Raw genomic sequence first — 43,800 nt, 5'->3', positions numbered from 1 at the left:
GCACTCAAAGGGTTCAGCGCTCAAAGGGTTCAGCGCTCAAAGGGTTCAGCGCTCAAAGGGTTCAGCGCTCAAAGGGTTCAGCGCTCAAAGGGTTCAGCGCTCAAAGGGTTCAGCGTTCAAAGGGTTCAGCGTTCAAAGGGTTCAGCGTTCAAAGGGCGCAGCGCTCAAAGAGCGTTCTGGGGAGCGGCGACGGGACGGTCCTGGGCCGCCAGGAGGGCGAAGAGGTCGGACGGGGAGATCGGCATCTTGGCGATGGGGATCCGGGTGGCGTCCTCGATGGCGGAGGCGATGACGGCGGAGACAGGGATGACCCCGGCCTCTCCGGCACCCTTGATGCCGAGGGGATTGAGGGGCGACGGCGTCTCCAGATGCCCGGTCTCGATGCGCGGGATCTCGGTGGCGTAGGGCATCAGAAAGTCCATGAACGAGGCGTTCAGAAGCTGCCCGGACTCGTCGTACTCCATGCGCTCGTAGAGGGCGCCGCCGATGCCCTGCGCCACTCCCCCGTGGATCTGGCCCTCCACGACCATCGGGTTGATGAGGCGGCCGCAGTCATGGACGACCACGTACCGGAGGACGGCGATCTCGGCGGTGTCGGGATCGATCTCGATGATGGCCGCGTGCATGCCAGCGGCGAACGTGGAACGTACGGGCGAGTAGTAGTCGCGGCCCTCCAGTCCCGGCTCGTCGCCGGGCGCCACGGGCGGCTCGTCGGGTGATCCGCCGGTCGCGAACTGGGTGGCGCGGGCGGCCTCCTCGTCGAAGGCGTAGCGCAGGGGGTTGGACAGGACGGCGACGGTACGCAGGGGCACGGCGGACGCGGGGTCGCCCTTCACGTGGACGACGCCGTCGGTGATGTCGAGGTCGCGAGGGTCGGCCTCCAGGGCCTCGGCGGCGATGCGCAGGGCCTTGTCGCGGACCTTGCGGCAGGCCAGAGCGATCGCGTTGCCGCTCATGACGGCGGCGCGGGAGGCGAACGTGCCGACGGCGTAGCCGAAGCGGCGGGTGTCGCCGGTGGTGACGTGCACGCTCTCGATGGGGACGCCGAGCTCGGTGGCGGCGATCTGCGCGAAGACGGTCTGGTGGCCCTGCCCCTGGGAGGTCAGGCCGGTGGAGACGTTCACCCTGCCGGTCGAGTCGATCTCGACGTGGCCGCCCTCGTACGGGCCGACGCCGGTGCCCTCGACGTAGCAGCCGATCCCGATGCCCAGACGCCGGCCCGCGGCGGCGGCGGTCGCGCGGATGTCGGCGAAGGAGTCCCAGTCGACGAGGTCCTTGAGGACGCGGAGCATCTCGGGGTAGTCGCCCGAGTCGTAGATCAGGGGACGCCCGTCCTGGAACGTCAGGCCCTGGTCGTAGGGGAACTCGTCGGGCCCGATGAGGTTGGCGGCGCGGACCTCGGCGCGGTCGCGGCCCAGGTGGGCGGCGATGCGGTCCATGGTCCGCTCCATGCAGAACACGCCCTGAGGGCGGCCCGCGCCGCGGTACGGGGTGACGATGACGGTGTTGGTGTAGAGGCTGGTGACCTCCGCCCGGTAGGCGCCGACCTTGTAGGGCCCGAGAAGCTGGGTGGAGGTGACGATCGGGATGATGATGCCGTACGGCATGTACGCGCCGTGGTCGTGCTGGATCCGCACGTCGAGGCCGAGCACGCGGCCGGCGTCGTCGAAGCCGACGGTGACGTGCTGGACCTGGCCGCGTTCGTGCGCGGCGGCGACGAAGTGCTCGCGGCGGTCCTCGGTCCACTTGAGCTCGCGGCCGAGCAGGCGCGCCGCCCACGGGACGAGGATCTCCTCCGGCCACGGATGCACGATCTTGACGCCGAAGCCGCCGCCGACGTCGGGGGCGACGACCTCGACCTTGCCGGGCGGCAGGCCGAGCTTGGCGGCGATCGCGGCGCGCACGCTGGTGGACGCCTGCGTGGAGGAGTGCACGCGCAGCGACTCGTCGTCGGCGTCCCAGCGGGCGTGGACGCCGCGCCCTTCGAGCGGGGTGGCGGCGCTGCGCTCGATGTCGAGCCGGAACGTCAGGACGTGCGGCGCGTCCTCGATCGCGGCGGCCGCGTCGCCGGTCTCCTGGAGCAGGACGGCGCCGACGTTGCCGGGCACGTCGTCGTGGACGAGGTGTCCGGCGCGGGCCGCGTTCTCGATCCCGACGACGGCGGGCAGCGGCTCGTAGTCGATCCGGATCCGCTCGGCGGCGTCCTCGGCGAGGTAGCGGTCGCGGGCGACGACCATCACGACGGGCTCGCCGACGTGCCGGACGACGTCGCGGGCGAGCGGGTAGCCGGTGCGGCCGTGCGTCATCGCGGGGTGCGGGATCAGCAGCGGCAGCGGCTCGCCGATCCGCCCGGGCAGGTCGTCCCAGGTGTAGACGGCGACCAGCCCGTCGACGTCGAGCGCCTCGGTGACGTCGATGTCGACGACGCGGGCGTGCGCGTGCGGCGAGCGCACGAACGCGGCGGCGAGCGCGTCGCGCCCGAGGTCGTCCAGGTAACGCCCCTGCCCGGTGAGCAGCCGGGGGTCCTCCCGCCGCGCGACCGGCTCCCCGAACATCCGCGTGCTCATGACCTCACCCCGCTCACGGCGCTCATGCCCCCGCTCAGCTCAGCGTTCACAACCTCGCCCCGCTCCGCGCTCACGGCCCCACCCCGCTCAACTCGGCGTTCAGCTCAGCGTTCATGACCCCGCTCCGCTCGGCTCTCATGACCTCACACCGCTCACCGCGTTCATGACCTCACACCGCTCACCGCGTTCATGACCTCACACCGCTCACCGCGTTCATGACCTCACACCGCTCACCGCGTTCATGACCTCGCACCGCTCGGCGCTCAGGGCCCCGCTCCGCTCGGTGTTCATCGGGTCCCGCCCTCCTCACCGATGATGTCGGCGGCCCGGTGGATCGACTTCAGGATGTTCTGGTAGCCGGTGCAGCGGCACAGGTTGCCGGAGATGCCCTCCAGTGCCTCGTCGTCGGATGGGCGCGGGTTGTCGCGCAGCAGGGCGGTCACCGTGCACAGGAAGCCGGGGGTGCAGAAGCCGCACTGCAGGCCGTGGCATTCCTGGAAGGCGCGCTGCACCGGCGACATCGTGCCGTCGGGGGCGGCCAGGCCCTCGACGGTGGTGATGTCGTGGCCGGACGCGGTCACGGCGAAGGTCAGGCACGAACGGACCGGCTCCCCGTCCATCAGCACGGTGCAGCAGCCGCACACGCCGTGCTCGCAGCCGACGTGGGTGCCCGTGAGGCCCAGGTCGTGCCGCAGGAAGTCCGACAGCAACCGGCGCGCGGGCACCTCGGCGGCCCGGCGCAGCCCGTTGACGGTCAGCGCGACCTCGTGCGTCTCCTCGATCATCGCGCCCCCTGGTTCCCCGGCCTCCGCGGCTCGGGTCTTCCTCGACCGCAGGTCCGCTTTTCGGTCATCGCGTTCCCCGATTCCTCAGCCGTCGCGGCTCGCGCCTTCTTGGCGGCACGTTCGGCTTTTCGGTCATTGCACTTCCTGGAGGGCCGCGGTGGTGGCGGCGTGGAGGGCGCGTTCGGCGAGGACGCCGGACAGGTGGCGCCGGTAGGCGGCGGTCGCGTGGATGTCGGTCTCGGGGTCGACGTGCTCGCGGACGTACGCGGCGGCCCCGGACCAGTCGAGCGTGCCCGGCGGGCGGCCGGCCTGCGCGGCGGCGGCCGGCTCGGCGAGGTCGACGAGCAGGGGCACCGGACCAACGCCCAGGAAGCCCGCGCGGGCGCCGCTGACGCGCAGGTCCTCGTCGAGGGTGACCAGCGCGGCGACCCCGGCGAGCGCGTAGTCGCCGTGCCGCCGGGCAGCTTCCAGGAACGCGGAGCCGGTCCGGGGCGGGGACGCCGGGAAGAAGGCCGCCACCGCCATCTCGTCGGGGTCGAGCGCCGACTCCAGCGGCCCGGCGAAGAAGTCCGCGGCGGCGATCGTGCGCCGGCCGCGGGCGGAGGCGGCCTCGACCTCGCCGCCGAGCACCGCCAGCACGGCCGGCAGCTCGGCGGCCGGGTCGGCGTGGGCCAGGCTGCCGACGGCCGTGCCACGGTTGCGGATCACCGGGTGGGCGACGTGCCGGAGGGCCTGCCCGATCAGCGGCTGGACGGCGGCCGCGCGGGCGTCGCGTTCGACCGCCGAGTGCCGGGCGAGCGCGCCGACCCGCACGCCGCGCTCGCCGGACTCGATCGCCGACAGGCCCGCGACCCGGTTGACGTCGACCAGATGGGCCGGGGCGGCCAGGCGCATGTTGAGCAGCGGGATCAGGCTCTGCCCGCCCGCGAGCACCTTGGCGTTCGCCGCCTCGGCCAGCGTGGCCAGCGCGTCGTCCAGGGTGGACGGCGCGTGATAGTGGAAGGGGGGCGGTTTCACTCGGCTCCTACTCCGTTGTAGGCGGGCGGACGGGTCCGCCGATCTCCTTTTCCTCCGGGGCTATCACCCCGGCGCCGGTGCCCTTCGGCCCGCGGCGCGGCCCCTGGACGGCGTTCAGCACGTGGTAGCCGACGAGCAGCGCGATCGTGCCCAGGGCGATGCCCTGCAGCGGGAAGTCGTCGGTGACCTCCAGCGTGACGTTGCCGATCGCCAGGATGATGGCGGCGGCGACCGGCACGAGGTTGACCGGATCGGCGAAGTCGACCCGGTTCTCGATCCAGATCTTGGCGCCGAGCAGCCCGATCATCCCGTACAGCACGACGGTGATGCCGCCGAGCACGCCGCCCGGGGTGGCCGCGACCAGCGCGCCGAACTTCGGGCAGAGCCCGAAGAGGATCGCCACCAGCGCCGCGACGTAGTAGGCGGCGGTCGAGTAGATGCGGGTGGCCGCCATGACCCCGATGTTCTCGGCGTAGGTCGTGGTGGGCGAGCCGCCGACGGAGCTGGCGAGCGCGGTGCCGACGCCGTCGGCGGCGATGGCGCGGCCGAGCACCGGGTCGAGGTCGTCGTCGGTCATGGCGGCGACGGCCTTGACGTGGCCGGTGTTCTCGGCGATGAGCGCGATGACCGCGGGCAGCGCCAGCAGGATCGCGGACGTCTTGAAGTCGGGCGCGTGCAGGTCGGGGAACCCGAACCAGTCGGCCGCCGTGACCGCGTCGAAGCTGACCCGGTCGTGCGGCATCGCCGTCGCGACGCAGTAGGGCCCCTCGGCGGTGCAGGCCTTGCCGGACGCGTCGAGGAGGTTCTGCCCGGGCAGCACCGAGGTGATCTGGCCGGCGGTCTTGTCGAGCACCCACGACAGCGCGAAGCCGAAGACCAGCGCGAGCAGCACCGCGATGCGCGCCCAGAAGCCGCGCAGCAGCACCGCGGCCAGGACGGCGAAGGCCAGCGTGGCGAGCGCGACCCACTGGTCCTGCGGCCAGTAGACGTTCGCCACGACGGGCGCGAGGTTGAACCCGATGAGCATGACCACGGCCCCGGTCACCACGGGCGGGAACACCGCGTGGATGACCGCGGGGCCGAGGAAGTGGATCAGCACGCCGACGGCCGCGAGCACCAGCCCGGCGACGAGGATCGCGCCGGTGACGGTGGCCGAGTCGCCGCCGGCGGCCCGGATGGCCGCGACCGCGCCGACGAACGAGGCGCTGGTGCCGAGGTAGCTGGGCACCCGGCCGCCGACGATCACCAGGAACAGGATCGTGGCGACCCCGGACATCATGATGGCCAGGTTGGGATCCAGTCCCATGACCAGCGGGAACACGAACGTCGCGCCGAACATCGCCACGACGTGCTGCGCGCCGATGCCGACCGTGCGCGGCCACGACAGCCGCTCGTCCGGCCGCACGACCTCGCCGGGAGGCGGTGCCTTGCCGTCCCCGTGGACCTTCCAGCCGATGGCCATGCCTCTACCGCCTTCCACAGACCCCCGCCCAGTCACCATTGATGGACAGCTCCGCTCGGCGGCAGGCTCACCGCGCCGGGGCGCTCCGGAGAAGAGAATGCCCCACCGTGATGTGTTTCAAATCACGGGTGTGTTAAATCGCGAAAATCCTTCCGATTCGGCGCGTCCACCGCCTCAGATCCCGCGCATGCGCAGGACGTGCAGCGCGAGCGTGAGGTTGAGGCGCAGGTGCGCGTCCTCGGTGAACGGGCCGAGCATGCGTTCGAGCTTGCCGATGCGGTAGCGCAGGGTGTTGTAGTGGAAGTGCAGGCGGCGCGCCGTCTCGGCCACGTTGAGGTTGGTCTCCAGCAGCACCTGCAGGGTCCGCCGCAGGTCCACCAGTTCCGGCTCGTCGTCGCCCGCGAGCTCGCCGAGTGTCTCCCGGACGAACGCGTGCAGCTCCTCGGGGTCGGAGACCAGGCTCAGCAGCCGGTAGACGCCGAGCTGGTCGAAGTGGGCACGGGCACCGGACCCGTGCAGCTGGCGGCCCACCCGGACGGCCTTGACCGCCTGCTCGTACGCCTCGGGGAGCGCGGCGGGCGAGGTGACCGTGCGGCTGATGCCGGTGGAGAACGTGCGCCGCACCGAGAGGTGCTCGGCGAAGAGCGCGTTCGCCTCCTTGAGCATGGTCTGGACCGGTCCCGTGGAGAGACCGGCCGCGTCGTCGGCGTCGGCGCCCACCACCGCGACGACCTCGTGCGCGAAGCTCGCGACGGCGGCGCAGCGGTCGTGCCGCCGGACGACGGCGCTCCAGGCCGCGGCCAGCCGCTCCTGGGCCAGCCGTTCGTCGGCCCCGCGCCCGCGCTGCGAGGCCGGCTCCGCCTCGGCGCCCTGCCGGGCCCCGGACCGTCCCGGCGCGTGAGCGGCCGCCTGGCCGGCGGACTGGCCCCCCTGCTGGCCCGCCTGCTGGCCCGCGGGCTGACCGGCCGGCGGGCCCGGCGGCTCGGCCTGGGCCGTCCGGCCGTCGAGCTCGGCGACCACGACCATGACGGGACGGTCGAGGTCCCAGCCGAAGCCGGAGCAGTGCGCCACCACCCGGTCGTCGTCGCCGGCGCGCCCGGCGAGGATGTCGCGCAGGAAGTCGGCGCGGTACTTGCTCTCGACGGCGGCGACGGCCTGCTGCTTGGTGACGACGAGCGCGGCCACCGTGGCGGCGCGTTCGAGGATGCCGAGGTCGGTCTCGCGCAGCGCCCCGTCCGGGCTGTAGGCGAGGATGCGGCCGTGGTCGAAGCCGCCCGCGACCACCGGCACCGCCAGATGGTCGGCGGCGGCGAGCCCGGCCGGGCCGTGCGGCCCGTTGGAGGCCACCGCGTTGAAGGCCCGCATGGCCTGGATGTGCTCCTCGGGCCCCGCCCCGGCGAGGACGCGCTGCTCGCCGTCCAGCACCACGACCGCGACCTCCAGCAAGGTGGCGACCTCGTCGACGACCTCCTGGAGCCCGCCGCCGCACAGCACGATCTGCACCAGGGCGCGGTGGACCTCCTCGGTGCGCGCCAGCACGGCCGCCTGCCGGTTGAGGATGTCGGTCAGGACCTGGTTGAGGATGTCGTCGAAGCCGACGTCGTTGGGGAGCAGGATGAGGGGGAAGCCGCGGCGGTCGGCCTGCTCGATCATCTCGGGCGGCAGCGAGTCCAGGTAGCGGCCGAGCTTGATGGCCAGTGCCGCGAGCCCGCGCTCGTCGAGGTCGGCGACCAGGTTGCCGAGCGACTGCGGGGTGTTGCGCAGCGGATAGCCGGTGGTCAGGAGCAGCTCGTTGGGCTTGACCCACGACAGGATGTCGGGGACCTCCATCACGTTGAGCCGCTGGACGATGCGTTCGAGTCCGGACCGGCCCGCGATGAGCCTGGCCCCGTTCAGGGTCGACACCCCCAGTACTTCGCCGACCGACAACCCGTACGTCAGTGTTCCGGTGCTCGCGAGCCGCAAGGCCGGTGGGCCCGGGTCCGCAGTGGTGTAACTCATGCCAGGGGTCACCTCGCTTTTGGTGCGTACATCGCCCGATTCGGCGTGATCGCTACCGCTTTCTGATCAACCCTGACAACAAACACGAAGGATGACAACCAGTCTTGGCAGCTTTCTCCATACGTCACCTGACAGCGCCGGTCTACCGTCTCGGCAGAGGCCGGGCGGCCCCACCGGCAGGACATCGAGGCGGCCGTCATGTTCCCCGCCGCCTCGGGAGGTCCCCGTGACAACCGTCGTCCGCGACCCGATCCCGCTGTCCGCGCGACCGGGTCGCCGCCCACCGGCGGCCGGCGCCGCCAGCCTCGCGCTGCGGCCGCTGGTCGACGCGGTGCGCAGGCCGGCGCGGGTCATCGCGGTGTTCCCCTCGGCGGTCTACCTGGAGTTGCGCGGCCCCGCCGAGCCCCGCGTCGTCGCCGTGGTCACCTCCGACGCGGTCCGGCTGCCGAACGCGGTCGTGATGGTGGCGGCCAGCCGCGAACGCCCGTTCCACGGGGTCCGTGAGGGCTCGGACGCGTTCGTCGGCGACGCCCGGGTGGAGACCGACGGGCTCCAGGTGCGGGTGCGCCGCTGGTGGGACCCCTCCCCCGCGCTCGGCCCGCTCTCCCCGACCGCCCTGGCGCGCGGCGTGCGCGCGCTGGACGCCGCGGTCGACGCGGCGGGCGGCGCCGCGGCGTGCGGGCTCGCCGGGCATCCCGATCCGCTGCTGCTCGCCGGCCACTGCGCCGCGGGCGACCTGGCCGACGCCGTCGAGGCGGCCGAACGCATCGTGGGCCTCGGCCCCGGGCTCACCCCGAGCGGCGACGACATCCTGGCCGGGCTGCTGGTCGCGCTGCGGCTGGTGGGTGGCGCGGTCCGGCACGGCGGCAACGCCGTGTGGCTGGCCGACTGGCTCGGCGCCGCGGTCACCGCGGACGCGGGCACCCGGACGACGGCGCTCGCCGCGACCCTGCTGCACTGCGCGGCCGCGGGCCAGGCGGGCGCCGAGGTCGCCGCGGTACTGCGCTGCGTGGCCGGCCAGGAGCCGCCGGGCCCGGCCGTACGGCGGCTGCTCTCCGCCGGGCACACCTCCGGCGCCGACCTGGCGTGGGGCCTGCTGGCGGGCTGCCGCGCCACCCTCGAACTCGCGTCCGCCTCGGCGCGCGAGAGGAGAGCGACGGCTTGAAGTCCTGGGTGGAGCTGCGGCCGGGGGCCTACCACGACTCGGTGACGCTGATGCGGGTGAGCCGGCGGCTCGCCGAGCGGGCGGGCGTGACCGACGCGATGACCGCGATGGCCACCGGGCTCAACCTGGAGGTGCTGGCGCGGATGGGTTTCGACGTGCCCGCGGGCGCCGCTCCCGGCGACCTGGTCGTGGCGATCCGCGCGGAGCCCGGCACCCTCGACGACGCCCGCCGCGCCCTCGACGACCTGCTGCGCGAGGCCGCGCGCCCGAGCGACGGCGGCACGTCCGGGGAGCTCGAGCCGCCGCGGACCACGGGGTCGGCGGCCCGGCGGGTGGAGGCGAGCATTGCCCTGCTGTCGGTGCCGGGACCGCAGGTGTTCCCCGAGGCGATGGACGCGCTGGACGCCGGCCTCAATGTGATGATCTTCAGCGACAACGTGCCGGTCGACCAGGAGATCGAGCTGAAGGAGGCCGCCGCCCGGCGCGGCCTGCTGGTGCTCGGCCCCGACTGCGGCACCGCGGTCGTCGGCGGCGCGGGGCTCGGGTTCGCCAACGCGGTGCGCCCCGGCCCGGTCGGCATGGTCGCCGCCTCCGGCACCGGCGCCCAGCAGCTGATGTGCCTGCTGGACACGGCGGACGTCGGCGTCAGCCATGTGCTGGGCGTCGGCGGCCGCGACCTGTCGCGGCAGGTGAGCGGTCGGTCCGCGCTGACGGCGCTGGCCGCGCTGGACGCCGATCCCGGCACCGAGGTGATCGTCGTGGTGTCCAAGCCGCCCGCGCCCATGGTGGCCGACCTCATCCGGGAGGCCGCGCGGCGGCTGGACACGCCGGTGGTCTTCGCCCTGCCGGGTTCGGGCGAGGGCGACCAGGGCGACCTGACCCGGGCCGCGGAGCGGACGCTCGAACGCCTCGGCCGTCCCGTCCCCGAATGGCCCTCCTGGCCCGCTGTGCCGTCCGCCTCGGATCCCGCCGCCTCATCCGCCGCAGGTCCCGCTGGGCGGTCTGCCGCAGGTCGCGCTGTGCCTGATGCCGGAGGCCCGGCCGCTCGTTCCGGCGCCCGTCCCGCGGCCGGACTGCGCGGGCTGTTCGCCGGCGGGACGCTGCGCGACGAGGCCGAGGCCGTGGCCCGCGAGATCCTCGGCTGGGACCTCGCCGCCGCCGGGCACACGTTCACCGACTTCGGCGACGACGCCTACACGCGCGGGCGCGCCCACCCGATGATCGACCCGACGCTGCGGCTGGCGGCGCTGGCCGAGTGCGCGGCCGACCCCGGCTGCGGGGTGCTGCTGCTGGACGTGGTCCTCGGCCACGGCGCCGACGCCGACCCGGCCGCATCCCTCGCCCCGGCGATCGAGAAGGCCCGCCGCGACCGCGCCGACCTGGCCGTGGTGGTGTCGCTCTGCGGCACCCGCGCCGACCCGCAGGACCGCGACCGGCAGGCCGCCGCCCTCCAGCGTGCGGGCGCGGCGGTGTTCGCCTCCAACGCGGCGGCCGCCCGCCACGCGGCACGGCTCGTCCCGGCCCCCGACGTCCCGGCCCCCGACGCACCCCAGGGAGCGAAGTGAACGACGACCGGCCGCGCCTGGGCGGGCTCCTGACCCGCGAGCCGCACGTGATCGCGACCGGTGTCGAGGTCCTCGCCGACGCGCTGCGGGAGCAGGCGGTGCCGGTCGAGCAGGTCGACTGGCGGCCCCCGCCGCCGGGCACCGACGCCTCGCTGGCCGCCGTCCTGCGCGACCCCCGGCACGCCGAGGCCAACGCCCGCGCCGTCGGGCGGCTGCTGGCCGCCCGCCCCCACCTGGTCGACGTCCGGCCCGCGCGGGAGGTGCTCGGGCTGGAGCCGGGCACGTTCCTGCACGCCGGGCCGCCGATCGAGTGGGAACGCACGTCCGGCCCGATGCGCGGCGCCCTCATCGGCGCGATGCTCCTGGAAGGCCTCGCCGAGACCCCCGACGACGCCGAGCGGGCGCTGGCCCGGGGCGCGGTGACGCTGGAGCCCTGCCACCACCACCGCACGGTCGGGCCGATGGCGGGGCTGGTGAGCCCGTCCATGTGGATGTTCGTCGTCAAGGACGCCGAACACGGCGGCACCGCCTACTGCTCGCTCAACGAGGGGCTCGGCAAGGTCCTGCGGTACGGCGCGTACGGGCCCGAGGTCGTCGAGCGGCTGCGCTGGATGGGCGAGGTGCTCGGGCCGGTGCTGCGCGAGGCGGTGCGCCTGCACGGCCCGCTCGACCTCACCGCGCTGATGGCGCAGGCCCTGCAGATGGGCGACGAGCTGCACAACCGCAACCGGGCGGCGACGGCGCTGCTGATGCGCGAGCTGGCGCCCGCGTTCGCCTCGACCGACGCCTCCCGCGCCGACATCGCCGGGGTGCTGACCTTCGTCGGCGGCAACGAGCACTTCTTCCTCAACGTGGGCATGGCGGCGGCCAAGTGCGCCGCCGACGCCGCGCGGGACGTGCCCGGCTCCAGCCTGGTGGTCGCGATGGCCCGCAACGGCACCGACTTCGGCATCCAGGTCTCGGGCACCGGCGACCGCTGGTTCACCGGGCCCGCCGGGGTGCCCGACGGGCTCTACCTCGGCTCGTACGGCCCGGCCGACGCCAACCCCGACATCGGCGACTCGGCGATCACCGAGACGGTCGGCGTCGGCGGGTTCGCGCTGGCGGCGGCGCCCGCGATCGTGCGGTTCGTGGGCGGCGAGGTGCCCGAGGCGCTGGCCGCGACCCGCCGCATGTACGAGATCACGATGGCCGAGCACCCGGCCCTGCAGATCCCGATGCTCTCGTTCCGCGGCACCCCGGCCGGGATCGACGTCACCAAGGTGGTGCGCACCGGCGTGCTGCCGGTCATCGACACCGGCATCGCCGGCCGCGAGGCCGGGACGGGCCAGGTGGGCGCCGGGCTGGTCGAGCCGCCTGGCGAGATCTTTACCGAGGCGCTGCACGCGCTGGCCGCGACGGCGTGAACCGCTCCCCGCACCGGGTAGGTTCCTGATCATGAGTGAGCCGACCACCGGGGCCCAGTACGAGATCACCGCCGGGCCCTACCGCGCCGTCGTCACCGAGGGCGGCGCCGGACTGCGCGAGCTGGCCTGCGGGCCGGACGCGCTGATCCTGACCCATGACGCCGACGAGCCCGCGCCCGCCGCGTTCGGCCAGCTGCTGATCCCGTGGCCCAACCGGGTCGACCGGGGCCGCTACGCCTACGGCGGCACCGAGCACCGGCTCGACATCTCCGAGCCCGGCCTCGACTGCGCGATCCACGGGCTGGTGCGCTGGTCGCCCTGGGTCCTCGCCGAGCACTCCGCCGACCGCGTCCGGCTCACGCACCGCCTCCTGGCCTCCGGCGGCTACCCGTTCGCCCTCGCGCTCGAGGCCGACTACTCCCTGCACCCCGACGACGGCCTGACCGTCCGGGTGACCGCGCGCAACGTCGGCTCCCGGACGGCCCCGTACGGGCACGGCGCGCACCCCTACATCCGGGTGGACGAGCCGATCGACGAGTGCACCGTCACCGTCCCCGGCGGCCGCTACCTCGCGGTGGACGAGCGCATGCTCCCCGACGGCCCGCCGCGCGACGTGGACGGCACCCCGTACGACCTGCGGGGCGGGCGCCGTCTCGGCGACCAGCGCATCGACAACGCCTACACCGATCTGACCCGTGACGAGGGCGGGCTGGCCTGGGTGCACCTCACCGGCGCGTCCCGCACGACCTCGTTCTGGCTGGACGGCGCGCACCCCTGGCTGGAGATCTTCACCGCCGACACGATCCCCGCCGAGACCCGCCGCCAGGGCCTCGGCGTGGAGCCGATGACGTGCCCGCCCAACGCCTTCGCCAGCGGCGTCGACGTGGTCGACCTCAAGCCGGGCGAGACCCACACCGGCAGCTGGGGCATCCGGCGTTCATGAGGTGCCTCGGCCGTTCATGAGGTGATCGGGCCGCCGGGGAGCGACGGGGCGGCCGGGAGAGCCACCTGATCGAGGGCGACGAGGCCGCCCACTACACCCCGGCGGCGACGGCCGCCTGATCCCGGGGTACGGGGGTCCGCCCCCGGAGTGACACTGACCGGTTGAGGCCAGGGGGTCCGTTGCCGGGCGCGCACGGACCCCCTGCTTCCCACGACGTCCGATCTTGGGGGATCATGGCGGAGTGAACCTCAGCGTTACCTCGATCGACGACCTCGCCGAGCGGGTCACCGCCGTCTCCGAAGAGCACGCCCGCCACTTCCCCGGCCAGCCCACCGGGCGCCAGCCCGTGCACACCGTGTACGTGCCGGCCGACCGGTTCTCCCGCTCGACCCCGTCCGACTTCGGCGCCGAGGCGCTGCGGCTGCTCAACACCCACACCCCCGGCGCCGGCTCGTTCGGCAGCGCCTTCGGCATCGAGCCGGAGATCGCCGGGCTGGTCCGCGAGCGGGTGGCCGCCAAGCTGGCCAACGAGCCGATCGAGGACGTGCGGATCGACTTCGAGGACGGCTACGGCGTGCGCTCCGACGAGGAGGAGGACGACCACATCGCCCAGGTGGTCGAGGCCGTGGCGACCGCCTACAACGCCAAGGGGCTCCCCCACTACTGGGGCCTGCGGGTCAAGTCGTTCGCCGACGGCGGCCACGAGCGCGCCATGCGCACCCTGGACGGCTTCCTCACCTCGCTCCGCGACCGGCTGGGGCGCCTCCCCGGCGGCTTCACGATCACCTTCCCCAAGGTGATCATGGCCGAGCACGTCACGATCTTCGTCGACTACCTGGAGCGGCTGGAGACCTCGCTCGGGCTGCCCGACGGCATCCTGCGGTTCGAGGTCCAGATCGAGACGACCGAGGCGATCATCGACCACGAGGGCCGGTTCGGCCTGCGCGCGATCGCCGAGGCGGCCCGGGGCCGCATGGCGGCCGCCCACTTCGGGGTCTTCGACTACACGGCCGCCATCGGCCTGCCGCCCGCCGAGCAGCGCCTCGACCACCCGGCCTGCGACTTCGCCCGGCACGCCATGCAGGTCTCGCTGGCCGGCACCGGCATCCGCCTGTCGGACGGCTCGACCAACGTCATCCCGCGCAACGACGGCCCCGACGAGGTCAACAACGCCTGGTCGGTGCACGCCGCGCACGTCCGCCACTCGCTGGAGCACGGCTTCTACCAGGGCTGGGACCTGCACCCTGCGCACCTGCCGAGCCGCTACGCCGCCGTCTACGCGTTCCACCTGAGCGGTGTCGACGAGGTCATCGGCCGGGTGCGGGCCTGGCACGAGCAGGCCGCGGGAGACGACGGCGTGCTCGACGAGCCCGCCACCGTCCGGGCCCTGACCGCCCGGCTGCGCCGCGCCGTCGACTGCGGCGCGCTGGACGAGAGCGTACTCCCGGAATAGCAGGCGATCTCCCGGGCACGTCCCGCAAGAATCACTGACCGGAACTGTCCATTGCCGGTCCGTCATCGCCTGCATACGTTCGGGTTTCCACGGGCCCGACCCGATCGCGCCCGCCGTCCGACGAGAGGAGGCGGGCCATGGAAGCCTCGCCGCCGTCGTTCATCGACCCGCTCGAAGAGGTGCTGCGGAAGACCCAGGACATGGACCCCGGCGTCCACGCGGTCAGCACCGGCAACCTGATCCGCGTCGTCGACACCCCGCACGCCTGGGGCCGGCCGATGACCTCCGCCGGGGTCGCCGCACTCGCCGAGCAGGCCGTGCGGGACCTGGCCGCCACCGTCGAGACGATCATCGCCTCGGCCACCTCCCACGTGGACGTGGTCTCCCTCGGCACGCCGACCGGCGTCTTCTGGACGGCCGTGCGCAACGGCCTGCGCAAGCTCGCCGAACGCGCCGCCGGGGCCCCCGTGACGGTGCGGTTCCTGTTCGGGTACGTCCCGGTCTACGACCAGGTCGAGGCGTTCAAGGCCGAGCTCTGCGCGTTCTGCTCCGAGGCCAGGCTGCCGATGAAGACGATGACCGTCCTCGTCGGGCGGCTGGCGCCCCGGTACGGCTTCACCTGGAACCACGCCAAGATCGTCGCCGCGGACGGCCGGATGGCGCTCGTCGGCGGGCACAACCTGTGGGACAGCGCGTACGGCACCTATCCGCCGGTGCACGACATCTCCGTCCAGGTGTTCGGGGACGCGGCGGCGCATGCCCGGCTCTTCGCCGACTTCCTGTGGAAGAACGGCGGCACCATCCTCAGCGTCTGGAAGGTGAGCGAGACCTGCACGATGACCCCGCTGCCGTTCGACTCCGGACGCGAGAAGGTCACGCTGGACCGGCCGCCCCCCGCGACGGGCGACAAGGCCATCAAGGCGCCCACGGGCGGCGGGTTCGTCGAGGGCCGCGTCCTGACGCTGGGCCGCGGCGGCGCACTGGGCTCGTCGGCGAGCGACATCGCCAAGGAGCGGATCATCAAGAGCGCGCAGCGGACGCTCAAGTTCTGCCAGCAGGACCTGCTGTTCGAGGGGCGGGCCGGTGACGACCGCCATCAGGTGTGCGTCTGGATCGCCGAGGCGCTGCTGGCGAACCCGGGCCTCCAGGTCTCCATCGTCGTGTCGCCGGTCGACGGGTCGGGCGGCGGTGAACCGTACTCCTGGGGCAGCGGCGCGGCCGGGACGTTCGACATGCTCAAGCGGCTCATCACCAAGAAGGCCAAGGACGCCGACGAGATCCGGGCGGTCCTGACCCGTCTCCAGGTGGCGCCGTTCTGCTTCACCGCCCTGCCGCCGTTCACCGAGGGGAGGGACTACGTCTGGCCCGAGGTGCCCAAGGAGCGGCTCAGCCTCCGGATGAGCGTGCGCGCCCCGATCCCGAGCCCGATCGGCTGGCGGACGCCCGCCCCCGGGAACCACGCGAAGGTCTTCATCGCCGACGACGTGGCCTGCTACGTGGGGTCGGACAACCTGTACCCGCACAACCTCATGGAGTTCGGCTACCTGATCGAGGGGCCTGCCGCGCGAGCCATCGTCGAGAACTACTGGAACCAGGTGTGGCGGTACTCCGGGCCGCACGCCCTCGGCGGACCGCCCAAGGCGAAGCTCTGAGGAGGCGCCCCGGTCAGGCGGGGTCGAAGACGACGACGGGGATCCTGCGGTCGGTCCACGACTGGTAGTCGTCGTACTCGGGATACATCTCCACCAGCCGCGGCCAGAGCGCGGCACGTTCGTCGTCACCGGCCGTCCGGGCGCGCATCGGGCGGCGGTGGCGGCCGATCTGCACGAGGACGTTCGGGTTGGCCTGGAGGTTGAGGTACCAGAGCGGGTGGCGCGGCATCCCGCCCTGGGAGGCGACCATCACGACGCGCTCGCCGTCGGCGAGGTAGAGCAGCGGCACCGTCCGGTGCCGGCCCGACTTGCGGCCGATCGTGGTGAGCAGGCAGACGGGCGGGGCCCCGCGCAGCTTGCCCGTCATGCGGAACCGCCGGCCGACCACGCCGCCGCTGAGCCTGAAGACCGCGACGTGCGCGGCGCTGCCGTACTTCATGATCTTCGTCATGCGGGACGCCTGGTCGAGATAGGCGGGGCGCGGCTGCGGCACGGGGACCCTCCAGAAGCTCAGCGAGCGCCCCATTCTGCCACCACCATGCCCGGGCGCCTCAGGCGGGCGCGCAGACGACCCGTTCACCGTCGGGAAGATAGAGGAGCGCCATGGTCCGCGCCTTGCCGCTCGTCCGGCCGCGGGTGGTCAGGAGGCAGACGGGAACCCCCGCGGGAAAGGCGCTGCCGACCCTGAACGTTCCGCCCGCCCTGCCTCCGGTGGCGCGGAAGAGCGCCACATGGGCACGGGTGAACAGGCGCATCGTGGGAGCGAAGAGCGCCGAGTCGAAGAAGGCGGGACGGCCGTTCGCCACGGTGGGCTCCAATCTGGGGACGCAGGCGCACTCTAACGTGATCACGATCTTGTATACGGGCCTTCTCTCGCGGCGGGGGGCGTGGTTATCGTCCCGGCGTGACCGAACCCGCGCTCGTGCCGTTCACGCCAGGTCCGCAAGGACGCCTGCCCGCCGAGTTCACGCGGCGCCACCGGGAGGAGCCGCTCGGCGCGGTGCGGTTGCCCAGCGGCGACGGCGCCGTGATGGCGGTGCGGTACCAGGACGTCGTCACGATCCTGTCCGACCCACGGTTCAGCAGGGAGCTCAACTACCCGGGCGCGCCCCGGATGGTGTCCGGCATGGACGTCAGCAGCGACCCCGAGCAGATGCTCAACATGGACCCGCCACGGCACACCCGGCTGCGGCGGTTGCTCTCGGGCACGTTCACACCGCGCCAGATCACCGCGTGGCGGCCGCGGGCACGTGCCCTGGCGGACGAGCTGATCGACCAGATGCTCGCGGCGGACGGGCCGGTCGACTTCGTCACCGCCTTCGCCTTCCCGCTGCCCATCCAGGTGATCTGCGACATCATGGGCGTCGAGGGCATCGACACCAAGAAGGTCCAGGGCTGGTCCGACGACCTGCTGTCCACCGCGGCGCTGGGGCCGGACGAGCGCATCGAGTCGGCGTTCGCGTTCGCCGTCTACATGGCCGAGCTCATCACCGCGCACCGCGAGGCGCCGGGCGACGGGCTGATCGCCGCGCTCATCGAGGCACGCGACGAGGACGGCAACGACAGGCTCAACGACGACGAGCTGACCCGGATCGCGATGACGCTCGTGGCGGCCGGCCACGAGACGACCGCGTCGGTGCTGAGCCGCGGGCTGCTGCGGCTGCTGGAGCCGCGCGAGCGGTACGCGGCGCTGGTCGAACGCCCGGACATGGTCGAGCACGCGGTCGAGGAGCTGTTCCGGATGGAGGTGCCCGGCGACGCGGGGCTGCCCCGGGTGGCCAAGGAGGACGTCGAGCTGTCGTGCGGGACGGTCAGGAAGGGGCAGGCGGTGCTCTCGCCGCCGCTGGCCGCCAACCACGACCCGGCGATCTTCCCCGAGCCGCAGGAGTACCGGCCGGACCGTGAAGGGCCGGGGCACATCGCGTTCGGGCGCGGCGCCCACTACTGCCTGGGCGCGAACCTGGCGCGGATGGAGCTCCAGGAGGCGCTCTCGGCGCTCGCCGAACGGCTGCCCGATCTCGCGCTCGTCCACCCGGCGGCCGAGGTGCCGTGGACCACGGGCCATCTGGTCAGGCGCCCCGCACGGCTGCTGGTGACGACAACCTAGGCGTACGACGAGCCACGCGGAGGGCAGGCCAGGCGTACAGACGAGCCACGCGGACGACGAGCCACGCGGACGGCAAGCCAGAGCGCACGACAGGGCCGGGTGCACCCCGAGCCGGGCGCGCGGTGGGCCGGGCGCGCGGTTAGGCGGCCATCGCGAAGCGGTGGACGCGCCGGTAGTCGCGGCGCAGGGCCAGGCCCATCGTGCCGTGCCTCAGCTCGTAGACCGCCGACCACCGGGTGTGGCTCTGCGCGACGGCGGCGAGCAGGTCCATGGCGCCGGCCGGGTCGAGACGGCCGTTCGTGCGCCTGAGGCGCCGCGCGATGGTGCGGTAGCGGTCGTCGGCGTGCCGTTCCTCGTCCGTCGTCCCGGACAGGACGAAGTTGACCAGGTCGTGCCAGTCGCCCGCGCCGGGGATCACCTTCAGCTCGCCGTCCACGAACTCGACGGCGGCCGCCCGGCCGCGCGCGTCGGCGAGCAGGTAGTGCAGCGGCGGCCCGCCCTGGGAGAAGTCGACGGTGTAGCGGCGGAAGACAGCGACCGCCTCGTCCACCGTCCGCGCCTGGTCGAGCGCGAGCCGCTGGATGCGGGCGCTGCCCACCACCGGCCGGTCGGGGACGACCGGGCCCCGCGCCGTGTCGACCGCGGCCATGCCGACGGCCAGCCCGTGCGCGTTGACGCCGTCGAACGGGATGCCGACGGCTCTGAGCAGCAGGCGCTTCAGCTCGGCGTCGCCCAGGAGCCGCCTGGCCGCGCCCTGGTCGATGCCCAGGTAGGAGATGTCGACGAGGGAGATGGACGCGGGCGCCTTGGGCGGCCTGGTGGTGAGCAGCAGCGCCGGGTTGGGGTCCCAGTCGAAGTTGCGGCCGAACAGCGGCCCGCGCGGCCCGTTCCCCGCCAGGAAGAGGGAGCACGCGAACGGCCGCGCGGGAGGCGGCGCCATCGCGGTGGTCTGGCGCAGCGGGTCGTACGGCCCGTACAGGGTCATCGCGAAGAGCGGCAGCCCCGGATCGACCAGCCGCAGCGTCGCCAGGCTGCGCTCCTCGTCACGGGTCAGGCCCCCGGCGGCGCGGGTGTCGCCCTGGCACGCGGCGGCGAGCGCCGCCGCCGGCGTCCCGAGCAGCACCGCCCGCCGGGACGGGTGAACGGTCGTCATGACTCCTGCTAACACCTGATTCCCGGCCAGGCAAGACCCGGGATCAGGACGGGCGGGATCAGGACGGGCGGGATCAGGACTGACGCAGCAGCTCCGCGGGGGTGAGCGGGCCGAGCACCGGGACCAGTTCCCGTTCCTCGTAGGCGAAGTGCGCCTCCAGCTCGGCGGTCATCCGGCCGAACTCGGCGCGGAAGGCCTCGGGGTCGGTGGTCTCGATGTCGCGCACCAGCTCCCTGATGCCGTCCTTCATCCTGGCCACGGCCACGTGCTCGCGCATGATCCGGTCCAGCGGGCCGGCCAGCTCGGGAAATCTCTCGCGCAGGGCCGGGAACACCCCGTCCTCGCTGGTGTGGTGCCCGGTCAGCGCGTCGCAGACGGTCAGGCAGTGGGTGCGGAGCCGTTCGCCCGGCTCGGGCCTGCGGTCCCCGGCGAAGTACGCCTCGGCCTCCGCCCGGACCGAGGCCAGGTCGGCGCGCAGCTCGGCGTGCACCCGCTGGAGGAACGCCCCGATGGCCGCCGCCCGATCCGGCCCCTGGCCGCCCCTCCGGTAGAGCGCGACCACGGGGATCACCCGCGCGGTCTGGCGCTGGTATTCGGCGTACGCGGGCACGGCCTCGGCCTGGAGCGCGTAGAGCCGGTCGCGCTCCTCCCCCGTCACCGCGACGGCGGCCCCCTCGAACGACTCCGCGCCGACCTCCACCGTGACCCGCGGATCGGCCCGCACGTTGTGCAGCCACGCCGGGTCGGTGTCGGCGCCGGCGTTGGAGGCGAACACCAGCAGCCGCTCCCCGTCCGCCATGTACGTGAGCGGCGTGGTGTGGCGGCGCCCGCTCCGGCGGCCGGTGCTGGTCAGCAGCACCAGGGCGGCGCCCTCGAACATGCCGCCGACCTTCCCGGCGTTGGCGCGGAACTCCTCGATGATCTTCACGTTCCAGTCGGACATCGCACGGCTCCCTAATATCTTTGCTTCTAAAGCAAAACTATTCAGAAGACAAAGCCATGTCAACGCGCGACCGCGGGACCGGCGTTCAGCGGGGCGGGTTCAGTCGGCGAAGGCCGCCAGGTCGTCGGGGGTGTCGATGTCGTCGGGCGAGGCGACGTCGTCGCAGGGCACCGGGGTCACCAGGTCGGCGTGGGCGCGCAGGAAGGGCCGCGCCCCCACGTCCCCCTCCGCCGTCTCGGCGACCGCGCTGAAGTGCGCGCGGGTGATGAGGACCGGGTTGCGCGGCTCGCCGCCGTACGTCGCCGCCGCGATCTGGGCGCCGTCGTCGTACGCGCTGATCAGGCGCCGGACCGCGTCGGAGGTGATCCGCGGCTGGTCGACCAGGGCGACCACCACGGCCGGGCAGGCGGGCGGCAGGGAGTCGAGCCCGGTGCGCAGCGAGGAACCCATGCCGGTGGCCCAGTCGGGGTTGGGCACCACGACCCCGCCCATGACCTCGAGCTCGGCGGCGCCGGTCACCACGACCACCGGCGAGCAGCCCGCCTCGCGCAGCATGCGCACGCCCCGGTCGACGAGCCGTTCGCCGCCGACCTCCACGAGCGCCTTGGGCCGGCCGAGCCTGCTCCCCTCCCCCGCTGCCAGCAGCAAACCGGCCGGAGGCACCTCACCATGCAAGGTCATCCCGCGAGGGTAAGCCCTCTCACCCGGCTTCGCCGTGGATCCGGCCGGTGGTGTCGGTAAGGGGACGCCCGGAACCTCCCCATCTGAGCTGGATCAGCTCCGCTGCGATCGACACCGCCGTCTCCTCGGGCGTGCGGGCGCCCAGGTCGAGCCCGATCGGCGACCGCAGCCGGGCCAGCTCGGCGTCCGTCAGCCCGGCCTCGCGCAGCCGTGACAACCGGTCGTCGTGGGTGCGCCGCGAACCCATCGCGCCGATGTAACCCGCCGGGGTGCGCAGGGCGACCTCCAGGAGCGGCACGTCGAACTTCGGGTCGTGGGTGAGCACGCAGATCGCCGTGCGCTCGTCCACCACCGCCTCGTCGAGGAACTTGTGCGGCCACCTGACCACGACCTCGTCGGCGTCCGGGAACCGCTTGGGCGTCGCGAACACCCCGCGCGCGTCGCAGACCGTCACCTGGTAGCCGAGGAACTTGCCGACGCGGGCGACCGCCGCCGCGAAGTCGATGGCGCCGAAGACCAGCAGGCGCGGCGGCGGCGCGAAGCCGTGCACGAACACCGCCAGCTCGTCGAGCCGCCGCTCCCCCTCGCGGCCGTAGTGCCGCCGACCGGTGAGCCCCTGGGCGAGCATCCCGCGCGCGTCGTCGTCGACCGCGCCGTCGAGCCGCGCGGCGTACGGGGCGCCGGGCGCCAGCGAGCCGGCCGCGCGGTCCGGCCAGATCACCCGCCGCGCGCCGATCTCCCCCGGGCCCGTGACGACGGTCGCGACGGCCACCGGCTCGTGCGCGGCGATCGACCGGGCGACCTCGCCGAACTCGGGGAACGTGGCGGGCCCGACCGGCTCGACCAGGATGTCGAGGATGCCGCCGCAGGTGAGGCCGACCGCGAACGCGTCGTCGTCGCTCACCCCGTACCGCTGGATCACCGGCGTGCCGGACTCGATCACCGACCGGGCCAGCTCGTAGACCGCGCCCTCCACGCAGCCGCCCGAGACGCTGCCCGCCACCTCGCCCGAGGCCGACACCGCCATCGCCGCGCCGGGCGGCCGCGGCGCGCTGCGGAAGGTGTCGACCACGGTGGCGAGCCCGAACGTCTCCCCGCCCTCGTACCAGCCCGCGATCTCATCGAGCACGTCGCGCATGGTGTGCGCCCCCTCCGCCGCTGATCAGTCTGGCCAGGTCCTCCAGGGCGCCGAGGCTGTGCCCTGAGGTGAAGTCGTCGATGTGCGGCAGCGCCGCCGCCATGCCGGCCGTCAGCGGCTCGTAGCCGGGCCGGGCCTTGTGCGGGTTGGCCCAGACGACCCGGTGGGCGAGCCGGTGCAGCCTCGCCATCTGGACGCCGAGCAGCGCGGCGTCGCCGCGTTCCCAGCCGTCGGAGGCGATGACGACGACCGCGCCGCGCGCCAGGCCGCGCTGCCCGAACCGGTCGAGGAACTCCTTGAGCTCCTCCCCCAGCCGGGTGCCGCCGCTCCAGTCGGGGATCGCCGCCGACACCGCCGTCATCGCGGTGTCGGGGTCGCGGTGCCGCAGCTCGCGGGTGACCCGGGTCAGGCGCGTGCCGACGCTGAACACCTCCACGCCGCGCCCGCCCGCGCGCGCCGCGGCGTGCGCGAACCGCAGCAGCGCGTCGGCGTACGGCGCCATCGAGCCGCTGACGTCGACGAGCAGCACGACCCGGCGGGGCCTGGTGCGGTGGGCGCGGTGGCGCAGTCCGGAGATCTCGCCGCCGCGCCGCAGCACCTCGCGCACGGTGCGGGCCGGGTCGAGCCGGCCGCTCGGCGCCGGGCTGAAGCGGCGCGACCGGCGGGGTTCGGCGGACGCGGTCAGCAGCGCGATGAGCCGGGAGACCTCGGCGCGTTCGGCGGCGCCGAGCCGCGCGACGTCGCGGTGGCGCAGCACCTCCACGTCGCTGGCGGTGGTCAGCTCGGTGTCGGTCGGCCGTTCCTCTCCCCCGGACGTCCGCGGGGTCGGCACGACCATGTGCCGCTGGACGACGGGGGGCGGGACGCGCCGCCCCGCACGCGCCGTCCGGCCCGCGAAGTAGGCGGCGAAGCAGCGGTCGTAGCGGGCGATGTCGTCGGGCTCGGCGCACAGGGTGAACCGGCCCGCCCAGTAGACGTCGGCGGGGTCGAGCACGTCGAGGTGGTCGAGCGCGCGCACCATCGTCTGGACGCGCTCGGGGTCGGCGGGGCCGCCCGCCGCGCGCACGGTCCGGGCGAACCCGATGATGGTCTCGGTGACGTCGCGCACGGGCCGCTCACCCGCCGTCGAGGAGGGCGGCCAGGCCGTTCTTGACGACGCGCTCCTGGTCTTCGCGGTATTTGAGCACCGCGCCGAGCGTGACCGCCGCCGTCTCGGGGTCGAGCTCGCGGGCGCCGAGCGCGACCAGCGCCTCGGTCCAGTCGATGCTCTCGGCCACGCCGGGCGGCTTGAGCAGGTCGGCGCCGCGCAGCCGCTGCGCGGCGTGCGCGACCTGACCGGCCAGGCGGCCCGCCGCGGCCGGGAGGCGGCGGCGGATGATGGCGACCTCGCGGGCGTAGGACGGGTGCTCCAGCCAGTGGTAGAGGCACCGGCGCTTGAGCGCGTCGTGCACCTCGCGGGTGCGGTTGGAGGTGACGACCACGACGGGCGGCTCGGCCGCGCGGACCGTGCCCAGCTCGGGGATGGAGATGGTGAAGTCGCTCAGCACCTCGAGCAGGAACGCCTCGAACTCGTCGTCGGCCCGGTCGATCTCGTCGACGAGCAGCACGCTGGGCACGGTCTCCAGGGCCTGGAGCAGCGGCCGGGCGAGCAGGAAGCGCCGGTCGTAGAGCTCGCCCTCGATCCGGCCGACGTCGTTCACCCCGGCGGCCTCGGCGGCGCGCAGGTGCAGCAGCTGGCGCGGGAAGTCCCAGTCGTAGAGCGCCTGCGCCGCGTCCAGGCCCTCGTAGCACTGCAGCCTGATCAGGGGGGCTCCGAGCACCTGCGCGAGCGCCTTGGCCAGCGCGGTCTTGCCGACCCCGGCCTCGCCCTCCAGGAACAGCGGGCGCCGCATCACCAGTGCCAGGTAGCCCGCCGTCGCCAGTCCCTCGTCGGCCAGGTAGGTCTCCTGGTCGAGCAGGCGCGCGAGCTCGGCGGGCGATTCGATGCCGGGTGCCCCGTTCGCCGCGTTAAGCGTCACTCCCTCACACTACCCACCGGCGAAACGCCCATGAGCTGCCAACTTTTCCTACATGAACAGTTGACTTTATGCGGTTTTGTGGACACGATCGGTCGCATGGAGCCTGACCTCACCGACGAGGCCGCCTACGAACAGGTGCGCGCCGAGCAATGGCAACGGATGTCCCGGCGCGGAATGCTCCGGGCCACCGCGGGCGCCGGCCTCGGCGCCGCGTTCATGGGCGCCGCCTCGGCCGCCGCCCCCGCGACCGCGTCCACCACCACGACCGCGGCGGCCGCCGACGGGCCGATCGTCAAGCCGCTGCCGCCGGAGCTGTTCATCACCCACGGCACCAACGCCGAGACGCGGTGGGAGGCGCTCAAGGGCGCCGGCCTCCACACGCCCGTCGACCGGTTCTTCGTCCGCAACCACGTCTCCACGCCGCTCATCGACGCCCGCACCTGGCGGCTCAAGCTGTGGGGAAGCGGCCTGCGCGGTTCCCCCGCCGAGGACGCCCCGGTCGAGTTCTCCTACGAGGACCTGCTCGGCCTGCGCGCCGAGACCATCACCGCGTTCATCGAGTGCACCGGCAACGGCCGCGGCTTCTTCACCTCGCAGCAGGGACAGCAGGTCTCCGGCACACCGTGGAAGCTCGGCGCCGTCGGCGTCGCGCGCTGGCGCGGCGTCCCGCTGTCGACCGTGCTGGAACGCGCCGGGCTGACCCGGCGGGCGGTGGACATCCTGCCCCGCGGGCTCGATCCTGAGTACATCGACAAGGGCGAGAACCTCGGCCGGGTGCGGCGTCCGCTGCCGGTCGCCAAGGCACTCAAGGACGTGCTGCTGGCGTACGAGATGAACGGCGAGCCGCTCGCCCCCGACCACGGGTTCCCGGTCCGCCTCGTGGTCCCGTCGTGGGTCGGCATCGCGTCGGTGAAGTGGCTCGGCGACATCCAGGTCTCCGACCAGCCGCTGTTCTCGCCGTGGAACACCCGCTTCTACCGCTTCTTCGGACCCGACCACCCCGCCGAGGGCAGCGCGCCACTGACCAGGATGAACGTCAAGAGCGCGTTCGAGCTGCCCTGGGACGCCACGCTCGCCGCCGGACGCCGGCACGTGCTGACCGGACGTTCGTGGTCGGGCAACGGCCGGATCCGGACGGTCGAGGTGAGCACCGACGGCGGCGCGACCTGGCACCGCGCCAGGACTCACGGACCGCACCCGTCACGCGCCTGGGTCCGCTGGGAGCACACGTGGCGGCCCCCGGCCACCGGCCGGTACGAGCTGCTCGCCCGCGCCGTCGACGAGACCGGCGCCCGGCAGCCCGCGACCGTCCCCCACAACACGCTCGGCTACCTCTTCGGCGCCGTCGTCCGGCACCCGGTCACCGTCACCTAGCAGTCACCACCCCTGAGGAATCCCATGGCCCTCTGGAAGCCAGACCCCACGTTCTACGCCTCGCCCCGCGACGCCGTGAAGGCACCGCCGGAGAAGCTGGCCTACGTCGCCGCGTTCGACCGGGCGGCCGGCAGATCCGACGCCATCGCGGTGCTCGACGTCGACCCCGGCTCGGCCTCCTACGGCGACGTGGTCGGCTGGACCGACCTGCCCGGCACCGGCGACGAGCTGCACCACTTCGGCTGGAACGCGTGCAGCAGCGCGCTGTGCCCGTACGCGCCGCATCCGCACGTCGAACGCCGCTACCTGATCGTGCCGGGCCTGCGCTCGTCGCGGATCCACGTCTTCGACACCAAGGACGACCCCCTCAAGCCGCAGCTGGTGAAGACCATCGAGGCCGAGGAGCTCGCCCAGCGCGCGGGCTACTCGCGTCCCCACACCGTGCACTGCGGACCCGAGGGCCTCTACGTCACGGCCCTGGGCAACGCCGAGGGCGAGGGGCCCGGCGGGATCGCGCTGCTCGACCACACCTCGTTCGAGGTGCTCGGGCAGTGGGAGGTCGACCGCGGCCCGCAGTACTTCGCCTACGACGCCTGGTGGCACATCGCGCACGACGTGCTGGTCACCTCCGAGTGGGGCACGCCGTCGATGATCGAGGACGGCGTGGTCGGGGAGCTGCTGCTCGGCCGCGAGTACGGGCACGCCATCCACTTCTGGGACCTGCGCAAGCGCAAGCACGTGCAGACCGTCGACCTCGGCGACCAGCACCAGATGGCGCTGGAGCTGCGGCCCGCCCACGACCCGACCAAGCTGTACGGGTTCGTCGGCGTGGTCGTCAGCGTCGAGGACCTGTCGGCCTCGGTGTGGGTCTGGCACCGCGACGGCGACGCGTGGGCGGCGAAGAAGGTCATCACGATCCCGGCCGAGCCGGTCGACGACCCCGAGACGCTGCCGCCGGTCATCCGCCCGTTCGGCGCGGTGCCGCCGCTGGTCACCGACATCGACCTGTCGGTCGACGACCAGTGGCTGTACGTGTCGTGCTGGGGCACCGGCGAGCTCAGGCGCTACGACGTGAGCGACCCGTTCAACCCGGTGGAGGCCGGCTCGGTGCGCATCGGCGGCATCGTGAACCGCACCGCGCACCCGGCCGCGCCGGACCTGCCGCTGGCGGGCGGCCCGCAGATGGTGGAGGTCAGCCGCGACGGCCGGCGCGTCTACGTGACCAACTCGCTCTACGGGGCGTGGGACGACCAGTTCTACCCCGACGGCGTGGGCGCCTGGATGGCCAAGCTCGACTCCACGCCCGAGGGGTTCACGTTCGACGAACGCTTCTTCCCCAACGGCGACGCGTTCCGTGGCCTGCGCCCGCACCAGACGCGGCTGCAGGGCGGCGACGCGTCCTCCGACTCCTACTGCTATCCGTGACCAACGGCTCGCTCGCGGCGCTGCTGGCGCTGGGGGCGTTCCACGGGCTCAACCCCGGGATGGGCTGGCTGTTCGCGGTGGCGCGCGGGCTCCAGGAACGCAGCCGCGCGCTGGTGCTCCAGTCGCTGCCCGCCATCGCCGCCGGTCACGCCGCCTCGGTCGGCGTGGTCGCGGTGCTGGTGTCGCTCACGCAGTCGGTGGTCGCGACGCAGGTCGTCGCGATCGCCGGCGGCGCGGCGCTGGTCGGCTTCGGGTTGTGGCGGCTGCTGTCCCAGCGGCACTTCCGCTGGGTCGGCATGCGGCTGTCGCTCTGGCAGCTGGCCGGCTGGTCGTTCCTGATGTCGTCGGTGCACGGCGCGGGTCTGATGTTGCTGCCCGTCCTGACCTCCACCGGTTCCTCCGGTCACCACCACGACGCGGGCGGCGGCCTGGCCGCGGGCGTCTTCGTCACCGGCGTGCACAGCCTCGCGATGTTCGCGGTCGCGGGCGCGGTGGCGGTCACGGTGTACGAGATCGTCGGCCTGGCCGTGCTGCGCCGGGCCTGGTTCAATCTCGACAGGGTGTGGGCGGTCGCGCTCATCGGCGCGGGGGCGGCGACACTCCTCACGGCTTGAGCACGCGGACGCCTACCGAGAGCGGGCCCATGATCCAGCCTGTCGCCGTCATCGTGGTCCTCGTCACCGCCAACGTGCTCAACAACCGGCTCGCCTCCGACGCCTACGTCATCACCGGTGTCGGCGCGACGGTGCTGCTGATCGTCCTCGCCCGCTGGGACGGCTGTTCCTGGGACGACCTCGGCCTCGGGCGCGGCACCTGGCGGAGCGGGCTGCGCTGGGGCGGCGCGGCGGCCGGGCTGGTGCTCCTGGCCTACGCGGCCGGTGCCGTGCTGCCGCTCACCCAGGACGCGTTCGCCGACGATCGGGCGGCGGAGCTGTCCGGCGGTGAGGTGCTCTGGAACGCCTTCGGCCGGGTCCCCCTCGGCACCGTCCTGCTGGAGGAGATCGCGTTCCGGGGCGTGCTCTACGCCGTGCTGGAAAGCCGCTGGGGCACGCGGAACGCCATCATCGGCTCCTCGGCACTGTTCGGGCTCTGGCACGTGCTGCCCTCGACGGGTCTGGCGGGACGCAACGCCGCCGTCGGCGGCATCGTCGGCGACGGCCCGCTGGCGACCACGCTGGCGGTCTCGGGCGTGGTCGTGGGCACGGCGCTCGCCGGGGTGGTGTTCTGCGAGCTGCGCCGCCGTTCGGGCAGCCTGCTCGCACCGATGGGCCTGCACTGGGCCCTCAACGGTCTGGGCGTCGCCTTCGCGTGGGCCCTCAACGGCGGCGGCCGCTGACCCGCCTGGCTCACGTCCGTCCCGCGTACGGGCTCACGTACGGGCCTCACGTACGGGCCTCACGTACGGGCCTCGCGTACGGGCCTCACGTACGGGCCTGCGTCCGTCCGCCGCGGCCGACGGGCCGGGGCGTCAGTCGTCCTGGCGGGCGTCGAGGATCGCCTTGAGGCTGACGCTGTCGTCGGCGCTCCACTCCGGCGGCGTGAGCAGCGCGGCCCAGCCCTCGACCACGTTGGAGCCGTACCGGTGCCCGTGGCCGGCCGGGACGCCGTTGGAGAACGCCAGGTCGGCGGTGACCTGCCAGAACGTGATGACCGGGTAGAAGCGCATGTCGTCGGTGACGTCCGGGCCGCGCGGATGGTCCAGCCACTCCGGCGACCTCAGCAGCAGGCGCGGGCTCCACCAGGTGATCGGGTCCGAGGCGTTCTGGAGGTAGACCACGCGGGGCCGGTTCCAGGCCGAGGCGGGCGTGCGCAGGTCGGCGGGGTTCTGCGCGAAGCGCACGGTCCGGCCCTGGTCGACCACCGGGCGCCACACCGCGCTGCCGGCCTCCCGGTCGTCGGTGAGGCCCTGCCAGATCGGGTTGTCGAACGGCGGCCCGACCAGCAGCGCGCCGTCGGTCTGAGCGGTGAGGTTCCCGACGCTGTCGAACGCGGTCTCCGTCCCGTACGAGCCGAGGCTCTCGCCGAACACCACCAGCTTGGGCCGGGTCGCGGCGGGCATCCCCGACCACCGGGCCCGGATCTCGCCGACCAGCGCCTCGGACGCCTGCGTCGCCTTGGACTTGTCCACCAGGAACGAGATCCAGCTCGGCAGGTAGGAGTACTGCATGCCCACGAGGGCGGTGTCGCCGCCGTACATGTACTCCAGCGAGTCCGCGACGTTCTCGTCGATCCAGCCGGTCCCGGTCGTGGTGATCACCGCGATCACGGCGCGGTCGAACGCGCCCGTGCGGTCCATCTCGCGCACCGCCAGCCGCGCCTGCTCCTGGTAGGAGTCCGCCGACTCCAGCCCGGCGTACACCCGGATCGGGTCCAGCGCCGGCCGCCCGTTGAACGTGGCGATCTCGGCCTTGGTGCTGGCGCTGCCGGCGAAGTCGCGCCCCTTCAGCCCGAGCGAGTCCCACGGGATGAGCGACCGCGGGCTCCCGGACAGGGTCGCGAGGGCCGGCTGCTCGATCCCCTCGGTCGTCCCGCCGTTGGCCAGCGACGACGCCTCGTTCGCGACGTCCACGAAGGAGCTCAGCAGGAATCCCTGCACGAAGCCGACGAGGATCACGACGCTGGCCGTCACGCCCGCGGCGTAGGCGACCGGCCGGGGCAGGAAGCGCAGGAACAGCCTGACCAGCGTTCGGGTGCCCAGCCGGATCGCCCGCGCGATCAGCAACAGGAGGGCGAACACCAGGATCGCGACGGTCATGATGAGCAGGCCGTCGCGGGTGTCCAGCGGCTCCATGCCCATCAGCAGCCGCAGGTCGCGCTGCCACACCGCGCCGAGCCGGCCGAAGAGCACGAGGGCCGGGATCCCCACGAAGATCAGCACCCGTGCCGCGATCTTCCGGGTCCGCGCGCTCGGTTGGCGCTTGACGAAGTGCGCCACGACGGCTCCGGCGAGGGCGCCGAGGCCGTAGCCGATGACCGCGGTGACCCCGCTGATCGCCCCTTGGAGCAGGGCGCCCCGGGGAAGCAGCGACGGGGTGAGCGAGAGGCAGCAGAAGATCAGGGCGCCGGCGAGCCCGGCGTATCCGAGCCGCCGGCGCACCACCCGCGCCGACGTGTCGCGCGGCGTGGGCGCCTCGGTGACCGCGACCGCGTCCGCGTCCGCGTCGTCAGGTGCTGACTGGACCATGGCGTGAGGATCGCCGGGCCGGGCGCGCTCCGCCTCACACCGGCCGGGTGACGCTCCGCCCCGGTCGTGCCGGTCGTGCCAGTCGTGCCGGTCAGCCGGCCGTGCCGGTCAGCTGGCCTTGTTGCGGTGGACGACCGTGCCCTTCTGGTTGGCCGCGAGGTAGGCGCTGTTGTATTCGCCGGACAGGTAGAACATCATGACCGGCTTCTTGTTGTAGAACGTCCAGGCGGGCTCGACGAGGATGTAGCGGCTGGTGGGCTTGTGGACCCCGAGCCTGCCGCAGGCCTTGAACAGGGCCGGCACCGCGTTCCAGTTGAACGTCTTCAGGTCGACCAGGCCGTCGTCCTCGTCGACGGCGATCGACGGCCGGTCCCGCGCCGCCCGCCCGTCGCGGTATTCGTACTGGTCGAAGCCGTTCTTCACGCCGCGCACCGGCACGTCGGCGTACGCGTACTCCGGATAGACCTTGAGGCTGGCGAACCTCGTCGTCCCTGCGGCCTTCTCGAACGCCGCGATCACCTGCCGGATGGCGGCCGGCGTCAGCAGGTCGACCTTGCCCGGCGCGCGCGTCGCCCCGGCGGACGCCGTCGGGTCACCGGTGCGGCCGGTGAGCGAGCCGCCCTCGTTGCCGGCGCCGCCCTGGCGGGCGCCGTCCAGCACCTTCGGGATCAGCACGACCATCGCCACCAGCAGGACCCCGACCACGGTCGCGGCGCCGATCGGCAGGGCGATGACCAGCGCGCTGGAACGCCGCGAGGGGCGGCTCCCGTGGCCGGGCCCCCCGAACCCCGGCCCGGTCTGGCCGGGAGCACCGAACCCCGGCCCGGTCGGCTGATGGCCGAGGCCGGGACCCGTGGGCCCGCCCGCGGGCGGGCCTCCGAAGCCGGGACCGGCGGGATAGGGATACTGCGGCGCGTTCGGGTGGGCCGGCGGCGCCGGCGGGGTGAGGGAGCCGAACGGCTCCGGCGTCGGCGGCGCGAACGGCTCGGGCGTCGACGGCGGGGCCTCCCCCACCGCCGGACCCGCCACCGGACCTGCCGCCGGACCTGCCGCCGGGGCCGCGGCGGCGAGACCGCCCGCCGAGGAGGCCGCCGAGCCCTGGCCGTACGCGGCCTGGGCGAGCATGTGGTCCAGCTGCTCCGCGCCGGGACGGGCGGCCGGATCGGCCACCAGCAGGGCCTGCAGAACGCCGGCCAGCGGGCCCGCCTGCACCGGCGGCGGAACGTCGGCCCGCAACACCGCGGCGAGCGTGGCGGCGGTGGTGGGTCGGCGCATCGGGTTGTGGCCCTCGACCGCGACGTACAGCAACATGCCGAGCGACCAGAAGTCGGACGCCGGGTCGCCCTCCTTGCCGTGCAGGCGTTCGGGCGCGATGTACTCGGGCGACCCGGCCAGGCCGCCGGTGGCGGTCAGCCGGGAGACGTCGTCGAGCGCCGCGATGCCGAAGTCGGTCAGCACCGGGCTGCCGTCGGTCCGGAGCAGCACGTTGGCGGGCTTGACGTCGCGGTGGCAGATCCCGGCCTCGTGCACGGCCCGCAGCGCCCCGAGGACGCCGCGGCCGAGCACCGCCGCCTCGGCCGGGGACAGATCGCGCTCGGCCAGCCGGCCGCTGAGCGAGCCGCCGCGCACGAGCTCCATGACCAGCCACGGGTAGTCCATGTCGGGCTCGTCGACGATGTGGTGGATGCGGACCACGTTGGGATGGTCGATCCGGGCGAGCGCGCGGGCCTCGCGCATCACGCGCTCCCGCATCATGCGCGCGAGCTTCGGATCGTCGCGGACCGGGTCGGCCCCGGCGGGGCGCACCTCCTTCAGCGCCACCTCGCGGTGCAGCGCCAGGTCGCGGGCGCGCCAGACCGTGCCCATGCCACCACTGCCCAGCCGGTCGACCAGCTCGAACCGGTCGTCGACCACCTTCTGCCCAGACGTCACGGCGCTGATCCTAGAGCCCGGCTCGGACGGAGAACGCGGCGAACCGGGCTTTCCGTGAAAACCAACCTTGATCAGGCGAGATCAGGCGGGGTCGGGGGCCTCGCCGCGCTGCCGGACGAGGGCCTGGAGCTCGGCGACCTGGGCGGCGGCCAGCCCCTTCTCCGCGCCGTTGATGCCCATGGCGCCGAGGGAGGTGCCGTCGGCCAGATCGAGGGTCGGCCAGGGTTCGCCGACCGACATCGTCACGTCGAGCACCTCGGGCCATTCCAGCCGCCGCGTGCGGAACGCGTTGACCACGGTGAGGCCGGCCTCGTCGGCGGCCACCCGGCAGCGCGCGAGCATGTGCAGGATCCAGGCGATGCCGAGCCCGAACGCGACCATCAGGAGCCGGTCGACCAGCTTGAAGTCGGGCGCCACCACCACGGCGAGGACGATCATGCCGAGCACGATCGTGCCCGCCGTGGCGTAGGCGACGACCCGGGTGGTGCGGGGGCGCCACTCGGTGGGAAGGGCCGGTGCGTCAGTCAACGATCTTGGAAATCGGGATCTCGAGGATGTCGTGGGCGCCGGCCGCCTTGAGCGCCGGGATGAGCGTGTTGACGCCGCGCTTGGGCACCACGCTCTCGACCGCGTTGGAGTCGCCGCCGGCCAGCGCGGTGACGGTCGGCGAGGACATCGCGGGCAGGATGTCGACGACGGCCCGCAGGTCGGCGGAGGCGACGTTGAGCTTGAGCAGCACGTTGCCGCGGGCCCGGATCGCGCCCTGGAGCAGCAGCGCGACGTCCTCCATGGCCGCGCGCTTCTCGGCGTCCTCGTAGGCCTCGCGGTTGGCGACCAGCTCGGTGTAGCTGGTCAGCAGGGTGTCGAGGATGCGCAGGCCGTTCTTGCGCAGCGACGAGCCGGTCTCGGTGAGGTCGACGATCACGTCGACGATGTCGGGGACCTTGGCCTCGGTGGCGCCGTAGGACGGCACGACCTTGGCCTTGACGCCGTGCTTCTCCAGGAAGCGGTCGGTCATCGCCGGGAACTCGGTGGAGATCCGCACGCCGTCGGGCAGGTCGGAGACCTTCTGCCAGGGCGCGTCGTTGGGCACCGCCATGATCACGCGGACCGGGTTGGAGGTGGCCTTGGAGTACTTCAGCTCGCCCAGGCCGACCACGTCGGAGTCGGTCTCGGTGATCCAGTCACGGCCGGTGATGCCCAGGTCGAACAGGCCCTGCTCGAGGTAGGTCGGGATCTCCTGGGGGCGCAGCACGCGCACCCGGTCGATGCGCGGATCGTCGATCGACGCGCGGTAGTCACGATCGGAGGACCGCCGGACGGTCAGGTCGGCGGCGTCGAACAACTCGAGGGTGGCCTTCTCCAGGGAGCCCTTGGGCAGGACGAGGGACAGCACGGTGGAACCTTTCGGTGGATGAGACTGCGACGGGTGATCCGGGGATTCAGGAGCTCAGATGCTCCACACCATGCCCGGCGTGCCCGTGATGCCGCAGTCCTCGCAGGGTCAGAGCCGTGTCGAGTGCGGCCACAGTCGCCTCCCATCCCTTGTCTTCGCTGCTGTCGGGCAGCCCGCTGCGTGCCAGTGCCTGGTCAATGGTGTCACACGTGAGGACCCCGTTGCCCACCGGAGTCGCCTCGTCGAGCGCGACACGGGTCACACCGGCCGTCACCGAGTCGCACACGTAGTCGAAATGCGCCGTCTCGCCCCTGATCACCGCGCCGAGGACCACCACGGCGTCGAGGTCGCGGGCGAGCTGCTGGGCGATCACCGGCAGCTCCAGGGCCCCGGCGACGCGGACGGCGACGGGCTCGGCGACGCCGCAGGCCTTGGCGGCGTCGAGCGCCCGCTCCAGCAGCCGGTCGGTGATCTGGCCGTGCCAGCGGGTGCAGGCGATGCCGAGGGTCAGCCCTCCGGCGTCGACGGTACGGTCCTCAGGACGTCCTGCTCCGCTCATCTACAGGCCCTCGATCTCGTGTCCGAGACGGTCGCGCTTGACCGTCAGGTAACGGCGGTTGTGCTCGGTGACCACGACCGGCATCGCCTCGCGGCCCAGGACGTCGAGTCCGAAGCCGGCCAGGCCCTTGAGCTTGTCGGGGTTGTTGGTGAGCACCCGGATCGAGCGTACGCCCAGGTCGAGCAGCATCTGGGCGGCGTTGGAGTATTCGCGCGCGTCGGCGGGCAGGCCCAGCTCCAGGTTGGCGTCGACGGTGTCGGAGCCGTTGTCCTGGAGGGCGTACGCGCGCAGCTTGGCCAGCAGGCCGATGCCGCGGCCCTCGTGCCCGCGCAGGTAGAGGACGACGCCGCGGCCCTCCTCGCTGATGCGCTCCATGGCCGCGTCCAGCTGGGTGCCGCAGTCGCAGCGCTCGGAGTGCAGGACGTCGCCGGTGAGGCACTCGGAGTGGGCGCGGATCAGCACGTCCTCGCCGTCGCCGAGGTCGCCGAGCACCATGGCGACGTGCTCGCCGCCGTCGATGGCGCTGGAGAAGCCCACCGCGCGCCACATGCCGAACCGGTTGGGCAGCCTCGTCTCCACGACCCGCCGCACCATCGGCTCGGTGCGCTTGCGGTACTCGACGAGCTGCTCGATCGAGATCAGCTTGAGGCCGTGCTCCTTGGCGAACACCTGGAGCTCGGGCAGCCGGGCCATGGTGCCGTCGTCGTTGACCACCTCGGCCAGCACGCCGGACGGGTGCAGGCCGGCCAGGCGGGACAGGTCGACGGAGGCCTCGGTGTGGCCGCGGCGGCGCAGCACGCCGCCCGGGTGGTAGCGCAGCGGGAAGATGTGGCCGGGCCGGACCAGCTCGTACGGCTCGGTCGCCGAGTCGCACAGGGTCTTGATCGTCTTGGCCCGGTCGGCAGCCGAGATGCCGGTGCTCACGCCGTCGCGGGCGTCCACGCTGACCGTGTACGCGGTGCGCATCTTCTCGGAGTTCTGCGCGGTCATCAGCGGGATCTGCAGCCGGTCGAGGTCGTCCCCCTCCATCGGCACGCAGATCACCCCGCTGGTGTAGCGGATCGTGAACGCCAGCAGCTCGGGCGTCGCCTTGGCGGCCGCGAAGATGATGTCGCCCTCGTTCTCGCGGTCCTCGTCGTCGACCACCACGACGGGCTTGCCCGCCGCGATGTCGGCGATCGCGTCCTCGATCGAGTCGAAGATCCCGTTCTCGTTCAGTCCGTCGTCGCTGCCGCTCATGCGGTCACCGCCTTGTTCCGTGGGTTCGCCTGCTCCCGGCTCCGGGACTCCCGGAGCCAGTTGCGGAACCCGACCATCACCATGACGAAGAAGATCCCGTAGACCGCGGCCGAGACGTACAATCCCGACTTGAGCGCCAGCGGCACTCCGACCAGGTCCACGAGCACCCAAATGATCCAGAAGTCGACCAGGGCACGGCTCTGCGCGAAGGTCGCGACCGCGCTGCCGACGAAGATGTAGGCGTTCGCCCACGGCGACCAGGCGATCTTGAGCCAGTCGAGGTGGATGAACAGCTGCGCGACGACCGTGGTGCCGATCACCAGCGCGGCGATGAGGACCAGGCGCTCGATCGGAGTCGCCTGGCGGACGACGAAGCCGCTGTCAGCGCGCTGCCGCCGGGTCCAGTTGGTCCAGCCGTACGAGGCCAGGACGATGAAGAGCACCTGCTTGAGGGCGTTGCCGGGGGCGGCCGCGTGCAACGACGCGGCCAGCAGCAGGAGGGCGCCGGTGATCTGCACCGGCCAGGTCCAGATGGTCTTGCGCATGGCGAGCCACACCACGGCGAGCGAGAACACGTTGCCGACCAGGTCGGTCCACAGGATGTGCTCGCCGAAGAGCGTGAAACCCGCGTTCAGCCAGTTCACCGGGGGCTCCCGGCGAACAGCTTCTCCACGTACTTGGCGACCACGTCGACCTCGAGGTTGACCGGGTCGCCGGGCTTCTTGTCGCCGAGCGTGGTGAGCGAGAGCGTGGTCGGGATGAGCGCGACGCTGAAGCGGTCGGCGCCCGCCTCGACCACGGTGAGGCTGATGCCGTCGATCGTGATCGAGCCCTTGTCGACCAGATAGCGGCTCAGGTGGGCGGGGAGCGAGAACGTGACGACGTCCCAGCGTTCGCCCGGCTCACGCGAGATGATCTCGCCGACGCCGTCGACGTGCCCCTGGACCAGGTGGCCGCCGAGCCGGTCGGCCAGCCGGACGGGACGTTCCAGGTTGACGCGGGAGCCGGCCTCGAGCCCCCCGAGGCTGGACTTGTCGAGCGTCTCCTGGATGACGTCGGCGGTGAAGGACCCGTCCTTGACGTCCACGACGGTCAGGCAGACGCCGTTGACCGCGATCGAGGCGCCGTGCACGGCGTCCTGGGTGACAAGCGGTCCGCGGATCGTCAGCTTGACCAAGTCCGCTGCGGACTCGACGGCCTCGATCTCGCCGAGCTCCTCGACGATGCCGGTGAACATCTCCCGGGCCTCCTCAAATGCCTGTGCATGAGGGCTCCGGGGACGTACGACGAAAAGACGGCTCGCCCCTGCGTACAGGAGCTACCAGCGCGCTGCCTCCCATCCGGACTTTCACCGTCGGTCCCGGAATTCCACCGGATCAACCGGCCGATGGCTTCGGCCGGGTCGCGGACTGTCACCGCCGGTTCGGAATTGCACCGACCCCGGAGCACGCGTTCACTGCTTTGCCAACCAGTGTGCCATGCCTTGCATTCCCACCTGTATGTGAGGATGCCCACGGCCACTTTTGGCCAACCAAGCGCTCGTTCGGTTATAGGATGATCCAGCCGTCCGTTCAACGTTCAACGATCTTGCTGGATGGGTAGGAGGGGCTCACGATGAGCCCCTAGGAGGCGATCATGGACGTCATCGCACTCATCGCCCGCATCCTGTTCGCGTTCATCTTCCTCGGCTCGGCCTTCGGTCATCTGACCAACGCCGAGGCCATGGCGGGATACGCCGCCGGCAAGAAACTCCCGCAGCCCAAGCTGGCCGTGCAGTTCTCCGGCGTCTGGATCGGCGTCGCGGCGGTGCTGCTGATCCTGGGCGTCTGGCCCGATCTCGCGGCGCTGATGTTGCTGGTGTTCCTGCTGGCGACGGCGTTCCTGTTCCATGCGTTCTGGAGCGAGACGAGCCCCGAGGGCAAGCAGCAGGAGCAGATCCAGTTCTCCAAGGACGTGTCGCTGGCCGGTGGCGCGCTGGGGTTCTTCGTCCTGTACGCGGCCGAGACCCATCCCGGGCTCAACCTCGTCGGCCCGCTCTTCTCGCTGTCCTGACCGCGCCCGGCGGAGCCGGTGCGCGAAGGCCGGTGGGCGCCGGCGACCCGGGGCGCGCCCGGCTCACCCGGCACCCACCGGCCTTCACCGGCGGCCCGTCAGCGCACGGCCCGTCATGCCACTGCCCGTCATGCCGCTGCCCGTCATGCCGCTGCCCGTCATTCCGCTGCCCGTCATTCCGCCGCCCGTCATTCCGCCGCCCGTCATTCCGCCGCCCGGCCCCGGCCCGTACGCCAGAAGCCGGGGATGAGCACCGCCCCGACCACCAGATGCAGCAGCGCGAGGGTGACCTTCGTGCCGCCGGTCGCCTCCACCTGGATCACCGGCAGGAACGAGAGCAGCAGGACCACGACGGCCACGACGGTCCACACGATCCGCGCCCGGGCCGGCGCGAAGCGCTCCAGGACCTCCAGGAGGATCCAGCCCAGGAGCGACGGGACGGCCGAGAAGAACACGAACGCCCCGGCCGCGAGCTCCATCTCCTCCTTGCCCGGCTGCTGGACGACGAGGTCGTCCTGCCCGAAGGCCAGGGCGGCGATCGCCCAGACCACCAGCGTGGCGAGCACCGCCGCCACCATCACGATCGCCCGGGCGCGCAACCGCGCTCCGGTGCCGAGGCCCTGCACCTGCTCTGTCGCCGCCGCCATCGCCCACGCTCCTTGAGCTCGAACATAGTTGAGTACCTCAACCTTTGAGGAGCATAAGGGAAATACTTGAGGTCCTCAACATTCGACCGTGCCAACGGCTTGCATAGGATCGGGGACATGGACGCCACGCCCGACGACCGCGCCGCACTCAGCCGCGAGCTCCTGGAGCTCGTCTTCCAGGTCACCATGCGGCTGCGCGAGGACCTCATGGGCGTCTCCGCGGACCTCGACGTGCCGCCCATGCAGGCACAGGCGCTCCTCTCGGTCAACGGGACCGCGCGCATGCGGGACCTGGCCGAGACCCTGTCCTGCGACGCGTCGAACGTCACGGGCATCGTGGACGGGCTGGAGCAGCGCGGCCTGGTCACGCGGCGGCCCGACCCCGCCGACCGGCGGGTCAAGCACCTCGTGCTGACCGCCGAGGGCGAACGCAGGCGGGCCGCCCTCGTGGCGCGCAACGCCCGCATCGCCGACGAGGTCTTCGACCTCCCCGAAGCCGACCGCCTGGCCCTGCGCGACCTGCTCAAGACGGTGCTGGGCGACGGCGAGGGCGCCCGCCGCGGCTCCTGCTGACCTCGGCGTGGCGTGTGCTGGGCCCGGCGCGACTCGTGCTGAGCCCGGCCCGGCCCGAGGTGTGCGCGGCCCGCGCGTGCCGGCCGGCCGGCATGATCAGGAGACGCGCAGGCCTTCGGGGGTGGCGGTGACGCGGGTCAGGTCCGGGATGACCAGGTCGGCGCCCGCGAGGTCGCCGGGCCGGTGGCTGGTGGTCACGGCGATGACCGTGGCGCCCGCGGCCCTGCCCGCCGCCACGCCCGCCGGGGCGTCCTCCACCACGACGCAGCCGGCGGGCGGCACGCCCAGCTTGCGGGCGGCGAGCAGGTAACCCTCCGGGTCGGGCTTGCCGTGGGTCACCTCGTCCGCGGTGATCACGACCTCGGGCAGCGGCACCCCGGCGATCCGGGTGCGCGCCTCGAACTGCCCCCGGTCCATGGACGTCACGATCGCCCACGGCAGGCCGTTCATGGTGGTCAGCAGGTCGACGACGCCGGGCAGCGCGACGACGCCGCCCTCCCCGAGCAGCTCGGCCTCCAGGCCGTCCAGCCGTTCGGTGGCGGCGCGCACCTCCCCCGGCGGCAGGAACTCGGCGATCCGGTCGCTGGTCCGGCGGCCGTGCGAGCCCTCGAGGTACTCCACCGGGTCGATGCCGTATTCGGCCGCCCAGTGATGGGCGGCCCGCTCGATCAGCGGCGTGGAGTCGATGAGCGTGCCGTCGGTGTCGAACAGCACCGCCGCGCAGGGGAAGCCGGTCATCGCGCCCAGGTGGCGGCGGCGGTGGCGTGCGCGGCCTTGCCCTTGAGGGCGCGCACCGCCTCGGCCGGGTCGTCGGCGCCGTAGACGGCGTTGCCCGCCACGAACACGTCGGCGCCCGCGTCGGCGCACCGTTCGATGGTCTCGGCGCTGACGCCGCCGTCCACCTGCAGCCACACCGGCAGGTCGCGGTCCTTGATCATGGCCCGGGCGCGGCGCACCTTGGGCAGCACGACGTCGAGGAACCTCTGCCCGCCGAAGCCAGGCTCGACGGTCATCAGCAGCAACATGTCGATCTCGCCGAGGATGTCGGCGCACGGCTCGACCGGGGTGGCCGGGTTGACCGCCAGCCCGGCCCGGGCGCCGGCCGACCTGATGGCCCGCAGCGTGCGCACCGGCGCCTTGGCGGCCTCGGCGTGGATGGTGACGCTGCCGGCGCCGGCCTCGGCGTACTGCGGGGCCCAGCGGTCCGGGTCCTCGATCATGAGGTGGCAGTCGAGCGGCAGCGCGCTGTGCTTGAGCAGCGCCTCCACCACCGGCAGGCCGAGCGTCAGGTTGGGCACGAAGTGGTTGTCCATCACGTCGACGTGCACCCAGTCGGCGGCGTCGGAGATGAGCGCGACGTCGTCGGCGAGCCGGGCGAAGTCGGCGGACAGGATGCTGGGTGAGATCTGCGGAGCCATGATGCGGTCGAGTCTATTGGCGCACCCGCGGCCGCTCCTCACCCGCCCGGGTGAGGGCGGGGGTGGAACGCGCGGCCAGGCCCAGCCGGACGAACGTCTCGGGCGCCCCGGCCGCGACCCACAGGCCGAGCAGCGCCTGGACGACGAAGCCGGGCACCGGGTGGGTCGCGCCGAAGAAGAGACCGACCCCGTAGATCACCAGCACGCCGAGCGCCCCGGCCGGAACGCGCGCCAGCCGCCGCCAGAGGTCTCCCCCGGTCTCGAACCAGCCGCGGTGGGCGGTCCACGACAGGCCTGCCAGGATGCCGCACAGGCCGCCGGCCGCGGTGGCCCCGTCGTACTGGGTCACCGGCTTCGGGCTGCCGCCCGCGTCCATGATCGCGGTCGCCCAGGCGTCCGGCCACCGCCAGCCGTCCAGCGATCGCACCGCCGTCCAGGACGCCGCCAGGCACAGCAGCGACACGGCCACGCTGAGCGCCAGCTGAAGGCCGATCGGCTGCCGCGTCCACAGCGGCGTGACGACCGGGCCCAGCCACAACACCAGCGCCACGAGCACGGCGCCGACCGCCCAGCCCGCCGCGACCTGCCCGATCGAGTGCATGCCGAGGTAGACGCGCGAGACGCCGATCAGGACGACCATCGCCGCGCAGCCCGCCCACACCAGCAGCCGGCCGGACCGGAAGCCGAGGAAGCCGTAGAGCGCCGACGCGTTCTGCGCGTGCCCGGACGGCATTCCGAACGAGTTCCGCGACTCGTACCCGGTGATAGAGGAATCGGTCCAGAACGGACGGGGCGCGTGGAAGAGCAGCTTGAGCACGGTGTTGACCACCGAGCCCAGCGACATCAGCACGGCCAGCCGCGCGCCCAGCCGGGTGTCCACGCACCAGAAGACGATCACCAGCAGCGGCAGGAAGAACGCCGCGCTGCCGATGAACGACATCAGTTGCATGAAGCCGGTGAGCACGAAGATCCCCCACAGTCCCGCGTCGTCGGATCTTCGAGGCTACCCAGGCTTCGGCGGATTATGAGGCCGCGACGCGGGCCTTCTCCTCGGCCAGGTCGAAGTCTCCCGGCGGCCATTCCAGGCCAAGCCCCTCAAAGGCCTCGATGAGGAGCATCATCACGGCGTAGTCGCGGTACCACTTGCGGTCGGACGGGATCACGTGCCACGGCGCGGCCTCGGTGTTGCACTTGGTGAGCACCGCGTTGTAAGCCTCCGCGTACTCCGGCCACACCAGGCGCTCGTCGACGTCCGACGGGTTGTACTTCCAGTGCTTGGTCGGATCGTCGAGCCGCGCCATGAGGCGTTCGCGCTGCGTCTCCGGCGAGATGTGCAGGAAACACTTCACGACCGTGCAGCCGTCGTCGGCCAGCCGTTCCTCGAACCGGTTGATGGTCCCGTAGCGGCGCGCCCACACCGTGCGCGGCACGAGCTCGCGCACCCGCGCGATCAGCACGTCCTCGTAGTGGGAGCGGTCGAAGACCCCGAGGTGCCCGGGGCTCGGCAGGGCCTGCCTGATCCGCCAGAGGAAGTCGTGCTTCAGCTCCTCCTTGGTGGGCGTCTTGAACGACCTGATCTGGCAGCCGTAGGGATTGACCGCGCCGACGACGTGCTTGACCGTGCCGCCCTTGCCCGAGGTGTCCATGCCTTGGAGCACGAGCAGCACCCGCCGGTGGTCGCCGGCCGCCTGGGCCGCGGCGAACAGCCGTTCCTGGAGGTCGGCGAGCCGCTCCCCGAAGCCGGGCATGGCCAGGCGGGTCTCGGCCTTGTTGCCGATGGCGCCGGGCGTAGCCGAGCTGTCGAACGCGGTCACGTCGACCGGGCCCGGCGGGCAGCGCAGCAGCTCGCTGAACGGCGCGTGCCGCCGCCCCGGTCCCGCCGGCTTCCCACCGGGCGCCTCGGCGGCGCCCTTTCCGCTCTTCGCGGGCTTGCCCTTCGCTGACTTGCCCTTCTTGGTGGAACCCATCCCCCAGTGATCACCCGGGCCGGGGGCGGCGAAACGTCAGGCGCGGCGCAGCAGGGCCAGGAACATCGCGTCGGTGCCGTGCCGGTGCGGCCAGAACTGCGCGTAGGGGCCGTCGCCGACGCCGGTCAGGCCCGGGGCCACCGCGGCGAGCGCGGCCGGCGCGTCCAGCCGTTCGACGCCGTCCCGGCCGCGCAGCACGTCGTCGACGACCACGCGGGTCTCGGCCAGGTGCGGCGAGCACGTCACGTACGCGACGACGCCGCCCGGGCGGACGGACTCCAGCGCGCCCTCCAGCAGCCGCCGCTGCAACGGCCCGAGGTCGGCCACCGACCCGGGCCCGCGCCGCCACCGCGCCTCCGGGCGGCGGCGCAGCGCGCCCAGCCCGGTGCACGGGACGTCGAGGAGGACCCGGTCGAACGAGCCGGGCCGCCACGCGGGCACGGTGCCGTCGGCGACGATCACACCGGCCCGGTCGTCCACCGAGCGGCCGACCAGGGCGGCCCGGTGCGGCTGGACGTCGGACGCGAGCAGGCGGGCGCCGCGTTCGGTGGCGACGGCGGACAGCAGCCCGGCCTTGCCGCCCGGGCCGGCGCACAGGTCGGCCCAGCGGGCGTCCGGCCCGGTCAGCGGCGCCTCGGCCAGGGCGAGCGCGACGAGCTGGCTGGCCTCGTCCTGGACGGCGGCCCGCCCGTCCCGGACGGCGGCCACGGCGGCCGGGTCGCCCTCGGACAGCAGCGCGGCGTAGGGCGAGTAGGGGGCGGGCTCGGCACCCGCCTCGTACAGCTCCTCCAGCGTGGCGCGGCCGGGGCGCGCGACGAGCGTCACCCGCGGCCGGTCGTTGTCGGCGGCCAGCAGCGCGTCGATCTCGCCGCCGTCCGGGCCGAGCGCGTCGCGCAGCGCCGAGACGATCCAGCGCGGATGGCTGAACGCGATCGACAGCCGTTCGGTCGCGTTGCCGCCCTCGGGCGCGACGATCGTGAGCCAGCCGTCCAGGTCGCGGGTCGCCACCTTGCGCAGCACCGCGTTGGCGAACTTGGCCTGGCCCGGCCCCGACACCGTGCGGGCCAGCTCCACGGCGGTGGCGACGGCGGCGTGCGGCGGAATGCGGGTGGCGAGCAGCTGGTGCGCGCCGAGCCGCAGGACGTCGAGCAGCGGCGCGTCGATGCGGCGCAGCTCGCGGTCGCTGCACAGCGCGAGGATGGCGTCGTAGGTGCCGCGGCCGCGCAGCGTGCCGTAGGTCAGCTCGGTCGCCAGGGCGGCGTCGCGGCCGCTCAGGCCGCGTTCGCGCAGCCGCGTCGGCAGGAGCAGGTTGGCGTACGCGTCGCGGGTCTCCACGGCCCGGATGACGTCGAACGCGGTGCGCCGGACGAGATCCTCGGGGCGGCCGGTACGGCGGGGCGCCCCCGGCCTGCGGTTCCGGTCGCGGTCACCCCGTCGGTTTCGGGTGGGCGGCATCAGCTGAAGCGATCCTCGTCGGTGAGCGGGTGGCCGCGGGTCCAGTCCACGGCGTTCATACGGCGCTTGCCGGGCGGCTGGACCTCGCCGAGCGCGACCGGGTGGGTGCCGGTGCCCACGAGGACCTCCTTCTTGCCCGCCCGCAGTTCGCCGGGCGCCAGGGGTCCTCCCCGTTCGACCGCGAGTGACACATCCCGGGGCGCCAGGGCGACCGGGCCGAGCTTGACGCGCTCGCCGTGCAGCGTCGTCCAGGCGCCCGGCGCGGGCGTGCAGGCCCGGATGAGCCGGTCGACGCGCATCGCGGGCGCGGTCCAGTCGACCCGGGCGTCGTCGGGCGTGAGCTTGGCGGCCGTCGAGACTCCCTCGTCGGGCTGCGGCCGGGCCTCCAGGACGCCCGCCTCGATGCCGTTCATGGTGTCGAGCAGCAGCCTGGCGCCCGCGACCGCCAGCCGGCCGAGCAGGTCGCCGGTGGTGTCGGCGGGCAGGATCGGCTCGGTGAGGACGCCGTAGATCGGGCCGGTGT

Annotated in this window: 41 protein-coding genes and 1 riboswitch (1 of these 42 running past the window's edge); of the genes, 13 read left to right on the top strand and 28 right to left on the bottom strand. The window is 73.1% G+C overall.

Going from position 1 to position 43,800, the window contains the following annotated elements:
• Positions 1-164 precede the first annotated feature (164 nt).
• The 5 genes from cutA to ABZ810_RS30080 all read right to left on the bottom strand — a co-directional run bounded on the left by cutA (position 165) and on the right by ABZ810_RS30080 (position 7,832).
• Positions 165-2,567, bottom strand: a complete 2,403-nt coding sequence (gene cutA, locus ABZ810_RS30100; protein WP_358409073.1) for an aerobic carbon-monoxide dehydrogenase large subunit — start codon at positions 2,565-2,567, stop codon at positions 165-167.
• Between the two features lie 287 nt (positions 2,568-2,854).
• Positions 2,855-3,352 carry a (2Fe-2S)-binding protein gene (locus ABZ810_RS30095; protein WP_358409072.1) on the bottom strand — a complete coding sequence of 166 codons (498 nt, stop codon included), beginning with the start codon at positions 3,350-3,352 and terminating at the stop codon, positions 2,855-2,857.
• 132 nt (positions 3,353-3,484) lie between these two features.
• Entirely contained in the window at positions 3,485-4,369 is an 885-nt protein-coding gene (locus ABZ810_RS30090) for an FAD binding domain-containing protein (protein ID WP_358409070.1), read from the bottom strand.
• A 7-nt stretch (positions 4,370-4,376) separates the two neighbouring features.
• Positions 4,377-5,831 (bottom strand): solute carrier family 23 protein, encoded by a 1,455-nt coding sequence (locus tag ABZ810_RS30085; RefSeq protein ID WP_358409069.1) that lies wholly within the window; start codon positions 5,829-5,831, stop codon positions 4,377-4,379.
• 174 nt (positions 5,832-6,005) lie between these two features.
• On the bottom strand, positions 6,006-7,832 hold the full coding sequence (locus tag ABZ810_RS30080) for a PucR family transcriptional regulator ligand-binding domain-containing protein (protein ID WP_358409067.1): 1,827 nt from the start codon (positions 7,830-7,832) through the stop codon (positions 6,006-6,008).
• Between the two features lie 226 nt (positions 7,833-8,058).
• Here ABZ810_RS30080 and ABZ810_RS30075 point away from each other — a divergent pair, with 226 nt between their 5' ends.
• The 6 genes from ABZ810_RS30075 (at position 8,059) to ABZ810_RS30050 (ending at position 16,016) form a co-directional block, all read left to right on the top strand.
• On the top strand, positions 8,059-8,997 hold the full coding sequence (locus ABZ810_RS30075; protein ID WP_358409065.1) for a DUF2877 domain-containing protein: 939 nt from the start codon (positions 8,059-8,061) through the stop codon (positions 8,995-8,997).
• Complete coding sequence (locus ABZ810_RS30070) at positions 8,994-10,562, top strand: FdrA family protein (protein WP_358409064.1); 1,569 nt, start codon at positions 8,994-8,996, stop codon at positions 10,560-10,562. The genes ABZ810_RS30075 and ABZ810_RS30070 overlap by 4 nt, the downstream gene beginning before the upstream one ends.
• Complete coding sequence (locus tag ABZ810_RS30065) at positions 10,559-11,968, top strand: DUF1116 domain-containing protein (RefSeq protein WP_358409063.1); 1,410 nt, start codon at positions 10,559-10,561, stop codon at positions 11,966-11,968. Before ABZ810_RS30070 ends, ABZ810_RS30065 begins: the two co-directional genes overlap by 4 nt.
• Positions 11,969-11,999: 31 nt before the next feature.
• Positions 12,000-12,911 carry an aldose 1-epimerase family protein gene (locus tag ABZ810_RS30060; protein WP_358409061.1) on the top strand — a complete coding sequence of 304 codons (912 nt, stop codon included), beginning with the start codon at positions 12,000-12,002 and terminating at the stop codon, positions 12,909-12,911.
• A gap of 241 nt (positions 12,912-13,152) precedes the next feature.
• Positions 13,153-14,364, top strand: a complete 1,212-nt coding sequence (locus ABZ810_RS30055; protein WP_358409059.1) for an aldolase — start codon at positions 13,153-13,155, stop codon at positions 14,362-14,364.
• A 137-nt stretch (positions 14,365-14,501) separates the two neighbouring features.
• Complete coding sequence (locus tag ABZ810_RS30050) at positions 14,502-16,016, top strand: hypothetical protein (protein ID WP_358409057.1); 1,515 nt, start codon at positions 14,502-14,504, stop codon at positions 16,014-16,016.
• Positions 16,017-16,029: 13 nt separating this feature from the next.
• Here ABZ810_RS30050 and ABZ810_RS30045 read toward each other — a convergent pair whose 3' ends face one another.
• Both ABZ810_RS30045 and ABZ810_RS30040 read right to left on the bottom strand, forming a co-directional pair.
• On the bottom strand, positions 16,030-16,509 hold the full coding sequence (locus tag ABZ810_RS30045; protein WP_358409055.1) for a nitroreductase family deazaflavin-dependent oxidoreductase: 480 nt from the start codon (positions 16,507-16,509) through the stop codon (positions 16,030-16,032).
• A 58-nt stretch (positions 16,510-16,567) separates the two neighbouring features.
• Positions 16,568-16,822, bottom strand: a complete 255-nt coding sequence (locus ABZ810_RS30040) for a nitroreductase/quinone reductase family protein (RefSeq protein WP_358409053.1) — start codon at positions 16,820-16,822, stop codon at positions 16,568-16,570.
• Between the two features lie 98 nt (positions 16,823-16,920).
• Between ABZ810_RS30040 and ABZ810_RS30035 the strand changes: the two genes are divergently transcribed.
• A complete protein-coding gene (locus ABZ810_RS30035) occupies positions 16,921-18,123 on the top strand; it encodes a cytochrome P450 (protein ID WP_358409052.1) in 1,203 nt (400 codons plus the stop codon).
• A 139-nt stretch (positions 18,124-18,262) separates the two neighbouring features.
• Here the strand turns inward: ABZ810_RS30035 and ABZ810_RS30030 are convergent, their stop codons facing one another.
• The 6 genes from ABZ810_RS30030 to ABZ810_RS30005 all read right to left on the bottom strand — a co-directional run bounded on the left by ABZ810_RS30030 (position 18,263) and on the right by ABZ810_RS30005 (position 24,056).
• The gene (locus ABZ810_RS30030; protein ID WP_358409050.1) at positions 18,263-19,276 is read right to left on the bottom strand and encodes a carcinine hydrolase/isopenicillin-N N-acyltransferase family protein; all 1,014 of its coding nucleotides are present in this window, start codon (positions 19,274-19,276) and stop codon (positions 18,263-18,265) included.
• Positions 19,277-19,349: 73 nt separating this feature from the next.
• Positions 19,350-20,219 (bottom strand): nitroreductase/quinone reductase family protein, encoded by an 870-nt coding sequence (locus ABZ810_RS30025; RefSeq protein ID WP_358409048.1) that lies wholly within the window; start codon positions 20,217-20,219, stop codon positions 19,350-19,352.
• A gap of 99 nt (positions 20,220-20,318) precedes the next feature.
• A complete protein-coding gene (locus ABZ810_RS30020; RefSeq protein ID WP_358409046.1) occupies positions 20,319-20,900 on the bottom strand; it encodes a nucleotidyltransferase family protein in 582 nt (193 codons plus the stop codon).
• Between the two features lie 19 nt (positions 20,901-20,919).
• A complete protein-coding gene (locus tag ABZ810_RS30015) occupies positions 20,920-22,038 on the bottom strand; it encodes an XdhC family protein (protein WP_358409044.1) in 1,119 nt (372 codons plus the stop codon).
• Positions 22,019-23,146 carry a VWA domain-containing protein gene (locus tag ABZ810_RS30010; protein ID WP_358409042.1) on the bottom strand — a complete coding sequence of 376 codons (1,128 nt, stop codon included), beginning with the start codon at positions 23,144-23,146 and terminating at the stop codon, positions 22,019-22,021. The genes ABZ810_RS30015 and ABZ810_RS30010 overlap by 20 nt, the downstream gene beginning before the upstream one ends.
• Before the next feature lie 7 nt (positions 23,147-23,153).
• A complete protein-coding gene (locus tag ABZ810_RS30005) occupies positions 23,154-24,056 on the bottom strand; it encodes a MoxR family ATPase (RefSeq protein WP_358409041.1) in 903 nt (300 codons plus the stop codon).
• A 96-nt stretch (positions 24,057-24,152) separates the two neighbouring features.
• Here ABZ810_RS30005 and ABZ810_RS30000 point away from each other — a divergent pair, with 96 nt between their 5' ends.
• From ABZ810_RS30000 to ABZ810_RS29985, 4 genes are read left to right on the top strand one after another with little or no spacing between them, the layout of a single operon-like run.
• Complete coding sequence (locus ABZ810_RS30000; RefSeq protein WP_358409039.1) at positions 24,153-25,430, top strand: sulfite oxidase; 1,278 nt, start codon at positions 24,153-24,155, stop codon at positions 25,428-25,430.
• Between the two features lie 24 nt (positions 25,431-25,454).
• On the top strand, positions 25,455-26,855 hold the full coding sequence (locus tag ABZ810_RS29995) for a selenium-binding family protein (protein WP_358409038.1): 1,401 nt from the start codon (positions 25,455-25,457) through the stop codon (positions 26,853-26,855).
• Complete coding sequence (locus ABZ810_RS29990) at positions 26,852-27,469, top strand: hypothetical protein (RefSeq protein WP_358409036.1); 618 nt, start codon at positions 26,852-26,854, stop codon at positions 27,467-27,469. Before ABZ810_RS29995 ends, ABZ810_RS29990 begins: the two co-directional genes overlap by 4 nt.
• Positions 27,470-27,498: 29 nt before the next feature.
• Positions 27,499-28,191, top strand: a complete 693-nt coding sequence (locus ABZ810_RS29985; RefSeq protein ID WP_358409034.1) for a CPBP family intramembrane glutamic endopeptidase — start codon at positions 27,499-27,501, stop codon at positions 28,189-28,191.
• 132 nt (positions 28,192-28,323) lie between these two features.
• Here ABZ810_RS29985 and ABZ810_RS29980 read toward each other — a convergent pair whose 3' ends face one another.
• The 8 genes from ABZ810_RS29980 to ABZ810_RS29945 form a co-directional block, all read right to left on the bottom strand.
• Positions 28,324-30,039 carry an alpha/beta-hydrolase family protein gene (locus ABZ810_RS29980; protein ID WP_358409032.1) on the bottom strand — a complete coding sequence of 572 codons (1,716 nt, stop codon included), beginning with the start codon at positions 30,037-30,039 and terminating at the stop codon, positions 28,324-28,326.
• Between the two features lie 108 nt (positions 30,040-30,147).
• Positions 30,148-31,971 carry a serine/threonine-protein kinase gene (locus ABZ810_RS29975; RefSeq protein ID WP_358409030.1) on the bottom strand — a complete coding sequence of 608 codons (1,824 nt, stop codon included), beginning with the start codon at positions 31,969-31,971 and terminating at the stop codon, positions 30,148-30,150.
• Positions 31,972-32,052: 81 nt separating this feature from the next.
• Positions 32,053-32,499 (bottom strand): PH domain-containing protein, encoded by a 447-nt coding sequence (locus tag ABZ810_RS29970; protein WP_358409028.1) that lies wholly within the window; start codon positions 32,497-32,499, stop codon positions 32,053-32,055.
• On the bottom strand, positions 32,492-33,367 hold the full coding sequence (hisG, locus tag ABZ810_RS29965) for an ATP phosphoribosyltransferase (RefSeq protein WP_358409027.1): 876 nt from the start codon (positions 33,365-33,367) through the stop codon (positions 32,492-32,494). The genes ABZ810_RS29970 and hisG overlap by 8 nt, the downstream gene beginning before the upstream one ends.
• A gap of 46 nt (positions 33,368-33,413) precedes the next feature.
• On the bottom strand, positions 33,414-33,926 hold the full coding sequence (gene ribH / locus ABZ810_RS29960) for a 6,7-dimethyl-8-ribityllumazine synthase (RefSeq protein WP_358409026.1): 513 nt from the start codon (positions 33,924-33,926) through the stop codon (positions 33,414-33,416).
• The gene (locus tag ABZ810_RS29955; protein WP_358409024.1) at positions 33,927-35,165 is read right to left on the bottom strand and encodes a bifunctional 3,4-dihydroxy-2-butanone-4-phosphate synthase/GTP cyclohydrolase II; all 1,239 of its coding nucleotides are present in this window, start codon (positions 35,163-35,165) and stop codon (positions 33,927-33,929) included.
• Positions 35,162-35,809 (bottom strand): nicotinamide riboside transporter PnuC, encoded by a 648-nt coding sequence (gene pnuC / locus ABZ810_RS29950; RefSeq protein WP_358409023.1) that lies wholly within the window; start codon positions 35,807-35,809, stop codon positions 35,162-35,164. The genes ABZ810_RS29955 and pnuC overlap by 4 nt, the downstream gene beginning before the upstream one ends.
• Positions 35,806-36,402, bottom strand: a complete 597-nt coding sequence (locus ABZ810_RS29945) for a riboflavin synthase (protein WP_358409022.1) — start codon at positions 36,400-36,402, stop codon at positions 35,806-35,808. The genes pnuC and ABZ810_RS29945 overlap by 4 nt, the downstream gene beginning before the upstream one ends.
• 85 nt (positions 36,403-36,487) lie before the next feature.
• Positions 36,488-36,618, bottom strand: a riboswitch (FMN riboswitch).
• A gap of 182 nt (positions 36,619-36,800) precedes the next feature.
• Between ABZ810_RS29945 and ABZ810_RS29940 the strand changes: the two genes are divergently transcribed.
• Positions 36,801-37,217 (top strand): DoxX family protein, encoded by a 417-nt coding sequence (locus ABZ810_RS29940; protein ID WP_358409020.1) that lies wholly within the window; start codon positions 36,801-36,803, stop codon positions 37,215-37,217.
• A gap of 203 nt (positions 37,218-37,420) precedes the next feature.
• Here ABZ810_RS29940 and ABZ810_RS29935 read toward each other — a convergent pair whose 3' ends face one another.
• A complete protein-coding gene (locus ABZ810_RS29935; RefSeq protein WP_358409018.1) occupies positions 37,421-37,864 on the bottom strand; it encodes a DUF6069 family protein in 444 nt (147 codons plus the stop codon).
• A gap of 117 nt (positions 37,865-37,981) precedes the next feature.
• Here ABZ810_RS29935 and ABZ810_RS29930 point away from each other — a divergent pair, with 117 nt between their 5' ends.
• Positions 37,982-38,437: a MarR family transcriptional regulator gene (locus tag ABZ810_RS29930; protein WP_358409016.1), complete on the top strand. Its 456-nt coding sequence runs from the start codon at positions 37,982-37,984 to the stop codon at positions 38,435-38,437.
• Between the two features lie 96 nt (positions 38,438-38,533).
• Here the strand turns inward: ABZ810_RS29930 and ABZ810_RS29925 are convergent, their stop codons facing one another.
• The 6 genes in view from ABZ810_RS29925 to fmt are tightly spaced (at most 58 nt apart) and all read right to left on the bottom strand, a layout consistent with a single transcriptional unit that may run on beyond the window.
• The gene (locus ABZ810_RS29925) at positions 38,534-39,175 is read right to left on the bottom strand and encodes an HAD-IA family hydrolase (RefSeq protein ID WP_358409015.1); all 642 of its coding nucleotides are present in this window, start codon (positions 39,173-39,175) and stop codon (positions 38,534-38,536) included.
• Positions 39,172-39,855: a ribulose-phosphate 3-epimerase gene (gene rpe / locus ABZ810_RS29920; protein WP_358409013.1), complete on the bottom strand. Its 684-nt coding sequence runs from the start codon at positions 39,853-39,855 to the stop codon at positions 39,172-39,174. Before rpe ends, ABZ810_RS29925 begins: the two co-directional genes overlap by 4 nt.
• 13 nt (positions 39,856-39,868) lie before the next feature.
• The gene (locus ABZ810_RS29915) at positions 39,869-40,819 is read right to left on the bottom strand and encodes a phosphatase PAP2 family protein (RefSeq protein WP_358409012.1); all 951 of its coding nucleotides are present in this window, start codon (positions 40,817-40,819) and stop codon (positions 39,869-39,871) included.
• A gap of 58 nt (positions 40,820-40,877) precedes the next feature.
• Positions 40,878-41,822: a PPK2 family polyphosphate kinase gene (locus tag ABZ810_RS29910; protein ID WP_358409010.1), complete on the bottom strand. Its 945-nt coding sequence runs from the start codon at positions 41,820-41,822 to the stop codon at positions 40,878-40,880.
• Positions 41,823-41,858: 36 nt separating this feature from the next.
• Complete coding sequence (locus tag ABZ810_RS29905; RefSeq protein ID WP_358409008.1) at positions 41,859-43,277, bottom strand: transcription antitermination factor NusB; 1,419 nt, start codon at positions 43,275-43,277, stop codon at positions 41,859-41,861.
• A protein-coding gene (fmt, locus tag ABZ810_RS29900) for a methionyl-tRNA formyltransferase (protein WP_358409007.1) crosses the window boundary here: on the bottom strand, positions 43,277-43,800 show its 3' portion. It continues 427 nt past the right edge of the window; the window shows 524 of its 951 coding nt (coding positions 428-951); its start codon lies beyond the right edge, outside the window — the gene reads right to left on this strand; the stop codon is at positions 43,277-43,279. Before fmt ends, ABZ810_RS29905 begins: the two co-directional genes overlap by 1 nt.

It is taken from the genome of Spirillospora sp. NPDC047279 (assembly GCF_040643285.1).
Lineage (GTDB): Bacteria > Actinomycetota > Actinomycetes > Streptosporangiales > Streptosporangiaceae > Spirillospora.
Note: the sequence above shows the minus strand (reverse complement) of the source record. Positions and strands in the feature narration are given on the sequence as shown.

What these genes read in the sequence shown, in the direction of transcription:
- cutA (WP_358409073.1), bottom strand. Translation starts at nt 2,567, where the DNA reads ATGAGCACGCGGATGTTCGGGGAGCCGGTCGCGCGGCGGGAGGACCCC.
- ABZ810_RS30095 (WP_358409072.1), bottom strand. Translation starts at nt 3,352, where the DNA reads ATGATCGAGGAGACGCACGAGGTCGCGCTGACCGTCAACGGGCTGCGC.
- ABZ810_RS30085 (WP_358409069.1), bottom strand. Translation starts at nt 5,831, where the DNA reads ATGGCCATCGGCTGGAAGGTCCACGGGGACGGCAAGGCACCGCCTCCC.
- ABZ810_RS30080 (WP_358409067.1), bottom strand. Translation starts at nt 7,832, where the DNA reads ATGAGTTACACCACTGCGGACCCGGGCCCACCGGCCTTGCGGCTCGCG.
- ABZ810_RS30060 (WP_358409061.1), top strand. Translation starts at nt 12,000, where the DNA reads ATGAGTGAGCCGACCACCGGGGCCCAGTACGAGATCACCGCCGGGCCC.
- ABZ810_RS30050 (WP_358409057.1), top strand. Translation starts at nt 14,502, where the DNA reads ATGGAAGCCTCGCCGCCGTCGTTCATCGACCCGCTCGAAGAGGTGCTG.
- ABZ810_RS30030 (WP_358409050.1), bottom strand. Translation starts at nt 19,276, where the DNA reads ATGACGACCGTTCACCCGTCCCGGCGGGCGGTGCTGCTCGGGACGCCG.
- ABZ810_RS30025 (WP_358409048.1), bottom strand. Translation starts at nt 20,219, where the DNA reads ATGTCCGACTGGAACGTGAAGATCATCGAGGAGTTCCGCGCCAACGCC.
- ABZ810_RS30020 (WP_358409046.1), bottom strand. Translation starts at nt 20,900, where the DNA reads ATGACCTTGCATGGTGAGGTGCCTCCGGCCGGTTTGCTGCTGGCAGCG.
- ABZ810_RS30015 (WP_358409044.1), bottom strand. Translation starts at nt 22,038, where the DNA reads ATGCGCGACGTGCTCGATGAGATCGCGGGCTGGTACGAGGGCGGGGAG.
- ABZ810_RS30000 (WP_358409039.1), top strand. Translation starts at nt 24,153, where the DNA reads ATGGAGCCTGACCTCACCGACGAGGCCGCCTACGAACAGGTGCGCGCC.
- ABZ810_RS29995 (WP_358409038.1), top strand. Translation starts at nt 25,455, where the DNA reads ATGGCCCTCTGGAAGCCAGACCCCACGTTCTACGCCTCGCCCCGCGAC.
- ABZ810_RS29985 (WP_358409034.1), top strand. Translation starts at nt 27,499, where the DNA reads ATGATCCAGCCTGTCGCCGTCATCGTGGTCCTCGTCACCGCCAACGTG.
- ABZ810_RS29980 (WP_358409032.1), bottom strand. Translation starts at nt 30,039, where the DNA reads ATGGTCCAGTCAGCACCTGACGACGCGGACGCGGACGCGGTCGCGGTC.
- ribH (WP_358409026.1), bottom strand. Translation starts at nt 33,926, where the DNA reads ATGAGCGGAGCAGGACGTCCTGAGGACCGTACCGTCGACGCCGGAGGG.
- ABZ810_RS29955 (WP_358409024.1), bottom strand. Translation starts at nt 35,165, where the DNA reads ATGAGCGGCAGCGACGACGGACTGAACGAGAACGGGATCTTCGACTCG.
- ABZ810_RS29945 (WP_358409022.1), bottom strand. Translation starts at nt 36,402, where the DNA reads ATGTTCACCGGCATCGTCGAGGAGCTCGGCGAGATCGAGGCCGTCGAG.
- ABZ810_RS29940 (WP_358409020.1), top strand. Translation starts at nt 36,801, where the DNA reads ATGGACGTCATCGCACTCATCGCCCGCATCCTGTTCGCGTTCATCTTC.
- ABZ810_RS29935 (WP_358409018.1), bottom strand. Translation starts at nt 37,864, where the DNA reads ATGGCGGCGGCGACAGAGCAGGTGCAGGGCCTCGGCACCGGAGCGCGG.
- ABZ810_RS29930 (WP_358409016.1), top strand. Translation starts at nt 37,982, where the DNA reads ATGGACGCCACGCCCGACGACCGCGCCGCACTCAGCCGCGAGCTCCTG.
- ABZ810_RS29925 (WP_358409015.1), bottom strand. Translation starts at nt 39,175, where the DNA reads ATGACCGGCTTCCCCTGCGCGGCGGTGCTGTTCGACACCGACGGCACG.
- rpe (WP_358409013.1), bottom strand. Translation starts at nt 39,855, where the DNA reads ATGGCTCCGCAGATCTCACCCAGCATCCTGTCCGCCGACTTCGCCCGG.
- ABZ810_RS29910 (WP_358409010.1), bottom strand. Translation starts at nt 41,822, where the DNA reads ATGGGTTCCACCAAGAAGGGCAAGTCAGCGAAGGGCAAGCCCGCGAAG.
- ABZ810_RS29905 (WP_358409008.1), bottom strand. Translation starts at nt 43,277, where the DNA reads ATGCCGCCCACCCGAAACCGACGGGGTGACCGCGACCGGAACCGCAGG.